General features: G+C 69.9%; 50 protein-coding genes and 3 pseudogenes. 22 read left to right on the forward strand and 31 right to left on the reverse strand.

All coding sequences use genetic code 11. From position 1 onward, the window contains the following. Nucleotides 1–4,548, reverse strand: a 4,548-nt coding sequence (locus AW272_RS20990) for a VWD domain-containing protein (RefSeq protein WP_157518680.1), incomplete at its 3' end; no start/stop codon positions are given. A gap of 152 nt (nt 4,549–4,700) precedes the next feature. Here AW272_RS20990 and AW272_RS20995 point away from each other — a divergent pair. Further along, nucleotides 4,701–5,615 carry a hypothetical protein gene (locus AW272_RS20995; protein ID WP_066367731.1) on the forward strand — a complete coding sequence of 305 codons (915 nt, stop codon included), beginning with the start codon at nt 4,701–4,703 and terminating at the stop codon, nt 5,613–5,615. 116 nt (nt 5,616–5,731) lie between these two features. Here the strand turns inward: AW272_RS20995 and AW272_RS21000 are convergent, their stop codons facing one another. The 4 genes from AW272_RS21000 to AW272_RS21015 all read right to left on the reverse strand — a co-directional run bounded on the left by AW272_RS21000 (nt 5,732) and on the right by AW272_RS21015 (nt 8,999). Further along, nucleotides 5,732–6,373, reverse strand: a complete 642-nt coding sequence (locus tag AW272_RS21000; protein ID WP_066367732.1) for a response regulator — start codon at nt 6,371–6,373, stop codon at nt 5,732–5,734. After that, on the reverse strand, nt 6,370–7,458 hold the full coding sequence (locus AW272_RS21005) for a sensor histidine kinase (RefSeq protein ID WP_066367949.1): 1,089 nt from the start codon (nt 7,456–7,458) through the stop codon (nt 6,370–6,372). The genes AW272_RS21000 and AW272_RS21005 overlap by 4 nt, the downstream gene beginning before the upstream one ends. Nucleotides 7,459–7,468: 10 nt before the next feature. After that, nucleotides 7,469–8,044, reverse strand: coding sequence for a hypothetical protein (locus AW272_RS21010; RefSeq protein ID WP_066367734.1), 576 nt, complete (start codon nt 8,042–8,044; stop codon nt 7,469–7,471). Between the two features lie 184 nt (nt 8,045–8,228). Further along, nucleotides 8,229–8,999: a class I SAM-dependent methyltransferase gene (locus AW272_RS21015; RefSeq protein WP_066367736.1), complete on the reverse strand. Its 771-nt coding sequence runs from the start codon at nt 8,997–8,999 to the stop codon at nt 8,229–8,231. Between the two features lie 95 nt (nt 9,000–9,094). Here AW272_RS21015 and AW272_RS21020 point away from each other — a divergent pair, with 95 nt between their 5' ends. Beyond that, nucleotides 9,095–9,997 (forward strand): LysR family transcriptional regulator, encoded by a 903-nt coding sequence (locus AW272_RS21020; RefSeq protein WP_066367742.1) that lies wholly within the window; start codon nt 9,095–9,097, stop codon nt 9,995–9,997. 39 nt (nt 9,998–10,036) lie between these two features. Here AW272_RS21020 and AW272_RS45650 read toward each other — a convergent pair whose 3' ends face one another. The 3 genes and pseudogenes from AW272_RS45650 to AW272_RS21030 all read right to left on the reverse strand — a co-directional run bounded on the left by AW272_RS45650 (nt 10,037) and on the right by AW272_RS21030 (nt 11,449). Further along, nucleotides 10,037–10,162 (reverse strand): hypothetical protein, encoded by a 126-nt coding sequence (locus tag AW272_RS45650; protein WP_275527305.1) that lies wholly within the window; start codon nt 10,160–10,162, stop codon nt 10,037–10,039. Nucleotides 10,163–10,317: 155 nt separating this feature from the next. Next, nucleotides 10,318–10,638 (reverse strand): annotated as a pseudogene (locus AW272_RS21025) (GNAT family N-acetyltransferase); the annotation flags it as partial. 40 nt (nt 10,639–10,678) lie between these two features. Beyond that, on the reverse strand, nt 10,679–11,449 hold the full coding sequence (locus AW272_RS21030) for an ArsR/SmtB family transcription factor (protein ID WP_066367744.1): 771 nt from the start codon (nt 11,447–11,449) through the stop codon (nt 10,679–10,681). Nucleotides 11,450–11,655: 206 nt separating this feature from the next. Here AW272_RS21030 and AW272_RS42210 point away from each other — a divergent pair, with 206 nt between their 5' ends. The 4 genes from AW272_RS42210 (at nt 11,656) to AW272_RS21045 (ending at nt 14,989) form a co-directional block, all read left to right on the forward strand. Continuing rightward, nucleotides 11,656–11,832, forward strand: a complete 177-nt coding sequence (locus AW272_RS42210) for a protoglobin domain-containing protein (protein WP_157518681.1) — start codon at nt 11,656–11,658, stop codon at nt 11,830–11,832. A gap of 60 nt (nt 11,833–11,892) precedes the next feature. Further along, nucleotides 11,893–12,630, forward strand: coding sequence for a haloacid dehalogenase type II (locus AW272_RS21035; protein ID WP_083958516.1), 738 nt, complete (start codon nt 11,893–11,895; stop codon nt 12,628–12,630). Between the two features lie 186 nt (nt 12,631–12,816). Next, nucleotides 12,817–13,821 carry a LacI family DNA-binding transcriptional regulator gene (locus AW272_RS21040; protein ID WP_066367745.1) on the forward strand — a complete coding sequence of 335 codons (1,005 nt, stop codon included), beginning with the start codon at nt 12,817–12,819 and terminating at the stop codon, nt 13,819–13,821. Nucleotide 13,822: 1 nt separating this feature from the next. After that, entirely contained in the window at nt 13,823–14,989 is a 1,167-nt protein-coding gene (locus AW272_RS21045) for an MFS transporter (RefSeq protein ID WP_066367747.1), read from the forward strand. Between the two features lie 38 nt (nt 14,990–15,027). Here the strand turns inward: AW272_RS21045 and AW272_RS21050 are convergent, their stop codons facing one another. Continuing rightward, complete coding sequence (locus tag AW272_RS21050; RefSeq protein WP_157518682.1) at nt 15,028–15,237, reverse strand: hypothetical protein; 210 nt, start codon at nt 15,235–15,237, stop codon at nt 15,028–15,030. Nucleotides 15,238–15,656: 419 nt separating this feature from the next. Here AW272_RS21050 and AW272_RS42215 point away from each other — a divergent pair, with 419 nt between their 5' ends. Next, nucleotides 15,657–15,860 (forward strand): hypothetical protein, encoded by a 204-nt coding sequence (locus AW272_RS42215; protein WP_157518683.1) that lies wholly within the window; start codon nt 15,657–15,659, stop codon nt 15,858–15,860. Nucleotides 15,861–16,015: 155 nt separating this feature from the next. Next, the gene (locus AW272_RS21055; RefSeq protein WP_066367752.1) at nt 16,016–17,434 is read left to right on the forward strand and encodes a hypothetical protein; all 1,419 of its coding nucleotides are present in this window, start codon (nt 16,016–16,018) and stop codon (nt 17,432–17,434) included. A 165-nt stretch (nt 17,435–17,599) separates the two neighbouring features. On the opposite strand, the gene AW272_RS42220 is transcribed toward AW272_RS21055, so the two are convergent. Both AW272_RS42220 and AW272_RS21065 read right to left on the reverse strand, forming a co-directional pair. Further along, nucleotides 17,600–19,246: a PQQ-dependent sugar dehydrogenase gene (locus tag AW272_RS42220; RefSeq protein WP_066367755.1), complete on the reverse strand. Its 1,647-nt coding sequence runs from the start codon at nt 19,244–19,246 to the stop codon at nt 17,600–17,602. Nucleotides 19,247–19,468: 222 nt separating this feature from the next. Beyond that, a complete protein-coding gene (locus AW272_RS21065; protein ID WP_066367757.1) occupies nt 19,469–19,726 on the reverse strand; it encodes a hypothetical protein in 258 nt (85 codons plus the stop codon). 20 nt (nt 19,727–19,746) lie between these two features. On the opposite strand from AW272_RS21065, the gene AW272_RS21070 reads away from it, so the two are divergent. Next, complete coding sequence (locus AW272_RS21070; protein WP_066367759.1) at nt 19,747–20,736, forward strand: hypothetical protein; 990 nt, start codon at nt 19,747–19,749, stop codon at nt 20,734–20,736. 149 nt (nt 20,737–20,885) lie between these two features. Here AW272_RS21070 and AW272_RS21075 read toward each other — a convergent pair whose 3' ends face one another. Beyond that, complete coding sequence (locus tag AW272_RS21075; RefSeq protein WP_066367953.1) at nt 20,886–21,248, reverse strand: nuclear transport factor 2 family protein; 363 nt, start codon at nt 21,246–21,248, stop codon at nt 20,886–20,888. Nucleotides 21,249–21,702: 454 nt separating this feature from the next. Here AW272_RS21075 and AW272_RS21080 point away from each other — a divergent pair, with 454 nt between their 5' ends. After that, nucleotides 21,703–22,113, forward strand: coding sequence for a RidA family protein (locus AW272_RS21080; RefSeq protein WP_066367761.1), 411 nt, complete (start codon nt 21,703–21,705; stop codon nt 22,111–22,113). Nucleotides 22,114–22,211: 98 nt separating this feature from the next. Here the strand turns inward: AW272_RS21080 and AW272_RS21085 are convergent, their stop codons facing one another. Genes AW272_RS21085 through gnd form a run of 9 tightly spaced genes read right to left on the reverse strand, consistent with a single transcriptional unit; the run spans nt 22,212 to nt 30,946 of the window. Beyond that, complete coding sequence (locus AW272_RS21085) at nt 22,212–23,273, reverse strand: thioesterase domain-containing protein (protein ID WP_066367764.1); 1,062 nt, start codon at nt 23,271–23,273, stop codon at nt 22,212–22,214. A gap of 17 nt (nt 23,274–23,290) precedes the next feature. After that, the gene (locus AW272_RS43245; RefSeq protein WP_066367767.1) at nt 23,291–24,478 is read right to left on the reverse strand and encodes an MFS transporter; all 1,188 of its coding nucleotides are present in this window, start codon (nt 24,476–24,478) and stop codon (nt 23,291–23,293) included. Then, nucleotides 24,475–25,665: an ATP-grasp domain-containing protein gene (locus tag AW272_RS43250; protein WP_066367770.1), complete on the reverse strand. Its 1,191-nt coding sequence runs from the start codon at nt 25,663–25,665 to the stop codon at nt 24,475–24,477. Before AW272_RS43250 ends, AW272_RS43245 begins: the two co-directional genes overlap by 4 nt. Continuing rightward, entirely contained in the window at nt 25,662–27,029 is a 1,368-nt protein-coding gene (locus AW272_RS21100; protein WP_066367773.1) for an amino acid adenylation domain-containing protein, read from the reverse strand. The genes AW272_RS43250 and AW272_RS21100 overlap by 4 nt, the downstream gene beginning before the upstream one ends. After that, a complete protein-coding gene (locus AW272_RS43255) occupies nt 27,026–27,244 on the reverse strand; it encodes a phosphopantetheine-binding protein (RefSeq protein WP_066367775.1) in 219 nt (72 codons plus the stop codon). The genes AW272_RS21100 and AW272_RS43255 overlap by 4 nt, the downstream gene beginning before the upstream one ends. After that, a complete protein-coding gene (locus tag AW272_RS21110) occupies nt 27,241–28,272 on the reverse strand; it encodes a hypothetical protein (protein ID WP_066367779.1) in 1,032 nt (343 codons plus the stop codon). The genes AW272_RS43255 and AW272_RS21110 overlap by 4 nt, the downstream gene beginning before the upstream one ends. Further along, complete coding sequence (locus AW272_RS21115; protein ID WP_169807586.1) at nt 28,269–29,111, reverse strand: nucleoside hydrolase; 843 nt, start codon at nt 29,109–29,111, stop codon at nt 28,269–28,271. The genes AW272_RS21110 and AW272_RS21115 overlap by 4 nt, the downstream gene beginning before the upstream one ends. Before the next feature lie 13 nt (nt 29,112–29,124). After that, nucleotides 29,125–30,030, reverse strand: coding sequence for a Gfo/Idh/MocA family protein (locus AW272_RS21120; RefSeq protein WP_066367783.1), 906 nt, complete (start codon nt 30,028–30,030; stop codon nt 29,125–29,127). A gap of 4 nt (nt 30,031–30,034) precedes the next feature. Next, nucleotides 30,035–30,946 carry a phosphogluconate dehydrogenase (NAD(+)-dependent, decarboxylating) gene (gene gnd, locus AW272_RS21125; protein ID WP_066367785.1) on the reverse strand — a complete coding sequence of 304 codons (912 nt, stop codon included), beginning with the start codon at nt 30,944–30,946 and terminating at the stop codon, nt 30,035–30,037. 107 nt (nt 30,947–31,053) lie between these two features. Here gnd and AW272_RS21130 point away from each other — a divergent pair, with 107 nt between their 5' ends. Next, complete coding sequence (locus tag AW272_RS21130; protein ID WP_066367787.1) at nt 31,054–31,734, forward strand: HAD family hydrolase; 681 nt, start codon at nt 31,054–31,056, stop codon at nt 31,732–31,734. Here AW272_RS21130 and AW272_RS21135 read toward each other — a convergent pair. Next, nucleotides 31,710–32,627 carry a S66 peptidase family protein gene (locus tag AW272_RS21135; RefSeq protein WP_066367959.1) on the reverse strand — a complete coding sequence of 306 codons (918 nt, stop codon included), beginning with the start codon at nt 32,625–32,627 and terminating at the stop codon, nt 31,710–31,712. The genes AW272_RS21130 and AW272_RS21135 overlap by 25 nt on opposite strands. 664 nt (nt 32,628–33,291) lie before the next feature. Between AW272_RS21135 and AW272_RS21140 the strand changes: the two genes are divergently transcribed. Beyond that, nucleotides 33,292–33,606, forward strand: coding sequence for a hypothetical protein (locus AW272_RS21140; RefSeq protein ID WP_066367789.1), 315 nt, complete (start codon nt 33,292–33,294; stop codon nt 33,604–33,606). A 206-nt stretch (nt 33,607–33,812) separates the two neighbouring features. Next, nucleotides 33,813–34,127, forward strand: coding sequence for a NucA/NucB deoxyribonuclease domain-containing protein (locus AW272_RS21145; RefSeq protein WP_066367797.1), 315 nt, complete (start codon nt 33,813–33,815; stop codon nt 34,125–34,127). A 547-nt stretch (nt 34,128–34,674) separates the two neighbouring features. Here the strand turns inward: AW272_RS21145 and AW272_RS21150 are convergent. From AW272_RS21150 to chrA, 3 genes are all read right to left on the reverse strand, one after another. Next, a complete protein-coding gene (locus AW272_RS21150) occupies nt 34,675–34,980 on the reverse strand; it encodes a transposase (RefSeq protein WP_066367799.1) in 306 nt (101 codons plus the stop codon). Between the two features lie 569 nt (nt 34,981–35,549). After that, a complete protein-coding gene (locus tag AW272_RS21155; RefSeq protein ID WP_157518684.1) occupies nt 35,550–35,906 on the reverse strand; it encodes a hypothetical protein in 357 nt (118 codons plus the stop codon). Nucleotides 35,907–36,213: 307 nt separating this feature from the next. Then, the gene (chrA, locus tag AW272_RS21160; protein WP_066367809.1) at nt 36,214–37,341 is read right to left on the reverse strand and encodes a chromate efflux transporter; all 1,128 of its coding nucleotides are present in this window, start codon (nt 37,339–37,341) and stop codon (nt 36,214–36,216) included. A 248-nt stretch (nt 37,342–37,589) separates the two neighbouring features. Between chrA and AW272_RS45150 the strand changes: the two genes are divergently transcribed. The 5 genes from AW272_RS45150 (at nt 37,590) to AW272_RS21180 (ending at nt 41,894) form a co-directional block, all read left to right on the forward strand. Beyond that, complete coding sequence (locus tag AW272_RS45150) at nt 37,590–38,150, forward strand: universal stress protein (protein ID WP_245657653.1); 561 nt, start codon at nt 37,590–37,592, stop codon at nt 38,148–38,150. Then, nucleotides 38,036–38,386 carry a universal stress protein gene (locus AW272_RS45155; protein ID WP_066367811.1) on the forward strand — a complete coding sequence of 117 codons (351 nt, stop codon included), beginning with the start codon at nt 38,036–38,038 and terminating at the stop codon, nt 38,384–38,386. Before AW272_RS45150 ends, AW272_RS45155 begins: the two co-directional genes overlap by 115 nt. A gap of 17 nt (nt 38,387–38,403) precedes the next feature. After that, complete coding sequence (locus AW272_RS21170) at nt 38,404–39,255, forward strand: universal stress protein (RefSeq protein WP_066367813.1); 852 nt, start codon at nt 38,404–38,406, stop codon at nt 39,253–39,255. Nucleotides 39,256–39,411: 156 nt separating this feature from the next. Then, nucleotides 39,412–40,308: an ABC transporter ATP-binding protein gene (locus tag AW272_RS21175; protein WP_066367815.1), complete on the forward strand. Its 897-nt coding sequence runs from the start codon at nt 39,412–39,414 to the stop codon at nt 40,306–40,308. Next, a complete protein-coding gene (locus tag AW272_RS21180) occupies nt 40,305–41,894 on the forward strand; it encodes an ABC transporter permease (protein WP_066367817.1) in 1,590 nt (529 codons plus the stop codon). Before AW272_RS21175 ends, AW272_RS21180 begins: the two co-directional genes overlap by 4 nt. Here AW272_RS21180 and AW272_RS21185 read toward each other — a convergent pair. Then, nucleotides 41,891–42,699, reverse strand: a pseudogene (locus tag AW272_RS21185) (SDR family NAD(P)-dependent oxidoreductase). The gene AW272_RS21180 and the pseudogene AW272_RS21185 overlap by 4 nt on opposite strands. Nucleotides 42,700–42,865: 166 nt before the next feature. Here AW272_RS21185 and nhaA point away from each other — a divergent pair. Together nhaA and AW272_RS21195 are read left to right on the forward strand one after the other, a co-directional pair. Continuing rightward, nucleotides 42,866–44,221 carry a Na+/H+ antiporter NhaA gene (gene nhaA / locus AW272_RS21190; protein ID WP_066367819.1) on the forward strand — a complete coding sequence of 452 codons (1,356 nt, stop codon included), beginning with the start codon at nt 42,866–42,868 and terminating at the stop codon, nt 44,219–44,221. Between the two features lie 141 nt (nt 44,222–44,362). After that, a complete protein-coding gene (locus tag AW272_RS21195) occupies nt 44,363–44,533 on the forward strand; it encodes a hypothetical protein (protein WP_157518685.1) in 171 nt (56 codons plus the stop codon). Nucleotides 44,534–44,564: 31 nt separating this feature from the next. On the opposite strand, the gene AW272_RS21200 is transcribed toward AW272_RS21195, so the two are convergent. From AW272_RS21200 to AW272_RS21210, 3 genes and pseudogenes are all read right to left on the reverse strand, one after another. Further along, nucleotides 44,565–45,251, reverse strand: coding sequence for a recombinase family protein (locus AW272_RS21200; RefSeq protein ID WP_245657643.1), 687 nt, complete (start codon nt 45,249–45,251; stop codon nt 44,565–44,567). Beyond that, nucleotides 45,252–45,365 (reverse strand): annotated as a pseudogene (locus tag AW272_RS46320) (zinc finger domain-containing protein); the annotation flags it as partial. 287 nt (nt 45,366–45,652) lie between these two features. Then, nucleotides 45,653–46,126: a MarR family winged helix-turn-helix transcriptional regulator gene (locus AW272_RS21210; protein WP_066367829.1), complete on the reverse strand. Its 474-nt coding sequence runs from the start codon at nt 46,124–46,126 to the stop codon at nt 45,653–45,655. Between the two features lie 105 nt (nt 46,127–46,231). Between AW272_RS21210 and AW272_RS21215 the strand changes: the two genes are divergently transcribed. Both AW272_RS21215 and AW272_RS21220 read left to right on the forward strand, forming a co-directional pair. Then, entirely contained in the window at nt 46,232–47,146 is a 915-nt protein-coding gene (locus AW272_RS21215; RefSeq protein WP_245657644.1) for a DODA-type extradiol aromatic ring-opening family dioxygenase, read from the forward strand. A gap of 49 nt (nt 47,147–47,195) precedes the next feature. Further along, a complete protein-coding gene (locus AW272_RS21220) occupies nt 47,196–48,131 on the forward strand; it encodes an NADP-dependent oxidoreductase (RefSeq protein ID WP_066367831.1) in 936 nt (311 codons plus the stop codon). Nucleotides 48,132–48,351: 220 nt separating this feature from the next. Here AW272_RS21220 and AW272_RS21225 read toward each other — a convergent pair whose 3' ends face one another. Together AW272_RS21225 and AW272_RS46060 are read right to left on the reverse strand one after the other, a co-directional pair. After that, nucleotides 48,352–48,591 (reverse strand): Tn3 family transposase, encoded by a 240-nt coding sequence (locus tag AW272_RS21225; RefSeq protein WP_169807588.1) that lies wholly within the window; start codon nt 48,589–48,591, stop codon nt 48,352–48,354. Between the two features lie 22 nt (nt 48,592–48,613). Next, the gene (locus AW272_RS46060; protein ID WP_369408745.1) at nt 48,614–48,880 is read right to left on the reverse strand and encodes a tetratricopeptide repeat protein; all 267 of its coding nucleotides are present in this window, start codon (nt 48,878–48,880) and stop codon (nt 48,614–48,616) included. Nucleotides 48,881–49,025: the final 145 nt, after the last annotated feature.

The following is a 49,025-nucleotide window of genomic DNA, read 5'->3' on the forward strand; positions in this document are numbered from 1 at the left end:
GGTGATCGTCGTGGCGGGCCCGCCGACGGTCACGTTCTGGGTGACGTAGCCGACGTCGAACTTCCCGGTCATCGCGCCGATGCTGGCGCCCTGGGGGACCAAAGCGACGGTGTAGACGCCGTCCACGGGAAGGGTGGCCGGGGGAAGCGAACATGCGGTGCTGCAGTATTCCGAGGCGATCAGTGTCGAACCGTCGGGCTTCTTCACCATCACTTTCGCGTTGAGGCTGCTGCCGAAGGTCCCGCCGGTGAACCCGAACGACACCTGCTGGCCTTCCTGGCCGGTGAACTTCCAGTGGCCGTTTTGGCCGGGCGAGGCGATGGTGATCGTCGTGGCGGGCCCGCCGACGGTCACGTTCTGGGTGACGTAGCCGACGTCGAACTTCCCGGTCATCGCGCCGATGCTGGCACCCTGGGGAACCAAAGCAACGGTGTAGACACCGTCCACAGGAAGAATGGCCGGGGGAAGCGAACACGATGTGCCGCAGTACTCCGGGGCGATCAGCGACGAACCGTCAGGCTTCTTCACCGACACTCTCGCGTTGAGGCTGCTGCCGAAGGTTCCGGCCGTGAAACCGAACGACACCTGCTGGCCCGCGACACCGGAGAACTTCCACGCGCCGTGCTGGCCCGGAGAGGCGATCGTGATGGTCGAAGCCGGATCGCCCACCGCCACATTCTGGACGACGTAGCCGGCGTCCAGCTTCGCCGTCAACGAACCCGTGACCGCGCCCGCGGGAACCAGCACGACTGTGTACACCCCCGCCACGGGAAGAGTCGCCGGGAGCAACGAACACGATGTGCCGCAGTACTCCGGGGCGATCAGCGACGAACCGTCAGGCTTCTTCACCGACACCGTGGCGTTGAGGCTGCTGCCGAAGGTTCCGGCCGTGAAACCGAACGACACCTGCTGGCCTGCGGCGCCCTCGAACCTCCACCGGCCGTTCTGTCCCGGTGAGGTCAGCGAGATCGGGGTGGCGGGGCCGCCCACCGTCACGTCCTTGGTCACGTCGCCGACGTCGAGTTTCGCCGTCAGGCTGCCGATCTGGTTCCCGGACGGGTTGAGCACGATCGTGTAGTCGCCGTCCACCGGGAGGATCGCCGGGGTCAGCGAACACGACGTGCCGCAGTAGGCCGTGTTGATGAGGGTCGCCCCGTCCGGCTTGCGCACCGAGACCGTCGCGTTGACGATGCTCCCGAACGAGCCGCCGGTGAAGCCGAACGAGACGTTCTGGCCGGCCAGGCCGGCGAAGGTCCACACGCCGTTCTGGCCGGGGACCGTCGTGGTCAGCGGCACGGCGGGGCCGCCCACCGTCACTGTGGCCGACGCGTCGGCGGGGACCTCCAGCACGCCCGCCGACAGGGTGCCGGTCAGTTCGGCGGCCGGATCGAGCAGGATCGTGTACGTCCCGTCGGCCGGGAGCGGGGTGACATCGATGGAGCAGGTCTGGCCGCAGTAGGTCCGGCCCACGAGGGTGCTGCCGTCGGGCTTGCGTACCAGGACGGAGGCGTTGAGCGAACTGCCGAAGGTGCCTGCGGTGAATCGGAAGGACATGCGCTGGCCGGTCGTCCCGGGGAAGGTCCAGGTCCCGTTCTGGCCGGGGGCGACAGTGGTCAGCGGGGTGGCGCTGCCATTGGTCGGCACCGGCAGGGTCACGTCGGCCGGGACGGTGGTGATCGCCGCGGTGAGTTCGCCGACGGCGGTGCCCTGCTGGTTCAAGGTGATCGTGTACGTCCCGGCGACCGGCAGCGTGGTCGGGTCGATGAAGCACGTGCCGCCGCAGTAGACGGTGCTCTTCAGCACCGTCCCGTCGGGCTTCCGGAGGCTGATGTCGGCGTTGGTACTGCCGCCGAACGTGCCGCCGGTGAAGGAGAAGAACAGGCGCTGGTTCTCGGCGCCGGTGAAGGTCCAGGCGCCGTTCTGCCCGGCTCCCGTGAGGGCCACCTCGACCGGCGGCCCGTTGACGGTGATCGGCACGGACACGTCGGCGGGGATCGGGGTGACGGCCAGGGCGTAGGGGCCGCTGTCGTCACCCTGCGACTGGACGTTGAGGCGGTAGGACCCGGCGGGCAGGTTCCTGATCTCCTTGTCGGAGCAGTAACCGCTGGCGACGCTCGTCCCGCTCCCGTTGAGCAGGGTCCACTTGAGGTCGGGGCAGTTCTTGACGTCGACGTAGAGCGCGCCGGGCTGGGCCAGGGTGAACTGGTACTGGTCCATGGAGACGACGGTCTCCAGATTGCCCGCGCCCGCCACCGGCTCTCCGCCGGAGACCTCGAGCGGCAGCGCGACCGGGAAGGCCTGGGGCGGCACGATCGGCATCGTGAGCTGGACGTTGTCGACGCCGAATGCCTGGTTGGAGATGCCGGCGACGCCGGTGGCGTCCACAGTGAACTCGATCTGGGTGTCCTGATGGTCGTAGGGCAGGCTCACCCGGTACTTCGCGAAGGGCTGCCCGCTGGCGAGGGTTCCCGTGGAGACCGGGGTCAGCTCACTCGGGGTGAAGGTGACCGGATCCTCCCGGTCGGTCCGCACGGTCACCTTCTCGACGTCGCCGTCCGAGGTCCAGTTGCCGACCGTGAGCAGGTCGAAGGCCAGGGTGCCGCCGAGATGGGAGGGCAGTTGCTGCACGTAGAAGCGGTAGGAGTCGGTGCCGCTGAACGGCCCGGCGAAGGCGGTGGTCGACGGGTCCTGCGATACGCGGGCCGGGCGCAGGTTCTTGGGCATCGTGGCCGACTGGAAGTCGACGGCCAGGTTGCCCTGGGTGTCGAGCGTGGCGGTGAGCGGGTCCACGACGGTGGTCACCTGCTCGGCCGCCATGGCGGCGAAACTGGCATCCGAGGTGAGGGCGATGTCCAGGACGCACGCGTCGAACACCGGGCCCGGCGGCACGTCCTGGCCCTGGCAGTAGGCGCTCGCCGCGGAGATCTGCTCCGGGGTCAGGTCGTGGACGGTGACGATCTCGGAGGGGAAGGCGAGGTCGGTGAAGGTCGCGGTGCTCTGCCCGGGTCCGTAGGTGAACAGCGACTCGTCGTTGGAGACGCGCCAGGAGTCGGCGTACTGGCCGTGGATGACGGTCGCGGTGGCGTTGGCGGGAAGCTGGGTGCCGTCGCGGAGTCTCAGGTCGTTGTTCGGGTTGCCGTCGGCGTCGCCCAGCAGGCCGACCAGGTCGTCTGGGGGCTCGGCGCCGAAGGCCAGCCCGGCGTGACAGCAGTCGCCGTCCCAGCGGAACACGCCGCCGTCCATGCCGTTCCAGAACACGTAGTAGCTGCCGCCGTCGCGCATGACGCCGGCGGTCTCCGTCAGCTGGGCCACGTGACCGGAGGCCAGGGTGACCGGCTCACCGTCGATGAGGAGGTTGTTCCCGATCTCGACGACGTGGTCGTCGACGAACATGGACACCCGATCGATGATCGACACGTTGTCGCGCCGTTCGACGAACCTGGCGTGGATGCGCAGATCGTGGCTGTCCGATTGGGCCAGGACGAACTCGCCGACGGACTGCATGTCGTAGGCCATCCGGTCCATCGTGATCAGGTGCGGCTCACCCCAGACCTTCGAGTACCGCAGCCCGCGCAGCCAGTCGAAGAAGTCGGTGACATTCCCCCAGAACATGGTCCACTGGATGTAGACCAGCGCGACCGCGACCGCGGTGACGATGGTGATGACCCCGGGGTCGACGACCGGCTGCGGGATCGGGTCGGGCACCGGCACCGGCCAGGGCTGCGGAACCGGGACGGGCACCGGAACCGGGGTGGGAACGGGAAGCGGATCGGGCAGCGGCTCGACCGGCTGGCCGGGCGTCGGCTTCTTGCATATCTTGACCTCCCCAGAAAGGGAGATGAGCAGCAGTCCGTCCTGCGGGGAGGTGACCGTGTAGGCCTGGGTCCGGAAACCGATCTCGCCCTTGCCGCAGCCGAAGTTGACCCAGAAGTAGTCGACGTAGTCGCGCAGCGCGTTGCCGAGCCCAACGTTGGTCATGCCCCGGTCGGTCATCGCCTTGATGTGCTTTTTGACCTGCTTGCTCCAGTCGCCAGGCTTGTAGTTGCTGGCGACCTTCGCCTCGATGATCTGGACGTAGGGCTGGGCCGCGGGTGAGGTCAGGGTGTGGTCGTAGAAGATGATGTCCGGCCGCGCCAGTCCGAACGTCGTCTCCCACTGAAGATTGGGGTGGATTCCGTCGGTCGGAGCGCTACCCGTGATCTTCTCGTGGAGATAGGAGATGGCTCGGGCCTGGCCGATGTATTCGACCCCTGCGTTCCCGCTCTGGCCGTTGTGCCCGCACTGGTCTTTCGAGTAGAGCTGCACCGGGCCGTTGAGCCTGCCGAGCAGGCAGCCGGGGCCCTTCTGAATACGCGCCCTGGTTTTCGCGAGCGTGCCGTTGACACAACGCGTGTCACCTTGGGTCGCCGGAACGTTCGAGTTGGAGTCGTTCGTACACGGAACCGCGGCATAGGCGGATGGTGCCTGTCCTATTGGCCCGTTGGGCACGATCAGCCCGGCGACCAGGGATAACACGACGACAAATATCTGCACGGTCTTGAGCCGCATGGGTTCCCCAAACCAGAAGTGCACCAAGATGACAGGAGTGATGACGCTGCTAAAATTCGCCCCGTTGAAAGGGATCTACCACACGGGCCACATTGCCTGCCAGCGCGTCAATGCGTTGACGAAACGGGCCACTGCCATGACGGAGGGTGATTATGGCGGGCTATCCTGCGGAATTCTCCTGGGATTCGCTCACGGAACGGCGTATTCACCGGGCGGCGCTCATAATCGAGGCACAAAACGGCAAGTCCGTCGCTTTCGACGGCGCGGAGTTCGTCCTGCTGCCCGCGCCGCCGGAGGGGAGGAGCATGCGGGCGCTGTCCCACGACGGCGCCCTTCTCCTGTTGACGGCCTCGACGGGGAACGGGGTCGGGGTGCGGGTTCTGGCCACGGGCGAGACGCGCTGGTTCGACAGCCCCGACCCCGATTTCGAGCACGACCGGCACGCGGCCTTCTCTCCCGACGGCACGGTTGTCGCGGTGCTCACCGGCGACGAGGGGGCCGAACCGAACCTCGCGGTGGTGAGCCTGCTCGATCCGGCCACCGGCGAGCGGCAACGGGTCTGGTCGGCCGTGGGGGCGGCGAGTTTCGAGTGTGGCGTGTGCTGGTCACCCGACGGCCGGCTGGTCGCGGTGACGTACCTGACCTGGGATGAGGAGAACGACGACGACGCGCTGTCCACCACGGTCATCGAGGCGGAGACGGGGCGGGAACTGGCGTCCTACCCGATCACGACGATCGCTTCCGCGACCTCGGCGAGCTGGGCGAGCGATCACCAGCTCCTCTACCGGGAGGAGTACGACGACCTGAACCGGCGCTTCGTCGCCGACCCCCGTGCCGGCACGGTCCGGGCCACGCCCGAGCTGACCGGACGGGTGTGGGGCGCGGTGGGGGCGCGGCATCTCCAAGAGCTCGCCGACCACGAGGATCCAACGGCGGAGGCCAGCGAGTTCTATACGACCGACCTCGACGGCCAGGACCGGCGACCGTTGTTCACCTACCGGCCGAGAGTCAACGCCGACCTGATCCATCTGGCGCCCGGCGTCATCGCCGACGCCGTGGACGGATAGATCCGATCCGGCTGACCACTGACCAGGCCGCGTCGCCGCGTCAGTCGCCGAAGGCCGGCAGCCTCATGTCGACCGCTGTCGTCCGCGCCTGCGACCCCGGCATCTCCCCGTGAGGATCACGGAAGCAGGCCGTGGTCGTGGGCGTAGACCGCCGCCTGAGTGCGGTCGCGCAGGCCGAGCCGCTGGAGGATGCGCGAGATGTGGTTCTTCACCGTGCCCTCGCTGAGGTAGAGCCGGTCGGCGATCTCCCGGTTGGACGCCCCGCCGGCCAGCAGCCGCAGCACGTCGAGCTCCCGTGCCGTCAGCGGCACCCGCGCCTCCGGGGCACGGGCGCCGCCGGCCGCCACCAGGCGGGCGGTGACCGCCGGGTCGAGCTGGGTGACCCCGGCGTGCGCGAGCCGCACGGCCGCCGCCAGTTCCCGTGCCGGGAGGTCTTTCAGCAGATAGCCGGTGGCGCCCGCGCGGAGGGCCTGGAGAACGTACTCCTCGTCGTCGAACGTCGTCAGCATGACCACCCGGATCTCCGGCGCGCGGTCGCGGAGCGCGGCGACGGCCCGCACCCCGTCCATCCGCGGCATCCGCACGTCCATCAGCACGATGTCGGGCCGCATGGCGACCGCCTGCTCGACCGCCTCATGGCCGTCGGCCGCCGTGCCGACCACGGTGATGCCGGGCTGCACGCCGAGCAGCGAGGCAATGGCCTCCCTGATCAGCCCCTGGTCGTCGACGACCAGCACCCGCACCGGCTCGTCGCTCACGGCGCGCTCCTCCGGGGGATGGTGACGGTCAGCCGGGTGCCCCCGCCCGGCGGGCTGCCGATGTCGACCCGGCCACCGGCGAGCTCCACCCGTTCGCGCATGCCGAGCAGGCCGTACCCCTCGCTCTCGGGCGCGAAGCCCCGCCCGTCGTCACTGACCACCAGCTCCGCGCCCCGCGGGTCCAACGACGCGGCGACCGACACGCGCCTGGCACGGGCGTGCCGCCGGGCGTTCGTGATGCCCTCCTGCGCGGCCCGGTAGAGGGCCCGCAACGCCGCCGGATCATGGCCGCCCTCCTCGCCGGAGAACTCCAAAACCACATCCGTCTGGCCTTCGACCAGGGCGGACAGGGCCTCTTCGAGGCTGAAGGACTCGCGCAAAGTACGCACCGAGCGCCGCACGTCCTCCAGCGCCCGCCGCGCCGAGCCGTGCGCGTCCGCGACCGCCCGATCGGCCGCCTCGGCGTCGAGGTCACGGAACGCGGTGGCCTTCTCCAGCAGCACCACGATCGCGGTCAGGTGGTGCCCGAGATCGTCGTGGATGTCCCTGGCCACCCGGTTGCGCTCGGCCGTGGCCGACAGTTCGGCGACCGCCGCCGCCGAAGCGGCCAGTTCCATCCGCGCCCGGCGCTCCTCGGCCGCCACCGCCGCCATGGTCACCGCGAGGACCAGCCCCACGCAGAACATCAGCAGGTCGGAGACCTGCCCGGCGTCGGCGAGCCAGTGCGGGTCCAGGATCGTGCCGACCGCCGCCAAGACCACGACACACCCCACGGCGAGCGCCACGGAGACCGTCCGCCCGAACGCGAAGTACGCCGTGAACGGCACCAGCACGAACAACACCCGCGACAGCCCGGCCCCGTCCGCGGACGCGACCAGCGTGAACAACCCCACCCGCAGGGCCAGCAGCAGCACCGGAGCGATCCGGCGCTCCCACCGGTCGAGGACGGCCAGCGCCGCCAGCCCGGCCACGAACGGGACCGGCCGGGTGTCGCCCAGCCCGGCCAGCCAGGCGTACAGACCCGCGACGAGGACCGCGCCGTAGAGCACCGGCGACACCCACGGCACCGGACGGGACAGGGCCATGCCCGAAAGACTACGGTCGGTCCGCATACTGCCGCACTGATCCCCGCACCGACAGCGACAACCAGATGAGCGTCGCGGCGACCAGGACGTGCAGCAGACTCGTCAGCGCGCTGTCCGGCAACGACGCGCCGACCGCCAGCGCCGTCAGCGTGATGCCGTACCCGGCGGCGGGCACCCGCGGGAAGACGCCCGCGCGCAGCATCGCCACCGAGAACAGGACCGTGCCGACCACGAACACCGCCGTCCCGCCGAGCAGGACGATCCTCGTGGGCCCCAGGAGCAGCTCCCGCGTCACCACGTCGTCGAGGAAGAAGACGACCAGGTTGAGCGCGAAGGCGATGCCGGCGAAGAGGGTGAGGCCGATCATGTTGACGGCGTACGCGACCTCGCCGAACCGGCCGGAGACCTCGCTCTGCCGCAGGTGGAAAGCCGTGAGCGCGGGCGGCCCGAAGGCGGCCCCCAGACCGATGACGAGGCTGGTGATCGTCGTCTCGCCGGTGAACGCCTCGACGGCGCCGGGGACGCCGACCGACAGGCCCATGATGACGCCGCAGACGACGCCGAACCGAAGAAGGGGAGAGGGCATACGGGAACTCCTTGACCGAAGGGATTCCGACGGTAGGAGTAGTGGCTTTCCCGGATAAGTGCCGCCGGTCATGGCGACGTCATGTGCCGTGCGGCACCCGAGGAGGTCCCAGCGGTTGCCCGCGAAGTCGAGGAAGACGGCCAACATGTCCACATCACCACCACCCCGGCCGCCAGGGCGGTGGTCAGTGACGGCGGGCGGTGATGATCCAGGCGCGCGAGTCGAAGTACACGCCACTGTCGGTCTCGTGGGCGGCGAGGGTGGCGCGTAGTCGCGCGCGGGCCCGCTCGGCCGTCTCGGTGTCGAGGTCGGCGAGCAGGTCTTCGTATTTCAGCAGGCGGAGCATGCTGTCCAAGGCGGTGGCGGTGTCCGGGCCGTAGTAGACGGGCTCGTGCACATCGGTGAAGCTGACGTCGGTGAAGCCCGCCGCCGCCAGGATGCCTCGCGCGATGGTCGGGTCGGCCAGCGAGAACGGGCCTGGGCCGCCGCCGGGGGTGTCTGTTGCGCCGGTGAGGCTCTGGCGGATCGCGGAGGCCCATTCGTTGCGGTCGCGATCTTGCCAGACCAGCAGCACGAGGCGTGCTCCGGGGCGCAGCGCGCGCCCGATATTGGTGAACGCGGCGACCGGGTCGGCGAAGAACATCACGCCGAACCTGCTGATGCACAGGTCGAATTGCGGCGATGGGAAGCGGTGAACCTGAGCGTCCGCCTGCTGGTAGGTGACGTTGGCCAGTCCCTGGTCATCAGTGAGCCGGCGGGCCCGTTCGAGCATCGGCGCGGAGAGGTCGACGCCCACCACGCTTCCCGTGACGGCGGCGCGGGCGGCCTGGCGCGTGGACTGCCCCGTACCACAGCCGATGTCGAGCACCCGGTCATGCGAGCCGACACGGGCAGCGGCGCGGAAGAGTTCGTTGTGCAGACGCAACTCCGCGTCGTAGTCGAACAGATCGGTCATGCCAGCCACGCTACGAGCCAAGGGCCATCGTGAAAAGCGATGGTTTCCGATTGAATTGATCGCTCAGAACGATGGCTGGGAATACGCTGGAAACCGTGACCGATCTCGAACTGAGGCATCTGGCCGCGATGGCCGCCGTCGCCGAGGAGGGCTCGTTCGGCCGGGCGGCAGTCCGCCTCGGCTACACCCAGTCGACCGTGAGCCAGCAGATCGCCGCGTTGGAGAGGTCGGTCGGCGGACCGGTGTTCGATCGGCCGGGTGGGCCCAGACCGGTGCGGATCACCCCGCTCGGCGCCGTCGTCCTCGAGCACGGACGCGAGCTGCTGGCGAAGGCGGCCGCCCTGGCCGAGGCCGTCGACCGGTTCAAGGCCGGCGACGGCCGGATCGACATCGGCACTCTCCAGAGCGTGTCCACGGTGATCCTGCCGCTCCTCGTGCGCCGGCTGCGCGACGAGCACCCCGGCAGCGACATCCGGCTGTCCGAGGAAGAGCCGGAGGCGCCGCAGATCGGCGATCTCGACCTGCTGTTCTACGACGGCCCCCTCAACGGCGACGTCGAGCATGTCAAGCTGCTCGACGATCCCTACCTGCTGGTGGCCGCGCGCGGCACCTTCGACGAGCATTCCGTCCCGCTGGGCTGGCTCGACGGCGCACCGCTGGTGGCCTGGCCGTCGACCTGCGACCAGCCCAGGATGGAGGAGGCGTTCACCCGCGCCGGCGTGAACCCGAAAATCGTCTTCCGTACGTCAGGCAACGAGACGCTGCTGTCGATGGTGCGGGCCGGGATGGGTTCGGCGGTGCTGCCGTGGCTCGCCATCCACGCCGCCGGCGTCGAGTCGGACGAACGGCTCCGCGTCCACGAGCTGCGACCGGCCGTTCCCGCGCGTGCGGTCTGCCTGCACTGGCGGGCCGGTCGTACCCACTCTCCCCTCGCGGCCCGAGCGATCGAGATCGCCGTCGACGTCGCGTCCGACCTCGTGAAAGGCCGCCAACGGTGATGGCGGCGGGTCGCGCGTGCGGCCCGCCACCGTCAGCGGTTATGCGAGAGGCAGTCGGAGGACGCTCTGGTTGCCGATCCCGAGGTTGGTCGTGGTGGAGCCGATCGCGCTCCAGACCTCGACCCGCACCGAGCCGTTGGCCAGGTTGACGTGATAGGACGCCACCCCCGGTGGAGCGATCGCTGGCGATGTGCACCAGACACCGTCCCGGATCACCTACCTGTGTTGCCCTGCGAAACGCTCAGCAGGACGCACTGGCCTTGTGCGCGAAGGCATCGGCCGAAATATCGACGGTGAGCCGTGCCGCGGGGCTCGGATCGTCAATGGCGGCGGCGCGGAAGTCCTGGGTGCGCGGGATCGATGAGGTCGGCGTACTCGGGGTGGGCCGCGATGTAGTCGGCCGTGAAGGTGCAACGGTTGGTCAAGGTCACGCCTTTGGCCCTGATGTCGTCCAAGGCGATTCGGACGAGTTCGGAGCCGATGCCCCGGCCGCGGAATTCCGGTTCGACGATCGTGGAGGTGAACACTCTGCGGGAGTCGGTGTCCTCGTACACGATGGCGCCGACGACCCGGTCGGCGATCAGCGCGTCGTAGGTTTGTGCGGCGGTGTTCTCTCGCACGGTGATCTCGTCGGTCATGTCGTGATCCTTTCGAGGCTGCTGCGGTGACGGGTGACCTCGTTCACGGTGAGGTGAGGTCGATGCCGAAGACTTCGCGCAGCCCTTGGTGTCCGGCCTCGGTGACGCGTATCGCGCGGGTCGCCTCGGACCTGCGGATCCAGCGGGCCTCGGTGAGCCGGTCCAGCAGGCCGCGGCCGAGGGCTCCGGCCAGGTGGTGGCGCTGTTCGCTCCAGTCGACGCAGTAGCGGATCAGCGGGCGGCGTGGCGGGATCTGGACGTGGAGGTCGGCGAGTAGATTCCGCCCGGAGTCGGTCAGGGCGTAGCCGATGTCGTGGCCGTAACCGGTGGGCCGGTCCTGCCGGGCCGAGGCCGGATCGAAGGTTCCGTCGCCGCCGGTCAGATGGCCATGGTCGATCATCGCGGCCATGATGTCGACGCCGAGACGACCGGCCAGGTGGTCGTAGCAGGTGCGGGCTTGCCGCAGTGCCTGTGCGCGGGTGTCCTGCCGCAGTGAGCGTACGGGTTGCGGAGGCGCGAGCCGCTGCAGGGCCTCGATGAGCTGGGCGACCGCGGGTCCGGCCAGGCGGTAGTAGCGGTGGCGGCCCCGAGCCTCCACGATCACCAGCCCGCCGTCGGTCAGCTTGCCCAGATGGCTACTGGCGGTGGCTGCGCTGATCCCGGCTTCCGCGGCCAGATGACCGGCCGGCAGGGCCCGCCCGTCGTCGAGGGCGAGCAGGATCCGGCACCGCGCCGGGTCGGCGACCAGCGCGCCAATCACGGCGATGTCGGCATCGCCGCCGGCCGCGGTAGATACGGTCGATAGCTGTCCCATATCTCCAGGTTAGAACGACAACGCTTCGACGGTCATGGAAGGGTCGCCGGATTACAGTTTAGATGTCCGAAAAGCACCGATTGGCGACACATGTGATGGGGAGGGGTCAGAAATAGCACAGGAGGAGCGAGCACGAGATCAGGCTGCGGCACACCCCGGCCAAGAAGAACGCCACAGATCACGCCGACTCTCTCGACCACATCCCGATGCGCTACCTGCTGGCCTTCACCGCGGTGGTCATCGCCACCGCCCGGGAGTACCTGGCCGCCGGCGGCGCCAAGGCCGAGAAGGTCGACCGGATGCACGCCGCGTTCACCAAATCGGTGATGTTGCACGTCACCGTGTGGACCCGGCCCTACGTCGACGACGCGGCCGACTGGTGAACCACGCCGGACAACCCGGAAATCGCCAGAGACAACCGGGAATCACCAAGGGGAGGAACGATGAACTACAACCTGACCACGCCCACCGGCGCCGGCACGGAGTGGATCGGCGTCGAACCCCAGGTGCTCGTGTTCGACGTCAACGAGACACTGATCGACTTCGAGTCGATGAACCCGCTGTTCGAGAAGATCTTCGGCGACGCCCGGGTCATGCGCGAATGGCTCGGCCACCTGATCATGTACTCGATGACGACCACCCTGTCCGGCCTGTGGGAGGACTATTTCACCCTCGGCCAAGGACTGCTCCGGATGGTCGCCGACGTCCACGGCGTCGAGATCGCCAAGGAGGACATCGAGGACATCAGACAGGCGATGCTGACCATGCCCGCCCACCCGGACGTCGAGCCCGGCCTGACCAAGCTCAAGGACGCCGGGTTCCGGCTGGTCACCCTGACAAACTCACCGTCCAACCCCGGCGGGCAGAGCCCGCTGGAGCATGCGGGGCTGGCGCCGTTCTTCGAGCGGCAGTTCACCGTCGAGACCGCCCGCGCCTACAAGCCCGCCCAGCAGGTCTACCACTTCGTGGACCAGGAGATGGGCGTGCCCCCGTCGTCGTGCTTCATGGTCGCCTGCCACGTCTGGGACACCGTGGGAGCCCAGAGCGCCGGCTACACCGCCGGGCTGATCACCCGGCCGGGCAACGCGCCGCTGCCGGTGGCCTCACTGCCCCAGCCCAACCTGGTCGCGCCGGACCTGTCGGTCCTGGCCGACCAGCTCATCGCGCGCTGGCGTCAGTAGAACCCCGGTTCGCCTCGTCCACCTGCCGGTGCGTGCCCAGCACGTCCTCGGCAGGCGGACACATCTCAGCGCCGGATGCACCGCGCCCTGAGCCGGTAGTTCGACATCGAGGTGGACTGCGTCGCGGTGTGAATCAGCGCTCTGCCCGTAGAAGAGAGAGCGCTTCCGCTCCTATAGTCCCGAGGCATGCATCACCGCAAACCGACCATTGAGGACGTCGCACGCGAGGCCGGTGTCTCACGGGCCACGGCGTCCCGGGCGATGAACAACATGCCCGGCTCCTCCGCCCGGACGCGGGCCCTGGTCGCCCAGGTGGCTCAAACGCTGGGATACCGGCCCGATCCGGCGGCGCGGGCGCTGGCGTCCGGTCGGCAGATGGCCATCGATCTCGTCGTGATCAACTACGAGCCCGACCTGGTCTGGATCGGCGGGCACCCCTACTTCGGCCGGGTCATCGCGGGGATGACGACGGCACTGGCGGGCACCGATGTCCAGTTGCGCATCCACGTCGCCTCCCTGGACAAGGCGGGGGAGCTCATCGACGCGGTGGCGCGGACGACGGCCGGGGCGGTCCTGGTCAACGTCACCTCCGACCTGGCGGTGCGCTTCTGGCGGCAGTGCCCGCACGTGGTCTCGCTCAACACCCCGGCGCCGATGGTCCCCCTGGTGGCCTCGGACAACACCGGCGGCGCCTACACCGCGCTCGCCCATCTCCACCGGATCGGCGCCCGCCGGATCGCGGCGATCCACGGGCCCTCGATCAACGCGTGCGCCACCAGCCGCCGCCACGGCCATCGTGATCTCATCGAGGACGCCGGAATGCCCGACCTCAGCGCCAACGGCGCATTCACCCGCGAAGGCGGATATCGGGCGGCGGCCCGATTGCTGGAACAGCATCCCGACATCGACGGCATGTTCGTGGCCAGCGACCTCATGGCCGCAGGCGCCGTACAGGCGATCACTGCCATCGGACGGAAGATCCCCGACGACGTCGCCGTGATCGGCTTCGACGACAGCATCGCCGCGACCTGCGCCAACCCGCCCCTGAGCACCATCGCCCTGCCGGTGGAGGAGATGGCGGCCACCGCCACCCGAGCGCTCCTGGACGGCGACCTGGCCCCCACCTGGCTGAGCAACTTCCCCGTCCGGCTCATCACCCGCCAGAGCACCGACGCCGCGGCGCTGTGCTGAGGTGACCGTCCGCCCCCCGGTCGCGCCCGCCATCCGGGCGACGAACATCGTGTTCGCCTGCTGCGGCTTCCACATGGCGAGCTGGGTATCCCGCATCCCCCAGTTCCGCGACCACCTGAACCTCGACTCCGCCCAGCTCGGATGGGTCCTGCTCGCCGCCGCCGCGGGCGCGCTGATCTCGCGGCCGCTGTCGGGGGCGATCGTGATCCGGCTCGGCCAGGCCCGCACCGTCGCCATCACCGGCCTGCTCGCCGCGCTCGGACTGGTCATCGCCGGCGTCGGCGACTTCACCCTGCTGGCCGTGCTGGTGGCCGGACTTCTCCTCATCGGATTCGCCACCGCCGCCTGGGACGTGGCGATGAACGTCCAGGGAACCGAGGTGGAGCGGGCACTGGGCCGCTCGATCATGCCCAGGTTCCACGCCGCCTACGCGGCCGGGACCGTGGTGGCCGCGGCCATCGGAGCCGCCATGATCGCCCTGCGGGTGCCCGTGGCCGTGCATCTAGCGGCCGTCTCCCTCATCGTGGCCGTGGCCGTTCCGCTCGCCACCCGCCACTACCTTCCCGGCCACCAGCCGATCACCAGGGGCGATTCCGGCGCGGTCCGCGCGTGGCGCGAACCGCGAACTCTCCTGATCGGCCTGTACGTGCTCACCTTCGCCTTCGGCGAGGGCGCCGCCAACGACTGGATCGCCGTGGCCCTGATCGACGGCCACGGTGCGGCCGCAGCCGTGGGCGCGATCGGATTCGCCCTCTTCCTGGGGTGCGTCACCCTGGTGCGCTGGTTCGGAGCGGGCCTGCTGGACCGCTACGGCAGAGTGACCGTGCTCCGCGCGCTCGGTGTGACCACGATCATCGGGCTGCTGCTGTTCATCTTCGGGCCGAACCTGCCGATCGCCCTGTTCGGGGCGCTGCTGTGGGGCGCGGGCATGGCCTTCGGCTACCCCGTCGGCATGAGCGCCGGCGCGGACGACCCCCGCTACGCCGCCGCCCGCGTGGCGGTCATCTCCACGATCGGCAAACTGGCCGCGTTCACCGGCCCGCCACTGATCGGCTGGATCGGCGACCGCACTACATTGCTCCAGGCCCTGCTGGTGGTCGCGGCCCTGCAGGGAGTGGCGTTGCTGATCGCCGGAACAACCAGAGAACAATCCGCAGCAGACCTGTGACGACCCCATGCCATCTCCATGCCAGAAAGCAAAGAGTCTTAGGTCGGCCATTGATTCCCCTCCAGGTGGGTGAGGTGCACGAAGGAATCGTGGGCTACGAGCCAGGTGGTCCCGTCTGCGCTTGCGCCGGCCAGGCCGTCCAGATCGGTCAATCCGACGAGGGTGAGTGTGCTCGGGTCGCCGATTCCGGCGGTCGCGAGCGTGCGCGTGGGGCTCCAGGAGGTCGACCACAGCAGTCGTCGGGTCATCTGTGCCCAACCGGTCGCCGGTCCGACCATCACCCACAGGTTGGGGCCCGACGGCGTGGTGATGCAGCCTGCCTCGCGCCGCTGCGGGATGACACGGCCCGACCTCGACATCGTGGCGGAGCCGGATTCTGATCGCGCCGCAAAGCGATAGAACGCTCGGGATGCATCGCTGTCGCCCGGATGCGGCGTCCACCAAGCACAGAAGTCTGAGGCGGTGATGGCCGGCGGCAGCTCACCTCTCGCGGTGGTTGGCTTCAGGACGGTGGACTATCTCAACGAACTTGTGAGAGCGCAGGTCAGCGCCAAGATTCAACCCACGATGGATGAGACGGGACATCGACAGCTCTGACCAGGCTGCTGCTCTCGGAGGCTCATCGCCGCCGGGATCGCAGGTCTGATCTACGGCGTCTCGTAGGTGCGTGCGCCCGTGGTTGTGGGTGGCGGGCCTGGCCGCCGGGGTGGTCGCCAGGCAGGCGGCCATGGTCCCGTTCATCGCGTGGCGCGACGGCGCGCTGACCGGCTACGAACGCGCGTCCGGCCGCCCTGGTCGGCGGGGTGACGCTCGTGGGGACTACCTCGTGAGCAGGGCGCATCGGCGATCACACGATCCGGTTCCAGAGTGATCACGAGGTCTCGGTTTCCGGCGGCTTGTCGGCTTCCCTGATGGAGTGCGACGAACCTGGCTGGGTCACCCCCTCGTCCCGCTCGCCGTGCTCGCGGTGACCGCAGCGGGCTCCGCTGCCGCTTACCGCATCGGCAAACAGAGGAGAGTGCCCGTTTGAGCCGTGCTTCGTGGATCGGCCATCCCCTGACCGTGCTGGCCCTGGTCGTGCTCGTCCTCAACGACCACCTGCTGAAGTACACCTGGCCCGGTATCGTCACCGGCAAGCTCAGCGACGTCGCCGGGCTCATCCTCCTGCCGCCCCTGCTCGGCCTTGTCATCGGCCGGCCGCTTCCGGCGATCGCGATCACCGGGATCGGGTTCACCCTGGTCAAGGCATCGGAGACCGGCGCCTGGCTGGCCTCGGAGGCGTGGTCGCTGGCCTGGGGACCGTCCCTGATCCGCGCCGACCTCACCGACCTGCTGGCCCTACCCGCCCTGTACGTCGCATGGCACGCCGCCAGGCACCCGGTCCCGGCCGGCAGGACCGCAGTCATCCTGCTCACCCCGGCCGCCGTGCTCGCGATCACGGCGACCGGCCCGGAGATCCCGTACATTCCGACCATCGCCTTCGCCACCGAGGTGCGCGACGGCGGGATCATCGTCCATGTCGGGCGCGACGCCGAATACAGCAGGACCAGCCACTTCATCACCCGCGACGGGCGCATCTGGGAGGAGTGGGAGGGCGCGGTCCTGGCCATCCCGGCGTCCTCCTCCTGCGCGGGCGACCGGTGTTTCCGCGTCGTCCCCGGGCGGCTGAAGGTCGAGGAGTCGGCCGCGGGCGGGGCCTGGACGGCGGCGTGGGAGGTCTCCCCCCGAGTGCAGGACCGGCTCGTCAGGGCCCATCCGCCCGACCGGCCCGAGGACGTCCAGCCGGTCGAGTCGCTCAGCGTCTCGGCGATCCCCGGCCTGGTCGTCGTCGCCAACGGGGCCGACGGGGTCGCGGTCCGTGACGGCGTCGGGACCTGGCGCCGGGTCGGCATCGATGACGACGAACTCGACCCGTCCGCGACGGTGTCGGTGAACGCGCCCGGCCTCTACAGCGCCCTGCTCCCCGAGAACGCCCTGCTCATCGGCATCGTGGCCGGATTGTTCGCGCTCGGTACGGGGGTGCGCAGACTCGGGTTCGCCGCCGGCGTGGCGGTCGGCTGCGCGGGCGCCTGGTACTGGCTGGCTCCCCGGGACGAGTTCAACGACGTCCTGCTCGGCGGCCACGGCATGCTGTACCCGCATCCCCTGCTCTTGCTGCCCCTGTTCCTCCTGCCGGTGGTGGCCTTCGCGCTGATGGTGTTCTTCGCCGTCATGGTCCGACCCCCGGCGTGGCTCTGGCCGTTCGGCCTCGCCACGACCGGGCTGGTCTGGCTGGTGATCATGGCCCCGTTCGAGGCCTGGAGCGCCGACCTGATCCCCACCTACGACCAGGCCTCGGTCGTGGCCGTCGTACTGGCCACCGTCGTCGGGACCTTGGCGGCTGTGGTCACGGCGCGATACGCGACACCGCGACCCCGTTCACTCGGTCACTGGCCGAGTCGCTGAGCGCCTGGTCGACCTGGTCGAACGGGTAAGGCGTCGTCTCGACGGTCAGCGGATGGGCGGCCACGTGTAGAACGCCGAAATGACACTACGAACGCCGAATTTCTGTCCCTCGCGGAGCCGGTCGGCGATGTGGATCCGCTCGGACTCGCTCCCGTAGCCGGGGCGCTATCTGGCCGTGCAGGTGATGGGCGACGGAGTCGCGACAGCTCCGCCGGACCAGCCGACTGCGAATGGCACCGTCACCGAATTGCCCGGCAGCAGTACGCCGTTCTGGGTGACGGTCACCGTGGCTCCTGGCAGGTTGTAGCCGTTCCACTGCAGGTAGCTCAGCCCGTTGGGAACCTTGAAGGTGACGGTCCACGAGGTGATGGGCGACGTTCCCGTGTTGCGCACCGTCAGCTCGCCCCAGGAGCCCGTCGTCCACTGGAGAAAGAACCGGATCGTCGCTTCGCAGGAGCGCGTACCCGTAGACGGTGACGGACTGGGTGACGGTGACGGTGACGGACTAGGTGACGGCGAAGGACTGGGCGACGGTGAGAGGCACGGTGATGGGCTGGGTGATGGGCTGGGCGTCGGCGACGGCGAAGGGCTGGGCGAGGGGGAGACGCTGGGGGACGCCGACGGGCTGGGTGTCGGCGACGGTGAAGGGCTGAACGAAGGAGAGGGGCACGGCGAGGGGCCGCCCGGCGACGGGCCGGCCGAAGGGGAGACCCCCGGGCCGGATGGTGAGGGCGACGGGCCGGATGGGCCGACGGGCGGGATCCGGATGATGAAGTCGTCGCCGGGGCCCGCCGTCCCCCTGCCGTCGCGATTGCTCGTCGCCACCCAGAGCCAGCCGTCCGGACCGACCGCCACGGTGCGCAGCCGGCCCAGCGTTCCTTGCAGTTCGGCCACCGCGGTGCCCACCTGGTTGCCGCCGCTGACCGGCACCGTCCACAGACGTTTACCGGCGAGGGCCGCGGCGAAGAGCGTGTTGTTGGCGTACGCCAGGCCGCTGGGGGATGCCTCGGTGTCGCTCCAGGTCACCAGGGGGTTCGCGTAGCTCGGGCTGCTGCACATGCCCTCGCAGGCGGGCCAGCCGTAGTTGTGACCCGGCCGGATGTAGTTGATCTCGTCTGTGGAGTTCTGACCGAATTCCGTGGCATACAGCCGGCCGGCCTCGTCCCAGGCGAGCCCCTGAACATTGCTGTGGCCGTAGCTGTAGACCGGTGAGCCGGAGAACGGGTTGCTCGTGGGAACCGCGCCGTCGCGGGTGATGCGCAGGATCTTGCCGCCGAGGTTCGAGCTCTGGGCGTACGCGGGGTAGCCTGCGTCGCCCGTGGCCACGTACAGCATGCCGTCGGGGCCGAACGCGATGCGCCCGCCGTTGCGGGACTGGCCCCGGGGGATGCCGACGAGGATCACCTGCTGGGTCTGCGGAGCGCTGAGCCGGAACCGGACCACCCGGTTGTCGGAGGCGGAGCTGATGTAGGCGTACACCAACTGGTCCTGCGCGAACGTGGGGGAGAGCGCGATGCCGAGCAGGCCCCCCTCACCTCCGGGGTACACGTTCGGGACCGTGGCCACCTGTACGGGCGAAGTACCGGGACGCACCCGCGCGATGGTCGCGGTGTCGCGTTCGGAGACCAGGGCGCTGCCATCGGGGAGGAAAGCCATGCCCCAGGGCACCCGCAGCCCCACAGCGGCGACCTGTGCCCGGGAGAAGTCGAACCCGCCTGCGCCCGCGGCGGCAGGCTGGGTCACGACGAGCGCCGTGGCGGCGATCACAGCGCAAAGGACGATGGAAAGTGCCGAGTACAGGTGCTTGGGCATCACACGCTCCGGGGCGGGATGGGGCTACCGGCTCATCCTCATCGAAAGCGCTGGCCGCGCCCGGGGCAATCATCGGGCTGCTACCCGCTCGCCGATCTGCGCGTACGCCGTCGGCCGCCCTCCGAGACGGGAAACTTTCACGACCCGGCGCGAGGCACCGTGAGTCGGTGGGCCGTCGCCGTCGAGCAGCCGCAGGCGGTGAGTATCTGGGGTTATCGAGTTCTATGGCCCGGCGCGGCCCACCTCGCCCCCGCACGCCACCTCGACGTCGGCTCCGGCGGCGGCCCGGTCGTAGAGGCCGCGGATCGCCGTGGCCCGCCTGAGCAGGGTCGGAGGACAGCCAGAAGTAGGGCACCTGCGGAGGCGGCTCAGGACGTACAGGCTGAAGTCGGGGAGCGGGCTCGCGGGCAGCGGGCGGCGGAGTCCGCGGCTGCGAACGGGAGTGCCGTCTGGCAGGCGAAGAGCGCCGTTCAGGGTCATGGGGGAAATATTGTGGACGGATGCGGGCAATCATCGCGGTCTTATTGGCGGCCTCCGCCTCCCCCTGGCAGGTCGCCCAGGTCGTCCACTCCCCGGGCGACGACGTGTTCGCCGACGTCGCGGTCACGGCCGACGGCACCGTCTGGGCCGCCGGGTACCGGTACCTGAACGGGCGCCGCCAGGGGTTCGTGCAGTCGCTCAAGGGCAAGGCCAGGAAGGCGCTGCCCGGACGGCTACCCGAGCTGTCGGCGGTCGCCGCCACCACGAGCCGGGTCTGGGCCTTCGGGCCCAACCGGGCCTATGCCTGGAACGGGCGCGCCTGGACGTCGTGGTCGCTCGGCACGTTCCACGCCGCCGACGCCGAGACCGTCTCCGCCCGCGACGTCTGGGCCGTCGGCGGGAACACCTCGCGGCGCTGGACCGGGTCGTCGTGGAAACGCCACCCCGTCCCCGGCACCGCCCAGGCCGTGGACGCCGGCGGCGGGCAGGTCTGGGCCGCCGGGAGCGGCGTCTTCCACTGGTCGGGCAAGGCTTGGCGCAAGGTGAAGTTGCCCGCGATCCCGCTGCCGACCGAGGATGCCACCGCCACCTTCATCGACGTCGCCGTCGTCAGCGCGCGCAACGTGTGGGCCGTCGGCGGGGTCAGCTGGGAGGGGGCCGACGCCGAGGGCGACGACGTGAACTTCTCCCGGCCGCTGGCCATGCACTGGAACGGCTCCCGGTGGCGGATGACGCTCGGGACGACGCAGGGGCAGCCGTACACGGAGGCGGAGCCTGACGGCAAGGGCGGGGTGTGGATCGCGCAGGGCGGCTGGAACCCGCAGCTGTGGCAGGTCAGGGGCACGAGCTGGGCGAGCACGCCGCTGCCGAGGCCCACCGGGTACAACGCTTCGCTGGCCGCCGTGGCGCGCCGGCCGGGCACTTCGCAGGTGTGGGGCTCCGGGTTCACCTCGCCGGAGGGCGACCCCGATGATCCCGGAGCCAATGCCACGCTCTGGCGCGTCTCCTAGCATCGGCAGCTATGACCGACCTGCCGAAGCGGGCTGATGCGGCCACGAATAGCTAGGCAGGTCATTGGGAAGCAGCGGAAATCATCCGGGTGCCCGTGCCGGGACACCTCATCGCTTCCGGCCGGTCGTCGGACAACGTGTCGGCTATGTCAATCGGTCGTGCTGGCATGCACGGCGATGATTCGCCAGCCGTGCGTCTCGCCGTACAGCCAAGTACGGGTGTAGCGCATCCTGGCCGCGAACGGCGCACCGGAGACGGTCCCTTCGACGGTGCCGAGAAACCACGTCACCCCGGTGCGCCCATCGGCGAGCACGGTCAACTCCTCCTCGGCCACCCTCGTCACCACCTGCGTCCGAGTGCGGTGCAGCTCCAGATCGTCCGCCTTGGTCGCGACGTTCGCACCGAAGGTAAAGATCAGCCGATCATCCAGCAGCCGATCCAGCGCCTCGACATCTCCAGCGAGCTGCGCGGCCTGGAGTCGGCGCTCGGCGTCCCGCAAGTCCTCCATCATGAGGTCCACCCTCCCAACCAGCGCCGTATCCGCGCCAGGACGTTCACGCTCGGCTGATCTTTGCAGTCCGATCCAGGGACTCCGATCGTCGGTGAGTGGGTGTCGGGTTGAGAAGGCTTCCCGACAGGCCGTTGAAGTGGTGCGCGGCGGCCCGGAAAATCAGACCGTCGCGAGTTCCGCCGAAATCGCCCCCGACCCGCCTTCGCGATCTTGCTGAAGTCCTGCACGTAGTACGGACGGGAGACCACCCGGCTCGAAGAATCGCCGCCCGACAACCCTCACGACGTGGGACGCGTCCTAGCCACCGACCCACCACAAGAAGGGCATCAAACCCCGTCGAACTGGCTGGACAACAAGCTCAGCGACAAGGCTCCCAGGCCAGATAATCTGTGGCATAGCGAAAGATCCTTTGACATGGTGGCCACGTTCTTGCCTGATTCGAAGGGGAACAACCATGGGCCGCGCAGTTACGTTGATCCGCTCGTCCTCCTTGTCTGACGTCGCCGAGTACGCCTACGCGGCCACAGCACCTGGCGGATCTCGCCTGATCTTCCTTGCCGGGGCCTGCCCGCTGAACAAGGATGGATCCACGGCGGCGGTTGGAGACTACGCAGGTCAGGCAGCGAAGGCCCTCGAAAACATGCAGACCGCCCTGACGGACTCCGGTGCATCTCTGCATGACGTCATCAGCACCAGGGTTCTCGTGGCGTCCGGCAGGCAGCAGGACCTGGGGGCCGCCTGGGAGGTGGTCCGGGCCTTCTTCGGTGATCACGACGTTCCCAGCACATTGATGGGCGTCACAGTGCTCGGCTATGAAGATCAACTCGTGGAAATCGAAGCCATCGCCGCTGTGCTCGACTCATAATGCGGCGATCAACCGAACCCACACGTTCCGCAGATCGCCACAGAAGACCTCGGCCCTGCGGGACCAGATCGCCCGGCACCTGGCGAAGGAGCCGTCGTTCACCGAGCCGTGGGCGCGGTCGCTGGCGCTATGGCGTCGCTGAACTCGGCGGTGCGCATGATGGCCAGGCTGTCGGGTTCGTCGAGGATGTGGTTGCGGAGGTTCGGGGCGACCGGTGACCAGTCCGCGGCCTCCCCGGTCGCCGTCCGCGCGGTCTGGAAGACCAGAGCAGGGCCTGGATACGGGCGCGGGTCGTAGTTCTCCTGGGCGAAGGCGTTCGCCGCGGCGACCACCGCGTGCCAGAAGAAGTCCTCGGGCTTCACCCCGTCGAGCCAGAAGGTCTGCTCGAAGACGTCGAGCACATCCGAGCGGTTCGCGGCCAGGTCCAGGTCGCCGAACATGAGCTGCACGTACGCGAGCCGTTCGAGGTAGAGGTCCGACAGGCCGGTTCCGGGAGGCCGCTGGCGGATGCCCGGCCGGATCGAGTTCAGCCCCGCGTCCAGCGAGAACGCGGAGGGCATCAGGGCGAGCACGGCCACCTCCTCACCCGCGTCGGTGAGCCGGTGGGCCATCTCGAACGCCACATGGCTGCCCATGCAGAATCCGCCGATCGAGTAGGGGCCGTGCGGCTGCACCCGGCGGACCTGCGCGACGTACTGGTCGGCGATCTCGACCATCGACAGCGGGGGCCGGGTCCGGTCGCGGAGGCCGATCGACTCGATCCCGTACACGGGCCTGCCGCGCCGGAAGTCGTCCACGGCCTGTTCGACGAACCGCACCTGCCCCAGCCCGGTGTGGACGAAGAACAGCGGCAGCCCCCTACCTGCGGCCAGCGGCACCAATGTGCCGACCTCGGCCGTCCACACCGACCGGCTCTCGGCCCACAGCTCGGCGAGCGGGGGATATTCGCCGGGTGCGCCGGCCACTTGGTCCCGGAGCGCGGCGGCCAGCAGCGGCACGGTCGGCGAACGGAGCAGATCGCGCATGCTGACCGGGAAGCCCGACTGCTGGAGCCGGATCACCAGGCCGACCATCGCGTCGACGCCGCCGGGGCCGGTCAGAAAGTCGTCACCGGCCCCAGGCGAGATCTGCCGCCATTGGGAACGCAGGTACTCGTCCATGCTCGATGGTCCTCTTCTCATGACGATGCCCGCTGGACGGCTGTGATCGGCCGGGCCAGCGGGAGCAGCAGGTGGATGACGCCGTGCAGGACGGTGATCGCGACGACGGTCGCCGTGGTCCCGGCCGCCGCCGCGACGGTCCCGACCGCCAGGTAGCCGAGCGGGGCGAAGAGCACCGAGCCCATCCAGTCGTAGGAGCTGATCCGGGAGATGTACGCGGGGTCGACGTTCTCCTGCAGGGCCGACTCCCAGAGGGTGTCGGCCGCGAGCAGCCCCACGGTCGCCACCACCGAGGCGAGCACCAACGTGACCACGCCGAGTCCGGCGCTCAGTCCGATCAGGAACGGCAGGTCGAGCAGGAGCAGCGCGCAGGCCAGGGTGACCGGGCGGCGCGGTCGCCAGCGCAGGAGCAGCGCGCCGCCGAGGACCGCGCCGATGCTGCGGGCCGTGAGCACCGCCGCCCAGCCGCCCGCGCCGATGCCGTCCTGGGTGACCATGGGGCCGATGACGAAGACCACCGGCAGCACGGTGGCCTGGTAGATCGCGAACGACCCGACCATGAGCCAGACCCACGTGGTGCGGCGGAAGACCGCCCATCCGGCGACCAGTTCTCTTGTCATTGACGTGCGCTCGGCTGGGGAGGACAGCTTCGGCAGCCCGGCCACCGCCACCGCGGACACCAGGAATGTCACCGCGTTCGCGAGCAGTGCCCACTCCGGTCTCAGCAGGGCGGCGAAACCGGCGGCGGCCGGGGGGCCCAGCACCGACGCCGTGTTCATGGCCGTGCGCAGCACGGCGTTCGCCCGTTGCAGGCCCTCCACCGGAACGAGCTGGGGGAGGACGCCGATGAGGGCGGGGACGGCAAGGGCGTTCGCGCAGCCGTACCCGATCTGGAGGATGACCAGCAGGTGCAGGTGCCGGGTGCCGCTGTGCCACAGCAGCAGGGCGGACGCGACCTGGGTGGCCGCCATGAGCAGGTCGCCGAGGATCAGCACGCCCCGGCGGTCGAGGCGGTCGCTGATCACCCCTCCGGCCAGCAGGAACACCGTCTTGGGCAGGATCGCCGCCCCGAGCACGACCCCGAGGGCGGCGGCGCTCGCGCCGTGCCAGAGCAGCGCCACGGGCAGCGCGACCGCCGCCATCTGGTTGCCGAACGCCGACACCGAGGAGCCGAGCACGTACCGGCGCACGGGTGACGCCGTCACGTGGGGTTCCCCTCGCCGTCGACGAACGCGAACGCCTCCCGGAGGTGTTCGGTCAGGTCCTGGAAGCGGGCCCAGAGTTCGCGGTGGTCGTCGCCGGTCAGCCAGATCGTCGCCACCGCGTCGTCGGTGCCGCGCTGCCAGGCGCACGGCTCTCCTGCGCCGCGTACCTGATCGACGGCCAGCACGCCGGGGCGGCGGCTCAGGCTCCGGCGGTCGGGAGCCCGGCTGATCCGCCGCGCGGCCTGCGGCGCGGGGAACAGCAGGACGGCGACGCACCGCCGCCAGGTGATCGTCTGTATCGGACGGTCCGGCGCACCGGCCGCGACGTCCAGGGCGAGCCGGGCCACGTCGACATCGGCGCCGTAGGCGGCGGCGCGGGCGACGAAGCCGCCCAGACGTCCGTTGACCTCGATGATCTCGTCGCGGTCGGTCCCCGGCTTGATCTCGACGTGGTAGCTGCCGGGACCGGCCGCCAGCGCCTCGACCGCCTTCCTGGCCGTGGTCACCAGGCGGGTGGTCTCCGTCAGCGAGGTCGGCCACATCAGTCCGGTCTCCCGGCAGGGCAGGGCCAGTGGCGCGCGGTCGGTCACGAACGCCAACGGGCCGACGAGCTCCACGGACACGTAGTCGGCGACTTGGGGCGTCTCGCGGGGGAGCCCGGCGATGTACTCCTCGGCGAACAGCCGGGGCGCGCCGTCGCGGTGGGCGGAGAGGAACTCCTCGACGTCCCGCGGCGTGCGCAACAGCCAGGTGTGGGCGCTGGCCACCCCGTTCACCGGCTTGACCACCACACCCGATGCCCACTGGGACAGCAGGGTGCGGGTCTGTCCCGGGTCGTCGAGCGCGGTCGAGCGGACCCTCGAGACGCCCGCCGCGACGAGACGGCGGCGCTGCTCCTCCTTGTGCGGCCATGGGTCGTGGCCCCGGATCTCCGCGGCCAAGGGGCAGAGGCGATCGGTGAACGTGGTCACGCTGGTGGCCCCGGCCTTCGCGATGGCCTCCGCGCAGGCCGCGGCGTCGGTGAAGTCGGCGTACACGGTCGGGGCCAGGGCTTCGGCGACCAGCCGGAGCCGGTCCTCGGCATTTCTGTCCAGGACGAACAGGACCGGCAGGGTGTCGGCGGCGGCCGTGACGATCTCCACGGGCGTCAGGGATCCCCGGTCCGCGATCAGGATGGCCAGGGTCACCGCAGGGCCCGGCGGTCGATCTTGCCCGCGGTCGTCCTGGGTAACGCGGCCGTCAGTTCGATGCGGGCGGGGCGCATGGACGCGGGCAGCCGTTCGGCCAGCCAGCGCCGCAGGCTTCTGACGTCCGGCTCCGGGTGACGGACGACGACGAACGCGGTCAGGTGCGTTCTCGCCGGGTCGTCCAGGGCGCTGAGCACGACCACCGCTTCGGACACGCTCTCGTGTGCTTCCAGGGTCCGCTCGATCTCGCCCAGTTCGATGCGGTGCCCGCGCAGCTTGACCTGGTCGTCGTCGCGTCCCAGGAACTCGATGCGGCCGTCCGGTCGGAGTCGGCCGCGATCACCGGTGTGGTAGCAGAGCCGGGTGCCGGTGTCGGTCGGGCGGGGCCGGAAGCGTTCCGCCGTCAGGTCGGGCCGGTTGAGGTAGCCGGCGGCGAGGCCGTCGCCGTACAGGAGGATCTCACCCTCGGATGACAGGCACATTCCGCCGCCCGGCAGCGCGGTGCCGAGGGTCACGTCGTCGGCGGAGGTCACGAGCTGGGCCGATGCCCAGATGGTCGCCTCGGTCGGTCCGTAGACGTTCCAGAGCCGACGGCTGCGGGGGAGCAGTTCGGTGGCCAGGGCGGTGGTCATCTCCTCGCCGCCGCACCAGAGGTCGGCGGCCGGTGCGCCGGTCCAGCCGGCGGCCACGGCCAGCCGCCAGAAGCTCGGGGTCGCCTGGACGACGTCGGGCGCGTGGCGGCGCACCACCGCCGCGAAGATCTCCGGGTCGAGACGGGCGCTCTCCGGGGCCGGGATGACGGTGCCGCCGACGGCGAGGGGCAGCAGCATCTCCGCGATCGAGATGTCGAACGACAGCGCGGTCATCGCCAGCATGCTCTGGCCCGCCCGCAGACCGGGCACGGCGGCCAGGCCGGTGAGCCGGTCGGCCAGCGCCTGATGCGGGACCAGCACGCCTTTCGGCGTACCGGTCGAGCCGGAGGTGTAGAGCAGGTAGGCGATCTCGTCGAACCCGGGTCGCCCGATGTCCGGCTCGGGGACGACGTCGAGCAGCCCCGGTCCGCCGGGGCGGAGTGTCGCGGCGGGCCGGGCGTCGGCCAGCATCGCCGCCCGGTGCCGGGCCGGGCTGTCCTGGTTGAGCGGCAACAGCGCGCACTTCGCGTGGGCGGTGGCCAGGAAGGCCAGGGCACCCAGGGCCGGGTCTCCCGTGTCGAGGGCGACCAGGCCGCCGGTGTCCGGTAGGCGGGCGGCGAGATCGGCCGCGCGGCCCCGGAGTTCGCCGTAGGTGACGACCCCGGTGTCGGAACGGATCGCCGGGTGGTGCGGGTGCCGTTCGGCGTGGGTCTCGAACGCCGTCCAGATCACGCGACGCCGCCCACCAGATCGTGCACCCCGGCCGGGGTGGGGCGGCGGATGATGTCGATCATGCGCAGGGTCACGCCGGTGCGTTCCTGGATGCGGGCGATCAACGTCAGGACGAGGAACGAGCTGCCGCCGACCTCGAAGAAGCTCTCGTCTGCGGCGATCTCGTCGGTCTCCAGGATCTCGGCCATCAGGACGGCCACCTCGGACTCGGTCATGCGGTACTCCTCGGATCGGGCCCGTGCGCGAGCCACTCGGTGTTCCCGGCGTCGAGCACGCCCCCGTGCAGCGGCTCGAACGCGGCGCCTCTTGAGGCCTTGGGTGTCCGGGCGGCCGTGCCCGCGCGGATGGTGGTCAGCCGGTTCTCGCGGGCGAAGGCGTGCGGCCGGTGGAAGATCAGGTCGAGATAGAGCGCCAGCCTGGCCGGGTCGTCGGACGGCGGCAGGCCGATCTCGTGCAGCTCCAGGCCGTCCCGCCAGACCAGCGCCGTGAGCACGCCGTGGTGGGATCCGGCCCGAGCGTCGAACACGATCACCCGCACGCCCGCGCAGTCCGCCCACTGGGCGTAGCGCATGCGCACGAACTCCGGGTGGTCGGACTGACCCATCCGGAGGTTGTGCTCGGCGATCAGCCCGGCGGTCTCGGGGTGGGCGTCCTGCCACGGCACGACGGACGCGGTGGTCGCCGCCCGCTCGATGAGCCGCCGGTCGCGGCGCAGAACTCCACGGACCCGGGCCGAGTGGACGACGTCGTGAAAACGGGCCTCGTGTTCCAGGACGGCCCACCGGATGCGGCCGCCGGTGGCCGCGTCGAGGATGCGGCGGGCGCGGGTGTAGACGAACGGGAAGACCAGGCAGCGGCTCTCTTCCACCGCGATCCGGGCCACCTCGCGCAGGCCTTCCCGGGCCCTGTCGTCGGGGAGGTGCAGGGCGGTGCGGCGGTCGTACACGCCGCCGACCAGCAGACATCGGTCAGCGGTGACCTCGACGGGGGACAGGCCGGGGATCGCCCAGCTCTCCGGGGCGTACGCCGGGTCCGGCCACGAACGTCCGGTCGGCCGGTAGACCGGCAGTAGCGCGGCCAGGCCGCCTGGCGACTTCGCCGTGACGTAGCGGTGCCGCCAGCGTCCGTCCGTCTCGACGCCGAGCAGCCGGGCCCGGGTTCCGGCCGCTCCGGCGCCGGGGTCGAAGGCGGCCGGGTCCAGGTCGGGCAGGTCCGCCAGCCCGGTGGCGACGCTCCAGGTCATCGGCTCGCCGCAGGCAGGTCCAGCCCCTCGTGGAGCCAGGCCGTGAAGCGTGCGTAGTCCACCGATCGGGAGAGCTGGACCTCGATGCCGTCGGGGGACAGAGTCATCCGGCCCGCCTCGTCGACCGCGATCCGCGCCTTCTCGAACGTGACGAAGTCCTGCCCCATGGCGACGCTGAGCGCGAGCGGGTCGTGCTGGTACGACGGCTTCGGGATCGCGAACCAGGCCCGGAACTGCTCGCTGAGCAGCTGTGACCAGGTGCCGGAGGTGCCGGCGCACAGCGGCGAGCCGGGCTCGACCCGCATGGGGGGCCGGTAGGTCAGGTCCGCGATGACCAGGGTCGGCAGGGTCAGCTCGGCCAGCACCGTCCGAGTGGCGCTGGGATCGCCGCCGAAGTTGAACTCGGGCCGGGCCGGATCACGTTCGAGGGCTCCGCCCATCTGGGTCACGACGAGCCGTTCGGCGAGGTCGGGCCGGTGGACGCAGAGGGCGGCCAGATTCGACAGGAACCCGAGGCCGGCCCACCGCACGGGCCCGTCGGACAGGGCGGCCACCGCGTCGGCGACCTCCCTCGTCTGCCGCGGCACGCCGGGGTCGATCAGATCCTGTACGCACAGTCGCGGCCCGCTGGGGGCGATCTGCGCGCCCGCCACGACCGCGACGTCGGAGCGCCCGAGCCGATCGAGGAGCTGCCGGGCGAAGCGGGCCCGCAGGCCGTCGCGCTCGTCGGAGGTGACGACCAGCGCCAGCGCCGGTTCGGTGCGCGCGGCGATCAGCAGCGCGACGGTGTCGTCCGGGTCGTCGCCGATGTCGGTGTCGATGATGAGCGGCGTGGACACGTGGATCGTCCTCTCATGCGAGCAGCTCTTCGGCGATCCGGTGACCCGTCAGGACACGCTCGGCGGCGATCTCGCAGTCGGCGGGGCGGCCCAGGCTGGCCAGCACGTGGTCGATCATGTCGACGAAGCCCCGGCGCCGGAGCAGGGAGTCCCACATCCCGAAGGCCACGGTGCTATGGCGGCCCTCGACGAACAGCGACGTCTGGTCGAGATCGGTCACCTCCGCCAGCCGCTGGGAGCCGTGCAGCACCAGGGACTCGCGGTCGACGCCGACGTGGCGGGCCATCACGAACTGCGCGTGGGCCGTCGGGCCGGCCAGCGTGCCCAGCGCGTGTGACAGGCGGCCGTGGCCGTCGGTGACCACGGTCGAGCTGACGATCTCGACGGGGTCGCCGAGCAGCCAGCACAGCAGGTCAAGAGAGTGCAGCAGGTCGTTGAACACCATCAGCCGCAGCGGCAGGTGGTTGTACTCGGTGCGGTGGCGGGTGGTCGTGACGATCACCGGTTCCGGTACGGCGGCCCGCGCGGCGCGGACATGCTGGGCGAAGCGCCGGTTCACCCCGACCGCCAGCAGCAGCCCCTTCGCGGCGGCGTGGTCGGCCAGGGCCCTCGCCCCGGCCCAGCTGTCGGCCAGGGGTTTGTCCACGTAGACGTCGATCCCGGCGTCGAGGCATCGGGTCACCACCTCGGTGTGCGATGCGGTGGAGGTGTGCACGAACATCACGTCGGGGCGTAACGCCAGCAGGTCGTCGAGCTCGCGGTAGCGCCCCGGGATCCGGTACTGCCGCCCGTACTGCTCGACGGCGTCGGCCCTCAGGTCGGAGATGCCGACGATCTCGACCCGGGGATCGGCGCTCAGCAACGGCAGGTAGGCGATCCGGGCGATGTATCCCAGACCGACGATGCCGACCCGGATCATGGCCTCAGGCCACCGGGCCGTTCGGCCGGTTGACGACGTGGCCGCCGAATTCCTCCCGCAGCGCCGACAGGACCTGCCCGCCGAAGGACGTCTCCTGCCGGGAGCGCAGACGTGTCAGCAGGGCGGCGGTCATCGCCGGGGCCGGGACGTTGCGGTCGATCGCCTCCAGCACCGCCCAGCGGCCCGTCCCGAGATCTTCGACGTAGTCGGAGAACTTGGACAGTTCGGGGTCGTCGTCGAGTTTTCCGGCGAGCAGGTCGAGCAGGCGGGACTGGACCAGGCTGTTGTGCCGCCACAGTTCGGCGATGGCGGGCAGGTCGAGGTCGTACGCGCTGGCTTTGAGCACTTCGAAGCCTTCGGCGTAGGCTTCGAGCAGGCCGTATTCGATGCCGTTGTGGATCATTTTCACGTAGTGCCCGGCGCCGGAGGGGCCGACGTAGCGGCATCCGCCCTCGGGGGCGATGCTCTGCAGGATCGGCATCATCTCGGCCGCCAGGTCGGGGTCGCCGCCGACCATCAGGCAGTATCCCTCGGCCCGGCCGAGCAGGCCCGACGAGGTGCCGACGTCGAGGAAGCGCAGGCCCCTGTCCCGGCAGCGGGCGGCCCGCGCGACCGATTCGGGGAAGTGGGTGTTGCCGCCGTCGATCAGGAGGTCGCCCGGCTGGAGCGCCTCTTCGAGGTGGGCGTTCACCTCACGTGTCGGGGGACCGGCCGGCAGCATCGTCCACACGGTCCGGGGTGCCGGCAGGGCCGCGACCAGGGCCGTGAGATCCTCGACCGGTTCCAGCCCCTCATCGGCCAGCTCGGCGGTCGCCGCCTTGTCCAGGTCGTGGCCCACCACCCGGTGACCGTCGCGCAGCCAGTGTCGCGCGATCCCGGCCCCCATACGCCCGAGTCCCACCAGCCCGATATCCATGCATCCTCCCGACGCTGTGCCCCCGGCCTCGGTGAAATGTCCGTTCCGCACGTTATCAAATACACGCCTAAATTGGGATATTCACAGATCCGGAAATCGGAGGCACAATGACGGGCGTCCGCGAAAATCGCGCGCTCATTTTTGATTTCGACGGAGTGATCGTCGATACCGAATCGGCCGTGGTCGCCGGATGGCGTGACGAGTGCGCTGACCTCGGCATTCCTTTCGATGAAAAGGCTTTCACCGCCGCGCTGGGACTGCCGAGCCTGCGCCCCGATCGAGTGGCGGAGCTGCTCGGGCAGGCCGGGGGTGATCCGCTGGAGGTGATCATCCGGATCCGTTCCCGGGTGCGGGTCTTCGCCCTGGACCTGCCGGTGCTGCCGGGAGTGCGTGAGCTGCTGGCCCAGGCCCAGGCCGCCGGAGTCCGCACCGCGGTCGCCTCCGGCGCCAACCGGGAATGGGTGACCGGGCATCTGGAGCGCCTCGGGCTGCTGCCGGCGTTCTCCGCCGTGTTCTGCCGCGACGACGTCGCGGCCGGCAAACCCGCCCCGGACGTCTATCTGGCCGCCCTGGCGGGCCTGCGAACTCCGGCCGCCAAGGCGGTCGCGATCGAGGACACCGCCACCGGCGTCGCCGCCGCCCGCGCGGCCGGCCTGCGCTGCGTGGCGGTCCCCGGCCCGCTCACCGCCGGCCACGACCTGGCCGCCGCCGACGTGGTCCTGCCGTCACTGACCGGGGTCGGGCTCGACGACCTGTTCGCTCTTCAGTTCAGAGCCGGCACGTCGTAGGTCAGCGACCTGCCGCCCGTGTTCAGCACGGCCGGAACGCCAAGCGGGACGGTGAGCTGACGGGGGCCGTGCCCGACGTCGAAACCGGTCAGGATCGGCACGCCCAGCGGGCCCAGCCGCTCGCGCAGGATCGCGTCCGGATCGGGGCCGCAGTTCTGCCACCGCCCGGCCACGATGCCGATGACGCCGTCGAACCAGCCGGATCGGAGCATCTGGGTGAACAGCCGGTCCAGCCGGTGGGGTTCCTTGTTGACGTCCTCCAGCACCACGATGCCGCCCGCCGCCGACCCGGCCTCGGGGCTGCCCAGCAGGGATGCCAGCAGGTTGAGGTTGCCGCCGACGACCGGGCCGCGAGCGTGGCCGGGGACCAGTTCGGTCGCGTCGGGGCAGTGCAGGCGTCGCGTGTCCTCGGGGAACATCAGGGTCCGGATCAGTTCGGTGGCCCATCGATCGCCGAGGCGCTCGGTGCCCAGGGCCGTGCCGGCGACCATCGGGCCGTAGAGGCCGACGGTGCCCGTGTGCTCGGCCAGCCAGCGGTGCAGGACGGTCGCGTCGCTCGACCCGACCAGCGGTTTGGGTGTGGCGGCGGCGAACCGGCCGGGGTCGAGGTGGTCCAGCAGCCGCAGCGCGCCGTAGCCGCCACGGGCGCACAGCACCGCACGGACCCGCTCGTCGCACCAGGCGGCGGTGAGATCGGCGGCCCGCTCCTGGTCGGTTCCGGCGAACAAGCCATGCCGCGCGAGGACGTGTTCGCCGGTGACGACGTCCAGACCGGCGGCGCGGAGGCGGGCGCAACCGTGGGCGAGCCGGTCGGGTGAGACCGGTCCGCTGGGCGCGACGACGGCCACCCGGTCTCCGGGGTGGAGACGAGGTGGCCGGGCGAGGGGGGTCATTTCGGTCAAGGACCCGAGTCTAGGTGGAGCCGCCAGATGACGACTTCGCCGTTTTCGCGGCGAAAAGGAACGCCGCTGGTCATCAGTCTCGTCGTGAAGGTGCCTCCCATGCAGAATGGCGGCCTCTTCGGAAGCGCCGAGACAAGAACCACCGTCCCCGTAGCTGCGAAGTGGCGGCCAATTCGCGGGCGGTCGCCGTGGCGAAGGGCAGGAAGCCGGCGTTCTCGTTGTGCCGGAGCGCCGCCGAGAGATGATCAACGGCCTTGTCCAGATCGCCGCACGCCCTGGCCGGCAGCCCGACGTGGTGTCCGGCGAAGCCCGCGATCACGATCCGCGTAGGGCGCCGGCTCGGCGTACAGATCATGAGCGGCCTCAGCGGAGACGAGCGCCGACCAGAGTTCGGCCCGGATCGCCATATGCGTCAGCCACATGTAGTTGCGCGGCACCTCCGGCTGCTGCCGCCAGGGACCCACCACGCTCCGCGCCTGCTCGGCCCGGCCCGAGCGCAGCAACGCCAGCGTGCCACTCGCGGACCAACGAAAGGCCGGTCGCGGCGGCGGCCTCGGCCAGCAGGGCCACGGAGCGGTCGGCGGTGGTGCGCCCAATTCGTCTGGGGGTGCCCGCCTATGAGGAAAAGACCGATACCAGAACGAGGCCCCCGACGGTGACCACTCTATGGAAGGGCGAGGCGGTCATCACGGCCAAACTGCGCGCCTACACCTACGTCGGTGGCAAGAAGGGCACCAGCAACGCCGAGATCGACGCGCCGTCGGGCAAGCACGGCCGTGACACCGTCTTCACCTGGCGCTTCGAGAAGCCCAAGTACGTCACCGGCAGCGACTTGAGGTACTTCACGCCGATGAAAGATCAGGGCGGGCGTGGTGACGACGTCGCAGTGCCAGATCCAGGACGGCGGTCCGCGAGATGGCGCACGGTTCGTCAAGAACGCCACCCTGGCTACCTGGGCCGCCCAGCCTGAGGCGGAGTGGACGATCCACTCGCCCAAGAGCATGGGAGCGGGCAAGGACCTGGTGAGCACCTGCCAGATCATGGAACGCGTAGTTCAACGCCGACAAGTGGACGAAACCGGAGAGCGACACGCCCAAGAAGGTTCCCGGCCACGCCCCTTACGGGCCTCTGCACCGTGAGGTCGAAGGAGCCAACCCGGATCTGGTCGACCCCGACTTGGCGCCCACCGGGACCATCAAGAAGAACCGCGCCCATTCGATCAGCATCTGCCGCAAGGAATGGCCGGACGTGAAACCGAAGGAGCAGAAGCTGGACTGCGACGAGTTCCCCTTCGCCAGCACGAAGGAAGGCTCGCTCCCGGTCAGAGGCAACTTCTCGGTGCGGTACATCAACGCGTCTGACAACCGCAGTTCGGGCAGCCAGCTCGGCGTCTTCTACCAGCAGACGCGCAGGCTCGGCATCGACCCTTCTGGGTCTCCGCCAACCCACGCGCCCAGGACCGTGACCAGTCTCCGGTCCGCTGACGACTAACATCGTGGCCCGCCCGGTTCTCGGGCGGGCCACGATCTTCGAAAGGGGAAAGGTGCACCCCGCCGACGCGAAGTACGCCGAGCTGATGGACGCCGGCCTCCCGGACCAGCTCTGCCCACCTGGTGCCGGGAGCCCGACATCGACGAGGTCGCCCGCCGATTCGGGGCCGACATTGAGTCGAAGGTGTGGGCTGACGAGGACGTCATCGCGGAGCTGGAGAAGGACTACCGGGCCGAGCTGATTCACCTCGTCACGATCGGCGACTGGACGCTCGCGCTCGCGCCCGACGGCTACCAGGGATCGAGGTCATGGAGTCCGTGTCGGCCCGGGGGCGGGCCTTTAGCGTCTTCTGGAACCTCGCGATGGACAGTGCTGTCATCTTCGCCGTCGACGGCGTGGTCCAGACTGAGTTCGACCTTGCCGAGGTGGACCGGCGGACAGATGCTGATGTTCCCCATGTTGGGCGGAGTCGGATTGCTGGACTCTTATGCCGGTTGGCGGGTTGGGTAGAGCACCTCGTATTCGACGGGTGTGCGCATGCCGACCATCACCGCGATCGATTCGAGCCGTCTTCTGGGGGCACCACCTCTCGCACCAGCTCGATCGCCCGCTGGGTGACGGCCAGTTCGGTCTCCAGCTCCCGGATCCGTTTGCGGGCGGCCAGCAGCTCGGCCTGCTCGGTCGTGGTCGCTCCGGGGAGCCGCCCGGTGTCGATCAGGTACTGCTTGCGCCAGACGTAGATCGTCTGCTCACTGATCCCCAGATCGCGGGCGACATCCCTGACGGGCCGTCCGGCCTCGACCAGATCCAATACCTTGCGGCGAAACTCCGACGGGTAGCCCCTGCGTGGCATGCCGACCTCTTCTCGAGGGGTCTATGGCACACAAGTCAAGCAAAGCGACTCCACGGAAGCCGGGGACGCCACTCTCGAAGCTGACTCCAGCTGCCGGTTGGGGCTGGTGTTGAGCGTAGTAGGTGGTCTCGTATTCGGTGGGTGCGACGTTGCCGATGGCGGTGTGGATGCATTGGTGGTTGAACCAGTCGACCCATTCGGCGGTGGCGAGTTCGACGTCGGCCAGGCCCTTCCAGGGCTTGCATGGCCGAGGTTGCCGCCACCGCCGGCATCAGCCCGGAGAACCTCCGCAAGATCGAAACCGGCCCCGGCCTTCTTCACGATCGCCGCCCTGGCGACCGCCCTGGACATCTCTCTCGACGTCCTGGCCGAGATCACCACGGCAGAACGCGCGGCCTGAGCGGCCTGGGTGCGGAACGGCCGCTGATCCTCGTCGACATCGACGGGGTGCTGACCGCACACGCGGGCTCCTGAACCATCCAGCCGCGCCGTCCCCGCGCCGTCGCCGCGCGGTGGGCGTGGCCGGCGACGGCGCTGGACATCTCTCGACGTCCTGGCCGAGATCAGACCTAGTTCCAGATGCTGCCGCCCGCGCCGATGCCGCAGTTGTAGAGCTCCAGGCGGTACCAGTTGGTCAGGCCACCGGTCCAGTACTTCGAGTAGGCGAACGCGCCGAGCCGGCCGTTGTTGACCACGACGCCCATGTTGACGTCGCGCACCCGCCAGCTGCAGCCGACCCCCGACGAGCCGGTCCAGACCTCGTGGTAGACGCCGCCCCTCGCCGGGATGGCGTTGGTGTTGCACCAGGCTCCGTCCCGGTTCCACAGGTCCGCCGGAACGCCGACCTTGATGTGGAGCAACTGCTTACCGTCATCGCAGCCGATCCAGGGCGGCGAGTAGTCCCACTTCCGAATACTGCGCCGCATCGTCCGGAGCCGCTGAGGTCAGGCCGCAGTCATGGCCGGAGCTGGTCGTGGCGCGACTCCTTCGATGAGGACGCCGTCGAGGTGGACATCTACAACAGCGGCGAGATGAGGCTGTCCTCGGGCGGCTGTCGGCGCCGTATGACGGCGACAGCGGATCGGAGAGGGCACGGCCGTGGTGAATCTCCATCACTCTCTGGCCGCGGCTGAGGAATCGCCGGGAAGGCCGACATGTGAAGCACAGAGCTGACGCAGATTCATTCAGGGAGTGCTCCTGGTCGAAGGTGACTCGGCCTGACGATCAACGAGGTCACCGCAGAACGGTGTGCAGCAGGCCGATGGCGGCTCCGGCCGCGATGTACCAGGCATTGTTGAGCCTGGTCGTCCAGAGCAGCGTCATCGTGGCCAGGGTGATCGCCAGCGTGAGCGGATCGACGATCGCGGTCTGGGCGAGTTGGACGGTCACGCCCGCCATCAGCGCCAGGGCGGCGGCATTGAGGCCGTTCAGGAGGGTGGAGGTCCAAGCGCTCGAGCGGAGCCGGTCGGTGATCTTCGTGAGCAGGCCGACGAAGACGAAGGACGGCAGGAAGATGGCCACAGTGGCCAGGAAGGCCCCAGGGAGACCGGCGACGACGTACCCGATGAAGGTGGCGGTGGTGAATACCGGTCCCGGAGTCACCTGTCCGATGGAGACGGCGTCGACGAGCTGCTGGCTGGTGATCCAGCCGAGCCGGTCGACGAAGTCGCCGCGCAGGAACGCCAGCAGGACGTAGCCGCTGCCGTACAGCACCGAGCCGATCTTCAGCATGGTGAGGAACAACTGCGTGAGCTGGTCGGGTGAGCCGAGAACCATCAGGGGTACGGCCGCGATTCCGTGCGCGGAGCCGCGGGGTCGTCCCCGGATCAGCTTGACGCCGCCCGCGATGAGTGCGCCCGCGGCGAGCACGACCAGTTCGTTCACGCCGAGCAGGTACGCGGCCAGCGCCGCCAGGGCCAGCAGGGCGAACCAGACGCTCTTGATCACGGTATGCAGCAGCCCGGCCAGGGCGTGGACGATGATGGCGATGACGGCCGGGACGATGCCGTACAAGAGGCCTTCGACCGCTGGGGTCGTTTCGTAGGTCACATAGGCCCAGGCCAGGCCGGTGACGATCAGGGCGGCGGGAAGGATGAAGCAGATCCCGGCCGCGAGGAGCCCTCTCCATCGCGCGCGGTCGTAGCCGAGATGGATGGCCAGCTCCGTCGAGTTCGGACCGGGGATGAGGTTGGTGGCCGACATCAGGTCGACGAACCGCTCGTCGCTCACCCAGCCGCGGCGGCGGACCAGCTCCTCGCGCATCATCGCCGTGTGCGCGGCGGGGCCGCCGAAGGCGATGAGGCCGAGCTTGAGGAAGATCCAGGCCACCTCGCGCCAGGACCGGTCGCCGTCAGGACCCATGTGATCTCTTCCGCTCTGAGGCCGTCCCGACTTGGGTCAGTGCCGCCGTGGACGACTTCTACCACGCCGCGCTCGATACGCGGAGGCTGGGAACCCGTTGGCGCATCGGGCGCAGGTCAGGACCAGTCCGGCGAGAGCCATGGCGATCAGTCCGGTGGAGGATAATGAACTCAGGCGAGGAATCGCAGGTGAGACGTATGACCACGAGGAACGGGGTCGTCGTCGGGTATGACGGCTCAGACTGCACGATGCGGGCCTTGGACTGGGCCATAGGCGAAGCTGAGATGCGGAAAGTGCCGCTGACCGTCGCGCACGCCTGGCACTGGCCCTACGGAGAGGCCTCCGATGAGGCCGAGGACCATCTGCGGCGGGCCGCCGATCACGTGCTCTGGCATGGCGTCTCGTGCGCCAGGGCGACCAGCGCGGTGGCGGACGTGCGGAGCGAGCTGTGGCGGGGCACGGCCGGAGACCACCTCGTGGCGCTGCCGGGCGCCGCCGACCTGGTGGTAGTCGGCTCCCGAGGGCTGAGCCCGGTTGCCCTCGGCGATTCTGGGCTCGGTGGCCTGTCGCCTCGCCGCTCACGCGGCGTGTCCGGCGCTGGTGGTGCGCGGAGCAGGGCCGATACCGGCTCCGGTCAACCTCGATCCGGTGATCGTGGGGGGTGGACGGCGCCCCTCGCGGCAGAGCGCGGCCGGTGCTCGACTTCGCGTTCGCCGAAGCGGCGTCCCGGCGGCTTCCGCTGCTCGCGGTGCGGTGCGGCCTGCCCGTTATGTCGCTCGGGACCTCGATGCCGCTCGTGCCCGATCTGACTTTGGCCGAGCAGGACCTCGAAGAACAGTTGCACGCCTGGCGGGAGCCCTATCCCGAGGTGTGGATCAGCGCCAGGATCACCATCGACGCCCCGCGCGAGACTCTGACCGGCCTGTCGGAGCAGGCGACCCTGGGCGTGGTGGGACGCCGCCGCTTCGGCCATCTGGGCGCGACCGCCGACCCGGTGCTCCGGCACGCCTCGTGTCCCGTCGCCGTGGTCGCGCTGGCCGACTGACACACGAAAGGATCATCATGACTCCGATCATCGTCGTGGGCGTCGACGGATCAACTCCCGCGCTGGCCGCCGCGGAATACGCGGCCGAGGACGCGGCACGCAGGGGAGCCGCGCTGCGGATCATCCACGTCCGGTCGGCGGCCGTCCTGGACGGCGAACTGAACGCGATGCAGAAGAAGCACCACCAGAGCATCCTCACCGCGGCGCAGCAGCGGGCCTGGGATTGTGCCCCGGACCTCCAGATCAGCACCCGGTTGGTCGTGGGACCGCCCGCAGAACGCCTGAGAGAAGCGGCACGCGACGCCGACGAGATCGTGATCGGCAGCCGTGGCATGGGCGGTTTCGCCGGGCTGATCCTCGGCTCGGTCGGCCTGTCCGTGGCCGGGCACACGCCCGGCCCGGTCATCGTTGTGCGCAAGCCCGCCCGGCACACCTACGGAGAACTCGTCGTCGGCTACGACGGGAGCGAGGAGTCGGAGACGGCACTGGACTTCGCCTTCGCCGAGGCCGACCGGCGCGGCGCCCGCCTCAAGCTGGTGTACGCGTGGGAACCGCCGTCGTTCGCGGGCTACGCAGTCGCCTACGGCGCGCTGATCCAGCAGTTGTTCGACGAGCGCGCCGCCTTCGTCTGGCAGCAACTGGCACCCTGGACGCAGAAGTATCCCCACGTCCCGATCGAACGGCTGGCCCACTGCGGCCACCCCGTCTACCTGCTGTCGGAGGAGTCGCGAACGGCCGATCTCGTGATCGTGGGCTCACGCGGACGGGGGGCCGTCGCCGCCATCACCCTCGGCTCCATCGGCCACGGCTTGCTGCACAGGGCGCACTGCCCGGTCGCCGTCGTCGCCGCGAAGGAGGACCGGCGGTGATCACTCCGCCAGTCTCGCGACCGATCGGCCGCTTTCCTGCGTGGCCGCCGTGATGCTCGGGCCTGGCGCCGCCTGATCGGCAGGAGTACCGTTGTCACCGGTGTGCCGGGAAGCCTGGTCGGCGAGTGTCCTGTCCGATCGGCTTCTGGAGCCCCCATGTCGGAAGACTCGGCCGTCGTCGTCGACGGCCTCACCAAGCGCTTCGGCCACATCCACGCCCTCAACGGCCTCGATCTCCGGATACGAACCGGCGAGGTGCACGGCTTCCTCGGTCCCAACGGCGCCGGCAAGACCACGGCGCTGCGGATCATGCTCGGCCTCCTCCACGGTGATGGCGGCCACGTCGAGGTCCTGGGCGGGCACCCCTTCCGCGACGCGGTGGCGCTGCACCGGCGGCTGGCCTACGTCCCCGGCGACGTGACACTGTGGCCCACCCTGTCCGGCGGCGAGGCCATCGACCTGCTCGGACGGCTGCGCGGCGGTCTCGACCCGCGGCGGCGGGCCGAACTCGTCGACCGGTTCGACTTCGACCCGACCAAGAAGGGCCGCGCCTACTCCAAGGGCAACCGGCAGAAGGCCGCGCTGATCGCCGCGCTCGCCTCGGGCGTGGAACTGCTGCTGCTCGACGAGCCCACGGCGGGCCTCGACCCGCTGATGGAGGCCGTCTTCCGCGAATGCATCCTTGATGAGCGCGCGGCCGGGCGCACGATCCTGCTGTCGAGCCACCTTCTGGCCGAGGTCGAAGCCCTGTGTGACCGGGTCACCATCATCCGCGACGGCCGTGCGGTGGAGTCGGGGACCCTGACCCGGCTCAGGCACCTGACCCGGATGTCGGTGACCGCCGATCTGGCCGTCGTCCCTCAAGCTCTGGGGGAGCTGGCCGGCGTACACGGCCTGGAGGCGGCCGGCACCAGGGTGAGGATGGAGGTCGACGCTGAGCACCTCGAAGCGGTCCTGCGTGTGATCACCGAGTCCGGGCTGCGCGGCCTCACCTGTCAGCCGCCGACGCTGGAGCAGCTCTTCCTGCGTCACTACCAGGGCCACACGTCATGACCGGGACCGGTGTCCTGCTGCGCCTGGCGCTGCGCCGCGACCGTCTGATGCTGCCGCTCTGGATCCTGGTGATCGTCGCGCTCCCGATCGGCACCGCCTCGGCCATCGCCGAGCTGTATCCGGCGGCCGGGCAGCGGCTGACGCTCGGGACGACGATCATGGCCAACCCCGCCCTCCAGGCACTGACCGGGCCGGTGTACGAGGCCTCCTCGGTCGGCGGGCTGACCGCATGGCGGGCCACCAACGTCGCCGCCGTGCTGGCCGCCCTCATGAGCGCGCTGCTCGTCGTCCGGCACACCCGGGCCGAGGAGGACAGCGGGCGCGCCGAACTGATCGGCGCCGCCCCCGTCGGACGGTACGCGCTGCCCGCCGCCGCCGTTCTCACGTCGCTCATGGCCAACCTGGTGATCGCCGCGCTGCTGACCGCGGGCCTGACCGGGCAGGGACTGCCCCTCGCCGGATCGGCCGCGTTCGCCGGGTCGGTGGCCGGTGCAGGACTGGTGTTCACGGGGATCGCCGCCGTCGCCGCGCAGGTCGCCGGCGCCGCACGGGCCGCGAACACGATCGCGGTGACCGCGCTGGGCCTGTCCTTCCTGGTCCGGGCGGCCGGAGACGCGGCCGGGAACGACGCCGTCTCGTGGGTCTCGCCCCTCGGCTGGGCGCAACGCACCCGCGCCTTCGCGGGGGAACGCTGGTGGGTGCTCCCGATGTCCGCCGCCGCGACACTCATCCTCTTGGCCGTCGCCGACCAGGTGGCCCGCCGCCGCGACCTCGGCGGCGGTCTGCTGGCCGCACGGCGCGGGCCCGCCTCCGCCGCGCCGTCCCTGCGGTCGCCGCTCGTGCTCGCCTGGCGGCTGCACCGTGGCTCGCTGGCGATTTGGGCGGTCGCGTTCGCCGTGGTCGGCGGGGTGTTCGGGGCGCTGGCCGAGACTGTGGGCGACCTGATCGAAGGCAATGAGCAGATCGCGGGCCTGCTGGCCGCGCTGGGCGGCGAAAACGCCCTGGTCGACACCTTCTTCGCTACTCAGCTCGACCTGTTCGCCCTGGTGGCGGGTGGCTACGCCGTCCAGGCGGCGTTGCGCCCCCGCTCGGAGGAGGTCGCCGGGCGGGCCGAGCCGGTGCTGGCCGCCTCGGTGCCCCGGTCGCGCTGGCTGTTCGGCCACGTGACGTTGTCCCTGGCGGGATCGGCGCTCATCCTGGCCGCCGCCGGGCTGGCCGCAGGCGTCGTCCACGGCCTGCGCGTCGGCGATCCGGCCGGCCAGGCGGTCCGGATCCTCGGCGCGGCCGTCGCCCAGGTTCCGGCGGTGTGGGTGTCGGCCGGGTTCGCGGTCCTGCTGTTCGGGTTGCTGCCACGGGCCGTCGCCGCCGCGTGGGCGCTGCTGGTCGCCTTCGCGGTGCTCGACCTGTTCGGTCCGCTGTTCCAGTTCGACGAGTGGGTCCGGCTGCTCTCGCCGTACGCACGCCTCCCGGCCCTGCCCGGTGGAGTGTTCACCCCGATGCCCTATGTGTGGTTGTGCCTGACCGCGGTGCTGCTGATCGGCGTGGGGATCGCCGGGTTCGTCCAACGAGACCTGGAGCCTGACTAGAGGAGTTCGAGGCCGCCGTCGATGGTGAGGACCTGGCCGGTCAGCCAGGTCGTGGCCGGATCGGCCAGGCGCACGATCCAGGCCGCCACCTCCGCCGGTTCGCCCCGGCGGCCCAGCGGCACTCGGGCCGCCTCGTCTTCCTTGATCTCCTCCACCGTGGATGGGGTCAGCCCCGATGAGGCCAGGGCCTCGCTTTCCGTAGGGCCTGGCGCGAGCGCGTTGACGCGGATCCCGTCGGGGGCCAGTTCGAGGGCCCAACTGCGGGTGAGCTGTTCGACGGCGGCCTTGGTGGCCGCGTAGTGGGCGGCTCCGGGCAGCGGCCGGTGGCCATAGGTGCTGGAGACGTTGACGATCGAGCCCTTCGCCGCGTGCAGGTGAGGCAGCGCGGCACTCGCCAGCAGCCTCGGCGCGGTGACGTTGAGCTGGAAGAGGTCCGAGACGGCCTCATGGGCGGTGTCGGCCAGCGGCATGAGCCGGCGTTGTTGACCAGCACGTCCAGATGGCCCCAGCGGTCGATCGCGGCCTCCACGACGCGGGAGGGTGTGTCCGGATGACGTAGGTCGGCCGCATGGATCGCGATCTCCGGCCGATCGGCGGCGGTCTCCTCGAGCGCCTCCTCACGGCGTCCCACCCCCAGGACCAGCGCGCCGGCGTCGGCGAACAGGCGCGCGGTGGCCCGCCCGATGCCGGACCCCGCGCCGGTGACGATGACGGTTCTGCCGGTGAACTCCACGATTCCCCCGTTCCAGCGGCCGAGTGACTCCAGCACCTCGATCGCGGCGGCGACACCGTTCTCGGCTCTCACCTTCCTACCCAGCGCATGTACAGGTTGCCTAACGTGTGTTCAGTCGCTGTGGCCCAGGCAGGGCGGCCAGAATCCGAACCTGGGCGTCTTGATATTGTTCGTAGCGGTGTGCCGGGAAGTCTGGTCGGCGGTTCTTCAGCGTTTCCCGGCAACCGAGCGGAGACCCATGTCCGGCACCGTGTCCCGTCGTGCCCCCCGTCTGTTCAGCAGAAGCACCTGGCCCGAGGCCCGCCGCATCGCCGACATCCTCCGCAAGGAGACCATCGGCGGCGCGCTGCTCCTGGCCGCCGCGCTGGCCGCGATCATCTGGGCCAACTCCCCGTGGGCCCAGGCCTACCAGGACCTCGGGGCCGTCGAGATCGGCCCTGCGGCGCTGCACCTGAACCTCGACCTGGCCACCTGGGCCGCCGACGGTCTGCTGGCGATCTTCTTCTTCGTGGCGGGGCTGGAGCTCAAGCGCGAGTTCATCGCCGGTGACCTGCGTCAGGTACGCCGCGCGGTGGTGCCGGTGGCCGCCGCGTTCGGCGGGGTGCTGGTGCCCGCGATGGTCTACCTGGCCATCGCCGGTGGGTCCGGGGCGCGGGGGTGGGCGATCCCGACCGCCACCGACATCGCCTTCGCGCTGGCGGTGCTGGCGGTGGTCGGCCGCTTCCTGCCCAGCGGGCTGCGGACCTTCCTGCTGACCTTGGCCGTGGTCGACGACCTGGTCGCGATCGTCATCATCGCCGTCTTCTACACCGCCTCCCTGTCGGTGGTGCCGTTGCTGCTGGCGCTGGCCCCGCTGGCGGTGTTCGCCGTCCTGGTACGGCGGCGCGTGCGCTCGTGGTGGCTGCTGCTGCCACTGGCCTCGGCGACCTGGGCGCTGGTCCACGCCTCGGGAGTGCACGCCACCGTGGCCGGAGTGCTGCTGGCCCTGACAGTCCCGGTACCACGCCGCGACGGCGGCCAAGGGCCTGGGCTGGCCGAGCACTTCGAGCACCGGTTCCGGCCGATCTCCGCCGGGATCGCGGTGCCCGTGTTCGCGTTCTTCTCCGCTGGGGTCACTTTCGGCGGCGTGAGCGGCCTGTCCGGGACGTTGAGCGACCCGATCGCGCTGGGCATCGTGGCCGGGCTGGTCGTGGGCAAGCCGGTGGGCATCTTGGCCGCCACGTGGTTGGTGGCCCGATTCACCAAGGCCACGATGGACGAAGGGCTGGCTTGGATCGACGTAGTGGGCCTGGCCGTGCTGGCCGGGATCGGGTTCACCGTGTCCCTGCTGATCGGCGACCTGGCCTTCGACGCCAACGAGGCCGTCAAGGTCGCCGTCCTCACCGGTTCGCTGACCTCGGCTCTGATCGCGGCGGTCATCCTGCGGATGCGGGCACGGGTGTACCGGCGCATCCGCGAAACCGAGACCGCCGACATAGACGGCGACGGCATCCCGGACGTCTACGAGAGTGGGCCCGAGCCACACCCACCGGCTTCGGGCGCTTCAAGACACGACGGCACCCCTGGCCGGACGATACCCTCCGGCGGCGCGTGACCAGATGGACGTGACCAGCCCTGCGCCATCGCCATGATCAGGCCGGACGGTCAGGACCGCCACCTGCTGTCGGCATGGCGAATCCATCCGCCATGGTCCCAGCGGCGCGTCCCATCACCCTCACCGATAATGGAGCGGGCGATGACCGACCCCTTGCGCGAACCGATGACGTTAAGCGCGACGATCGAAGAGGTCCAGCGGCAGATCGCCGCGGGGATACGAGCCTTGCGGGTCTACTTGGACAACCAGGTCGCCCAAGGCCAGATCACTGCGGAGCGGGCAACCGCCCTCATGGGCCCTGTTCTCGTATAGCTACGGCGAACGGACATGTAGCGCTGAGTGACTACATGGGGGCGCGGTCGCGCTGCTGAAGGGCGGCGAAGTCGGTGTGTGCCGTTTCGACTGCCTCCGGGTACGCCTGGGTCTTCTCGTACTCGGCGAGCGCCCGGTAGATGCTGGCGACAGACGGGTTCTGTCCCTTGCGCTTGCCGGATTTGCCCTTGCGGGCTGCGGTCTCCAGCCCCTCCAGCGTCGACTCCCGGATGTTCTCCCGCTCCGTCTCCGCCATCGCGGCGAAGAAGCCGAACAGCAGCTTGCCGGGGCCGGTGGGGTCGTAGATGCCGGGCAGCGGCCCGGCGAGCATCTCCAGGACCAGGCCGTGTTCGGTCAGATGGTCCGCGAGGGCGGTGAGCTCTGCCGCGTCACGCCCCAGCCGCTTCATCTCGAACACGGTGAAGATAACCCGGCAGTGCGGGGCGTGCTCCTTGATCTCCCGGGCGGTCTTCAGCGCCTCCTCGAACTGCGGGCGGACCTTGATCCGGGTGCTGATCTTCTCGCTGAAGATCTTGTCTCTGCCGATGCCGTGCTTGGCGAGCGCGTTCAGCTGCGAGGCGAGCTCCTGGCTGAGGTGTGAGCAACGGGCATAGCCGATGCGGATGTCCGCGCTCGGCAGGCTGGGATCGACGGCCGCGGGCACCGAATTGCCGGGCCGCCAGGGCTGCCCCGGCCCTCGGTTGGCCGGGGTCGGCACCCGCAGCACCTTGGTGAAGCGGCCGGTGTGGTAGGCGCTCGTGACTGCCCCGCTGCGCGAGCGGCACGGCGAGCCAGGGGCGGCCTTGCACTTCGGGCACGGATGGCGCTCGATGAGATCGGCTTCGGACTCAGGGTCCGGCGGAAGATTCTTGAGGGGCCGTCATGGATTTCTCAATGGTCTTCGTTCGGCCCTATTTGATCTTGCTCGGACAAAGGGCCGTTTGCGAGAGAAGCTGTGGTTGCTCTCTGACGGTGTTCGGCGTGCCATCGTCCCGGTCCGGGTGGAGCGCGGTTTCGCCACGGCGTACAGCTACACCGTCGACAAGGTCCACACCTTCCCCACGTACCACATCACCGGCGTGGCAGGACTGACCGGAAGGCCCCGACTGAGGACGGCGCTCAGCCTCCTTCGGTTTCCCGGCGCACGGTAGCGGCGATGCGGGTGAGTGCGGCCCCGAGGTGGCGGCGCTGCGCGGCGCTGAGCGGATCGAACACGAGCCGCTTCACCTGCGCGACATGTTCCGGTGCGCTCTCGACGAGTTTGTGCCGGCCGGCGTCGGCCAGGGTGGCGAGCGTGTACCGACCGTCGCCGGGGTCGGGTCGGCGGGCGACCCAGTCGCGGGCTTCGAAGCGATCCATCACCTTCGACAGGCGGGGCTGGGTGCTGTCACAGACCCGGGCAAGGTCGCTGAGCCGCATTGTGGCTTCGTCGGCCATGGACAGCTGGGCCAGAACCCCGTACTCGAAGTTGGAGATGCCTGCGTCTCGCTGCAGCTGGCGGTCGAGGGCCGCCGGGAGGGCAATGACGACCGTGAGGAGCGCCTGCCACAGGTCCTGCTGGTCGTCGTCGAGCCAGGGCGACTGAGTGTCCATGAGACGCATCATACTTGCCCGGACAACTCACATCACTTGCCTAGGCAACTCTTAATGAGGTACTTTTTCACTTGCCTGGGCAAGTGAAAATACTTGTCAAGGCAAGTGAAGGAGCTGATTTCGATCACCACCACGAGCAACCTGGCCACCCCGAACGGCCCGTCTTCCCCCTTTCCGTCGCGGACAGCGGCCGCGGCGTACGACGAGCTCCTTGCCGAGGTTCTGCCACAAGCGCGCGAGCAGCGGGTGCGGAACCCCTCCGACGGTCCCCTGCCCAGCCTCTTCGTCAGCCACGGCGCCCCGTTCACCCTCGACGATCCACAGTGGCTCAGCGACTTCTTCGACTGGGCCCAGTCGATGCCCAAACCCCGGGCCATCGTCGTCGTCTCGGCCCACTGGGAACGGGCACCGGTCACGATATCCGGAGCCGCGGCCGGCACCCCGCTGCACTACGATTTCAGCGGCTTCCATCCCCGCTACAAGACCCTTCCCTACGCGACCCCGGACGCCACCGACCTGGCTCGGCGACTCACCGGCCTGCTGGGCCGGACGCCCGTGCACGAGTTCGCCGACCGCGGCCTCGACCACGGCGCCTTCATCCCGCTCATGGCCATGTACCCCGCGGCCGACGTCCCGGTCGTGCAGCTGTCGATGCCCAGCCTCGATCCCAGCGCTCTGCTCGAGCTCGGGGCACGCCTGCGGCCGCTGCGTGAAGAAGGCATCCTCGTTCTCGGCTCGGGCTTCATGACGCACAGCTTCGCCGTCTTCCGCCGGCCGGAGCTCGCCGCCGACACCACGGCCTTCGACGAATGGGCTGTTGACGCCCTCGCCCGGGGTGACGCCGACGCCCTCACCGACTACCACAACAAGGCACCCGGCGCCGCGGTCGCCCATCCGACGGCCGACCACTTCGTCCCGCTGCTGCTCACCGTCGGCGCCGCCGATGACCCCGGCAGCGCCGTGAGCGCCATCGACCGCATGGTGATGGGCAACTCCACCCGGTCGGTGCAGCTGACCTGAGCGCCTCATCCGTTGGCGACGACATCAATACACCCTGGAGGAAAGTGCCATGAAGGTAATGCGTTTCCACGAGTTCGGCAGCAGCGAGGTCCTGCGCTACGAGGACGTCGACCGTCCGGTCCCCGGCACCGGGCAGGTGCTGGTGCGGGTGGCGGCCACATCGTTCAACCCGGTCGACGACCACATCCGCGCCGGTGTCCTGGCCGAGATGATCCCGATCACTCTCCCGTACGTGCCGGGAATCGACCTGGCGGGCACCGTCGCTGAACTCGGCGCGGACGTGATTGGCCTGGAGGTCGGCGACCGGGTCGTGGCGATGCTGCCCCTCGACTCCGCCGGCGGCGCCGCCGAGTACGTGCTCGCCCCGGCCGAGTCCCTGGCCCCGGCGCCCCGGACGACCGAGCTGGTCGACGCCGCGGCGCTGCCGCTGACCGGCCTGGCGGCCTGGCAGACGGCGTTCGAGCTCGCCGAGCTGAAGCCCGGTCAGACCGTCCTGGTCAATGGGGCGGGGGGCGCGGTCGGCAGCCTCGTGGTACAGCTCGCCGTCGACGCGGGAGCGCACGTGACCGCAGTGGACGCGTCGCAGCACGCCGACCGCCTTCGGGGCTACGGCGCGGACCGGGTCGTGGGCCCCCTCGCCTCCACCGCAGGCCCGGCCGCCGTGGGCGGTCCGTTCCAGGTCGTGGTGAACCATGTGCGCGTCTCCCCGGAGGAGCTCGCGCAGCTGACGAACTACGTCGCCGACGGCGGGGTCGCCGTCAGCACAGCCGGCCCGATTCCCGAGGACCCCGCCCGGGGAGTGCGCAGCGCGAGCCTGTGGGTCCGCAGCGACGGAGCCCAGCTGACCGAGCTGGTCGCCAAGGTGGATGCCGGCAAGCTCCGGCTCCACGTCGCCGCCCACCGCCCGGTGGCCGAGCTGGCCGCCGTGCATGAGGAAGCCGGCACCGGGCGGCTACCCGGCAAGACGGTCGTGCTCGCTCCCTGATCACACGCGACCGGGCCGCCCGCCGTTCGCTCTCCCGCCGGTGGGCCGCCCGGAAGTTCAACGGCGGCAGCACCCGCAACCTGTCGGCACCGGCGAGGCCATGCGGCAGGCCCTACACTCGAGCCCGCCGCTGCCGCTCACGCACGTTGCCCGGGACGCCGAAGCTTCCCCGGGCAACGTTGTCTTCACTCGGGCTCCGGCCAGGCCCGGAGCCCGAGTGTCACGCCGGGGCTGCGGCTGCCTCCCCATGCGGGGTCCGCGGGCCGGGCACCGTCGCCCGGATGGACAGGTCCAGATCGAGGCGGCTGTTCATGTCCAGCTCGAACCATCCGTGCGGATTGACGTGGGTCCAGAACAGCGGCGACAGCGCCCTACGGTCGGCGTCGGTGAGCTTGTCTGCCCACTTCGGATCGGCCAGGACCTCCTGCATCAGCAGCGTGTTGACGTGTTCTCTGAACAAGCCGCGTATTTGATCTTGTCTATCAATCGGTTGATTCCTGAACCGGTTCCTGCAGGATGGTGCGGCCATGAACTTCGCTCTCCAACTCAGCCAGATAGGCCGCCGCCTGCCTCGCCGCCGGAGCGCCGATGCGCCGGTATATCGCCACGGCTTCGCCAAGGCTGACAAGGGCTGTATCTCGGTCACCGGTTCGGGCCATGCACTGGGCGATGCCTTCAAGCGCACGCCCTTCGTCTACGGGACTGTGTACTTGACGTGCGAGTCGCAGAGCCTCCTGATATTGGGGCAGCGCTTCCTGCGGTCTAGAGAGCCTTAATGGCTGAGGTTATGAGAGGTGGGGGTCCAGGCCGGTCTTGGCGATGAACCCGCTGAGGATGCGGCGGCGGTATTGCATGCGTTTGAGCCGGCTCTTCACCAGCGCGAGGAGTTGGTCC

Origin of the sequence: Herbidospora mongoliensis (assembly GCF_001570545.1) — a bacterium.
GTDB classification, from domain to species: domain Bacteria; phylum Actinomycetota; class Actinomycetes; order Streptosporangiales; family Streptosporangiaceae; genus Herbidospora; species Herbidospora mongoliensis.

Coding starts and splice junctions, on each gene's coding strand:
- AW272_RS20995 (WP_066367731.1), top strand. CDS start 4,701: ATGGCGGGCTATCCTGCGGAATTCTCCTGGGATTCGCTCACGGAACGG.
- AW272_RS21005 (WP_066367949.1), bottom strand. CDS start 7,458: ATGGCCCTGTCCCGTCCGGTGCCGTGGGTGTCGCCGGTGCTCTACGGC.
- AW272_RS21010 (WP_066367734.1), bottom strand. CDS start 8,044: ATGCCCTCTCCCCTTCTTCGGTTCGGCGTCGTCTGCGGCGTCATCATG.
- AW272_RS21015 (WP_066367736.1), bottom strand. CDS start 8,999: ATGACCGATCTGTTCGACTACGACGCGGAGTTGCGTCTGCACAACGAA.
- AW272_RS21030 (WP_066367744.1), bottom strand. CDS start 11,449: ATGGGACAGCTATCGACCGTATCTACCGCGGCCGGCGGCGATGCCGAC.
- AW272_RS42210 (WP_157518681.1), top strand. CDS start 11,656: ATGCGCTACCTGCTGGCCTTCACCGCGGTGGTCATCGCCACCGCCCGG.
- AW272_RS21035 (WP_083958516.1), top strand. CDS start 11,893: ATGAACTACAACCTGACCACGCCCACCGGCGCCGGCACGGAGTGGATC.
- AW272_RS21040 (WP_066367745.1), top strand. CDS start 12,817: ATGCATCACCGCAAACCGACCATTGAGGACGTCGCACGCGAGGCCGGT.
- AW272_RS21050 (WP_157518682.1), bottom strand. CDS start 15,237: ATGACCCGACGACTGCTGTGGTCGACCTCCTGGAGCCCCACGCGCACG.
- AW272_RS42220 (WP_066367755.1), bottom strand. CDS start 19,246: ATGCCCAAGCACCTGTACTCGGCACTTTCCATCGTCCTTTGCGCTGTG.
- AW272_RS21065 (WP_066367757.1), bottom strand. CDS start 19,726: ATGACCCTGAACGGCGCTCTTCGCCTGCCAGACGGCACTCCCGTTCGC.
- AW272_RS21070 (WP_066367759.1), top strand. CDS start 19,747: ATGCGGGCAATCATCGCGGTCTTATTGGCGGCCTCCGCCTCCCCCTGG.
- AW272_RS21075 (WP_066367953.1), bottom strand. CDS start 21,248: ATGATGGAGGACTTGCGGGACGCCGAGCGCCGACTCCAGGCCGCGCAG.
- AW272_RS21080 (WP_066367761.1), top strand. CDS start 21,703: ATGGGCCGCGCAGTTACGTTGATCCGCTCGTCCTCCTTGTCTGACGTC.
- AW272_RS21085 (WP_066367764.1), bottom strand. CDS start 23,273: ATGGACGAGTACCTGCGTTCCCAATGGCGGCAGATCTCGCCTGGGGCC.
- AW272_RS43255 (WP_066367775.1), bottom strand. CDS start 27,244: ATGACCGAGTCCGAGGTGGCCGTCCTGATGGCCGAGATCCTGGAGACC.
- AW272_RS21110 (WP_066367779.1), bottom strand. CDS start 28,272: ATGACCTGGAGCGTCGCCACCGGGCTGGCGGACCTGCCCGACCTGGAC.
- AW272_RS21120 (WP_066367783.1), bottom strand. CDS start 30,030: ATGATCCGGGTCGGCATCGTCGGTCTGGGATACATCGCCCGGATCGCC.
- gnd (WP_066367785.1), bottom strand. CDS start 30,946: ATGGATATCGGGCTGGTGGGACTCGGGCGTATGGGGGCCGGGATCGCG.
- AW272_RS21130 (WP_066367787.1), top strand. CDS start 31,054: ATGACGGGCGTCCGCGAAAATCGCGCGCTCATTTTTGATTTCGACGGA.
- AW272_RS21135 (WP_066367959.1), bottom strand. CDS start 32,627: ATGACCCCCCTCGCCCGGCCACCTCGTCTCCACCCCGGAGACCGGGTG.
- AW272_RS21150 (WP_066367799.1), bottom strand. CDS start 34,980: ATGCCACGCAGGGGCTACCCGTCGGAGTTTCGCCGCAAGGTATTGGAT.
- AW272_RS21155 (WP_157518684.1), bottom strand. CDS start 35,906: ATGCGGCGCAGTATTCGGAAGTGGGACTACTCGCCGCCCTGGATCGGC.
- chrA (WP_066367809.1), bottom strand. CDS start 37,341: ATGGGTCCTGACGGCGACCGGTCCTGGCGCGAGGTGGCCTGGATCTTC.
- AW272_RS45150 (WP_245657653.1), top strand. CDS start 37,590: ATGCGGGCCTTGGACTGGGCCATAGGCGAAGCTGAGATGCGGAAAGTG.
- AW272_RS21170 (WP_066367813.1), top strand. CDS start 38,404: ATGACTCCGATCATCGTCGTGGGCGTCGACGGATCAACTCCCGCGCTG.
- AW272_RS21175 (WP_066367815.1), top strand. CDS start 39,412: ATGTCGGAAGACTCGGCCGTCGTCGTCGACGGCCTCACCAAGCGCTTC.
- AW272_RS21180 (WP_066367817.1), top strand. CDS start 40,305: ATGACCGGGACCGGTGTCCTGCTGCGCCTGGCGCTGCGCCGCGACCGT.
- nhaA (WP_066367819.1), top strand. CDS start 42,866: ATGTCCGGCACCGTGTCCCGTCGTGCCCCCCGTCTGTTCAGCAGAAGC.
- AW272_RS21195 (WP_157518685.1), top strand. CDS start 44,363: ATGACCGACCCCTTGCGCGAACCGATGACGTTAAGCGCGACGATCGAA.
- AW272_RS21210 (WP_066367829.1), bottom strand. CDS start 46,126: ATGGACACTCAGTCGCCCTGGCTCGACGACGACCAGCAGGACCTGTGG.
- AW272_RS21220 (WP_066367831.1), top strand. CDS start 47,196: ATGAAGGTAATGCGTTTCCACGAGTTCGGCAGCAGCGAGGTCCTGCGC.